The sequence below is a fragment of the Methylobacterium sp. Leaf87 genome (assembly GCF_001422775.1).
Taxonomy (GTDB): Bacteria; Pseudomonadota; Alphaproteobacteria; order Rhizobiales; family Beijerinckiaceae; genus Methylobacterium.
Genome location: NZ_LMMI01000020.1, coordinates 1 through 45,327 on the forward strand (window position 1 = coordinate 1; position 45,327 = coordinate 45,327).

Annotated in this window: 34 protein-coding genes and 3 pseudogenes; 11 read left to right on the plus strand and 26 right to left on the minus strand. The window is 65.5% G+C overall.

What is annotated here, in order from left to right; genetic code table 11:
* Nucleotides 1-271: 271 nt before the first annotated feature.
* Nucleotides 272-451 carry a hypothetical protein gene (locus tag ASF22_RS11900; protein ID WP_056264463.1) on the minus strand — a complete coding sequence of 60 codons (180 nt, stop codon included), beginning with the start codon at nucleotides 449-451 and terminating at the stop codon, nucleotides 272-274.
* Between the two features lie 459 nt (nucleotides 452-910).
* The gene (locus tag ASF22_RS11905; RefSeq protein ID WP_056264466.1) at nucleotides 911-1,675 is read right to left on the minus strand and encodes an SDR family oxidoreductase; all 765 of its coding nucleotides are present in this window, start codon (nucleotides 1,673-1,675) and stop codon (nucleotides 911-913) included.
* A 109-nt stretch (nucleotides 1,676-1,784) separates the two neighbouring features.
* Here ASF22_RS11905 and ASF22_RS11910 point away from each other — a divergent pair, with 109 nt between their 5' ends.
* Nucleotides 1,785-2,231, plus strand: a complete 447-nt coding sequence (locus tag ASF22_RS11910) for a helix-turn-helix domain-containing protein (protein WP_082483660.1) — start codon at nucleotides 1,785-1,787, stop codon at nucleotides 2,229-2,231.
* A gap of 134 nt (nucleotides 2,232-2,365) precedes the next feature.
* On the opposite strand, the gene ASF22_RS11915 is transcribed toward ASF22_RS11910, so the two are convergent.
* The 3 genes from ASF22_RS11915 to ASF22_RS11925 form a co-directional block, all read right to left on the minus strand.
* On the minus strand, nucleotides 2,366-2,899 hold the full coding sequence (locus tag ASF22_RS11915) for an LpxA family transferase (protein ID WP_244474270.1): 534 nt from the start codon (nucleotides 2,897-2,899) through the stop codon (nucleotides 2,366-2,368).
* 135 nt (nucleotides 2,900-3,034) lie between these two features.
* A complete protein-coding gene (gene bla / locus ASF22_RS11920; RefSeq protein WP_244474271.1) occupies nucleotides 3,035-4,129 on the minus strand; it encodes a class A beta-lactamase in 1,095 nt (364 codons plus the stop codon).
* Entirely contained in the window at nucleotides 4,126-4,524 is a 399-nt protein-coding gene (locus ASF22_RS11925; protein WP_056264468.1) for a RidA family protein, read from the minus strand. The genes bla and ASF22_RS11925 overlap by 4 nt, the downstream gene beginning before the upstream one ends.
* 166 nt (nucleotides 4,525-4,690) lie before the next feature.
* On the opposite strand from ASF22_RS11925, the gene ASF22_RS11930 reads away from it, so the two are divergent.
* Nucleotides 4,691-5,314 (plus strand): TetR/AcrR family transcriptional regulator, encoded by a 624-nt coding sequence (locus ASF22_RS11930; protein ID WP_056264471.1) that lies wholly within the window; start codon nucleotides 4,691-4,693, stop codon nucleotides 5,312-5,314.
* Between the two features lie 51 nt (nucleotides 5,315-5,365).
* Here the strand turns inward: ASF22_RS11930 and ASF22_RS11935 are convergent, their stop codons facing one another.
* Nucleotides 5,366-6,295, minus strand: a complete 930-nt coding sequence (locus ASF22_RS11935) for a LysR family transcriptional regulator (protein ID WP_056264474.1) — start codon at nucleotides 6,293-6,295, stop codon at nucleotides 5,366-5,368.
* 102 nt (nucleotides 6,296-6,397) lie between these two features.
* On the opposite strand from ASF22_RS11935, the gene ASF22_RS11940 reads away from it, so the two are divergent.
* On the plus strand, nucleotides 6,398-7,123 hold the full coding sequence (locus ASF22_RS11940; protein ID WP_056264556.1) for an SDR family oxidoreductase: 726 nt from the start codon (nucleotides 6,398-6,400) through the stop codon (nucleotides 7,121-7,123).
* A gap of 271 nt (nucleotides 7,124-7,394) precedes the next feature.
* Nucleotides 7,395-8,081 carry a zinc metallopeptidase gene (locus tag ASF22_RS11945; protein WP_056264477.1) on the plus strand — a complete coding sequence of 229 codons (687 nt, stop codon included), beginning with the start codon at nucleotides 7,395-7,397 and terminating at the stop codon, nucleotides 8,079-8,081.
* 486 nt (nucleotides 8,082-8,567) lie between these two features.
* Here the strand turns inward: ASF22_RS11945 and ASF22_RS11950 are convergent, their stop codons facing one another.
* The 11 genes from ASF22_RS11950 to ASF22_RS12000 form a co-directional block, all read right to left on the minus strand.
* Entirely contained in the window at nucleotides 8,568-8,918 is a 351-nt protein-coding gene (locus ASF22_RS11950; RefSeq protein WP_056264479.1) for a Rieske (2Fe-2S) protein, read from the minus strand.
* Nucleotides 8,890-9,594, minus strand: coding sequence for an ABC transporter ATP-binding protein (locus ASF22_RS11955; RefSeq protein WP_056264482.1), 705 nt, complete (start codon nucleotides 9,592-9,594; stop codon nucleotides 8,890-8,892). Before ASF22_RS11955 ends, ASF22_RS11950 begins: the two co-directional genes overlap by 29 nt.
* The gene (locus ASF22_RS11960) at nucleotides 9,587-10,399 is read right to left on the minus strand and encodes an ABC transporter ATP-binding protein (protein WP_056264486.1); all 813 of its coding nucleotides are present in this window, start codon (nucleotides 10,397-10,399) and stop codon (nucleotides 9,587-9,589) included. Before ASF22_RS11960 ends, ASF22_RS11955 begins: the two co-directional genes overlap by 8 nt.
* Nucleotides 10,396-11,448, minus strand: coding sequence for a branched-chain amino acid ABC transporter permease (locus ASF22_RS11965; RefSeq protein WP_056264489.1), 1,053 nt, complete (start codon nucleotides 11,446-11,448; stop codon nucleotides 10,396-10,398). Before ASF22_RS11965 ends, ASF22_RS11960 begins: the two co-directional genes overlap by 4 nt.
* A complete protein-coding gene (locus tag ASF22_RS11970; RefSeq protein ID WP_056264493.1) occupies nucleotides 11,445-12,317 on the minus strand; it encodes a branched-chain amino acid ABC transporter permease in 873 nt (290 codons plus the stop codon). The genes ASF22_RS11965 and ASF22_RS11970 overlap by 4 nt, the downstream gene beginning before the upstream one ends.
* Nucleotides 12,318-12,387: 70 nt before the next feature.
* Nucleotides 12,388-13,539 carry an ABC transporter substrate-binding protein gene (locus ASF22_RS11975; protein WP_056264496.1) on the minus strand — a complete coding sequence of 384 codons (1,152 nt, stop codon included), beginning with the start codon at nucleotides 13,537-13,539 and terminating at the stop codon, nucleotides 12,388-12,390.
* A 57-nt stretch (nucleotides 13,540-13,596) separates the two neighbouring features.
* Complete coding sequence (locus tag ASF22_RS11980; protein WP_056264499.1) at nucleotides 13,597-14,817, minus strand: 2Fe-2S iron-sulfur cluster-binding protein; 1,221 nt, start codon at nucleotides 14,815-14,817, stop codon at nucleotides 13,597-13,599.
* Complete coding sequence (locus ASF22_RS11985; RefSeq protein WP_056264502.1) at nucleotides 14,814-15,689, minus strand: FAD binding domain-containing protein; 876 nt, start codon at nucleotides 15,687-15,689, stop codon at nucleotides 14,814-14,816. Before ASF22_RS11985 ends, ASF22_RS11980 begins: the two co-directional genes overlap by 4 nt.
* Entirely contained in the window at nucleotides 15,686-18,058 is a 2,373-nt protein-coding gene (locus ASF22_RS11990) for a xanthine dehydrogenase family protein molybdopterin-binding subunit (protein ID WP_056264505.1), read from the minus strand. Before ASF22_RS11990 ends, ASF22_RS11985 begins: the two co-directional genes overlap by 4 nt.
* Nucleotides 18,055-18,921 (minus strand): alpha/beta hydrolase, encoded by an 867-nt coding sequence (locus tag ASF22_RS11995; RefSeq protein ID WP_056264506.1) that lies wholly within the window; start codon nucleotides 18,919-18,921, stop codon nucleotides 18,055-18,057. The genes ASF22_RS11990 and ASF22_RS11995 overlap by 4 nt, the downstream gene beginning before the upstream one ends.
* Nucleotides 18,922-18,946: 25 nt before the next feature.
* Nucleotides 18,947-20,221: an amidohydrolase/deacetylase family metallohydrolase gene (locus ASF22_RS12000; RefSeq protein ID WP_056264507.1), complete on the minus strand. Its 1,275-nt coding sequence runs from the start codon at nucleotides 20,219-20,221 to the stop codon at nucleotides 18,947-18,949.
* A 138-nt stretch (nucleotides 20,222-20,359) separates the two neighbouring features.
* Here ASF22_RS12000 and ASF22_RS12005 point away from each other — a divergent pair, with 138 nt between their 5' ends.
* Nucleotides 20,360-20,881 (plus strand): MarR family transcriptional regulator, encoded by a 522-nt coding sequence (locus ASF22_RS12005; protein WP_082483661.1) that lies wholly within the window; start codon nucleotides 20,360-20,362, stop codon nucleotides 20,879-20,881.
* Nucleotides 20,882-21,376: 495 nt separating this feature from the next.
* Here ASF22_RS12005 and ASF22_RS12010 read toward each other — a convergent pair whose 3' ends face one another.
* From ASF22_RS12010 to ASF22_RS12020, 3 genes are all read right to left on the minus strand, one after another.
* A complete protein-coding gene (locus ASF22_RS12010; protein WP_056264511.1) occupies nucleotides 21,377-22,786 on the minus strand; it encodes an amidase in 1,410 nt (469 codons plus the stop codon).
* A 103-nt stretch (nucleotides 22,787-22,889) separates the two neighbouring features.
* Nucleotides 22,890-23,573 carry a type 1 glutamine amidotransferase domain-containing protein gene (locus tag ASF22_RS12015; RefSeq protein WP_056264513.1) on the minus strand — a complete coding sequence of 228 codons (684 nt, stop codon included), beginning with the start codon at nucleotides 23,571-23,573 and terminating at the stop codon, nucleotides 22,890-22,892.
* Between the two features lie 177 nt (nucleotides 23,574-23,750).
* Nucleotides 23,751-24,353, minus strand: a complete 603-nt coding sequence (locus tag ASF22_RS12020) for a TetR/AcrR family transcriptional regulator (RefSeq protein WP_056264562.1) — start codon at nucleotides 24,351-24,353, stop codon at nucleotides 23,751-23,753.
* 487 nt (nucleotides 24,354-24,840) lie between these two features.
* Between ASF22_RS12020 and ASF22_RS12025 the strand changes: the two genes are divergently transcribed.
* On the plus strand, nucleotides 24,841-26,223 hold the full coding sequence (locus tag ASF22_RS12025; RefSeq protein WP_056264519.1) for an HD-GYP domain-containing protein: 1,383 nt from the start codon (nucleotides 24,841-24,843) through the stop codon (nucleotides 26,221-26,223).
* Between the two features lie 424 nt (nucleotides 26,224-26,647).
* Nucleotides 26,648-26,803 (plus strand): annotated as a pseudogene (locus tag ASF22_RS23790) (IS3 family transposase); the annotation flags it as partial.
* A 33-nt stretch (nucleotides 26,804-26,836) separates the two neighbouring features.
* On the opposite strand, the pseudogene ASF22_RS23035 reads toward ASF22_RS23790, so the two are convergent.
* The 4 genes and pseudogenes from ASF22_RS23035 to ASF22_RS12050 all read right to left on the minus strand — a co-directional run.
* Nucleotides 26,837-27,076, minus strand: a pseudogene (locus tag ASF22_RS23035) (transposase family protein); the annotation flags it as partial.
* Nucleotides 27,077-27,311: 235 nt separating this feature from the next.
* Nucleotides 27,312-28,454 carry a GNAT family N-acetyltransferase gene (locus ASF22_RS12035; RefSeq protein ID WP_056264528.1) on the minus strand — a complete coding sequence of 381 codons (1,143 nt, stop codon included), beginning with the start codon at nucleotides 28,452-28,454 and terminating at the stop codon, nucleotides 27,312-27,314.
* Nucleotides 28,455-29,029: 575 nt separating this feature from the next.
* The gene (locus tag ASF22_RS23040) at nucleotides 29,030-32,986 is read right to left on the minus strand and encodes a glycosyltransferase (protein ID WP_162239554.1); all 3,957 of its coding nucleotides are present in this window, start codon (nucleotides 32,984-32,986) and stop codon (nucleotides 29,030-29,032) included.
* A 2,182-nt stretch (nucleotides 32,987-35,168) separates the two neighbouring features.
* Nucleotides 35,169-35,459: a hypothetical protein gene (locus tag ASF22_RS12050; protein ID WP_056174657.1), complete on the minus strand. Its 291-nt coding sequence runs from the start codon at nucleotides 35,457-35,459 to the stop codon at nucleotides 35,169-35,171.
* A gap of 816 nt (nucleotides 35,460-36,275) precedes the next feature.
* On the opposite strand from ASF22_RS12050, the gene ASF22_RS12055 reads away from it, so the two are divergent.
* The 4 genes from ASF22_RS12055 (at nucleotide 36,276) to ASF22_RS12070 (ending at nucleotide 44,041) form a co-directional block, all read left to right on the plus strand.
* Nucleotides 36,276-37,730, plus strand: coding sequence for a flagellar hook-basal body complex protein (locus tag ASF22_RS12055; RefSeq protein ID WP_056264537.1), 1,455 nt, complete (start codon nucleotides 36,276-36,278; stop codon nucleotides 37,728-37,730).
* 183 nt (nucleotides 37,731-37,913) lie between these two features.
* The gene (gene flgK, locus ASF22_RS12060) at nucleotides 37,914-39,770 is read left to right on the plus strand and encodes a flagellar hook-associated protein FlgK (RefSeq protein ID WP_056264540.1); all 1,857 of its coding nucleotides are present in this window, start codon (nucleotides 37,914-37,916) and stop codon (nucleotides 39,768-39,770) included.
* A gap of 50 nt (nucleotides 39,771-39,820) precedes the next feature.
* Nucleotides 39,821-41,851: a hypothetical protein gene (locus tag ASF22_RS12065; RefSeq protein ID WP_056264543.1), complete on the plus strand. Its 2,031-nt coding sequence runs from the start codon at nucleotides 39,821-39,823 to the stop codon at nucleotides 41,849-41,851.
* 573 nt (nucleotides 41,852-42,424) lie between these two features.
* Nucleotides 42,425-44,041 carry a cyclic nucleotide-binding domain-containing thioredoxin-disulfide reductase gene (locus tag ASF22_RS12070; protein ID WP_056264548.1) on the plus strand — a complete coding sequence of 539 codons (1,617 nt, stop codon included), beginning with the start codon at nucleotides 42,425-42,427 and terminating at the stop codon, nucleotides 44,039-44,041.
* A 337-nt stretch (nucleotides 44,042-44,378) separates the two neighbouring features.
* Here the strand turns inward: ASF22_RS12070 and ASF22_RS12075 are convergent, their stop codons facing one another.
* Complete coding sequence (locus tag ASF22_RS12075) at nucleotides 44,379-44,699, minus strand: multidrug efflux SMR transporter (RefSeq protein WP_056174667.1); 321 nt, start codon at nucleotides 44,697-44,699, stop codon at nucleotides 44,379-44,381.
* 534 nt (nucleotides 44,700-45,233) lie between these two features.
* Nucleotides 45,234-45,327: pseudogene (locus tag ASF22_RS24885) on the minus strand (IS5/IS1182 family transposase); the annotation flags it as partial.

A 45,327-nucleotide genomic window follows, 5' to 3' on the forward strand; every position in this document is an offset into this window, starting at 1 on the left:
GCTATCCCAGCACACTCGCCGATCTCCACATCGTCGCCTTCGTCTGCCTCATGCTCAAACAGGCCGCTCAACTGGCAAGCGGTTCATAACAGCCTCTAGGCCTGGGCGGAGATCTGGTCGGCATCCAGCCTCGCTTCGGCATCGGTCGACCACCACAGGCCGCTGTCTATCCCGCGGAGCATGTCGGCAAGGCGCTGGCTCTGTAGGGTTATGGCCTTGATCGCATTTCGGCTGTTCACGTTGTAATCCCCAAGTCTGCGTTCAGGCCGCATCAGACGCGCCCTGCCAAGGCTTCGGCCGCGAAAAGCGCCGCCAAAGCCCTGCCGATCCGGTTGCGCACGGCTTCGTCCCGGATGATCGGGAATGCCGTCTCCATGGCGCGGGTGGTCCCGACGATGGCAGCCTGCGCCGCAACGGATCGGGGAAGGCGTCGAAGTTCGAGGATCGGCATGGGGTACCCTGTTTGAAAGGAAGTATGCGCCCCGGCTGGGTATTCACCTAACCCTATCGGCGTCCGACCGGCGGAAGGCCTCGAAATGACCTTTGTGTCATCGGCCGTCCTTCTGAGGATGCCGATCGCAGTTGTGGAACGCCAAGCCGTTTTGCACACAAACTTCGAAGAACGCTGAAAGCGCACGGGCACGGATGGCGCGGCCCCTCGCATTCCAAGCATGTCGTACAGACGAATGACCGCTTTGGAAAAACGCTGTTGAAGGTCGGTACGGCCGATGCGGGTCGAGACCGGCCGGTCCGCTCTACGACCGGGTCGGGTGGTTTGCCGCCAGTTCGCTTCCGGGCGTTCGATAGGTTGTAGCGGACATCCCTTCGTATTCAGTTTTCCTACAGCCACAAACCTATCCGGTGGGGTATTGGCGCGAGTCCGCGAGTAGCGGAGGTCCAGCCGCAGAGGCTATTTGGGGACCTGCCCTCGGGCGGGATCGTTCAAGGCCGTCAAAGCCTCCTCGAACCGCCCCTCCGCCTCCGCATGACGCAGGAAGCCGACCCGCTCCACGAGGATCTCCGGCGGCGTCGGTAGCCGAGCAAACAGCCTCATGACTTCCGCCATGAACGCATCCAGCGGCATGTAGCCGACACGCGTCGACTGGCCGGGCGTGAGTTCAGTCTGCACCGCTGGCGGCACGAGCTCGATGACCTCGACCCGTCCCCTGAGGGCCTCCCGAAGGCTGACGGTGTAGGAGTGGATCGCCGCCTTCGTCGCACAGTACGTCGGCGTCGCCACCAGGGGTACAAAGGCGAGGCCGGACGAGACGTTGACGATCGCCGCGTCCGACTTGGTCGAAAGATGGTCGATCAGCGCATTCGTCAGGCGGATCGGACCGAGGAGATTGGTCGCGATGGTCGCCTCTGCGTCAGAAAGGTCCCGGGCGCGCGCCACGTCCTCGGCCACCATGATCCCTGCATTGTTGACGAGGACGTTGATGTCCGGGTGCTCGGCGACCACCCGCTTTGCGAACGCCGCGACCGCATCCTTGTTTCCAACATCGAGCACATAGCCGAGGATGCCCGCGTTCGCCGACGTAACCGCGTCGAGGCGCTCGCGGCTCCGTCCGGCGATGATTACCCTGTTGCCTTGAGCATTGAAACGCTCGGCCAGTTCGCGTCCGATGCCGGACGCGCCCCCGGTGATGAGAATGGTGTTTCCGGTAGTCTTCATGGGAATGCCCTCGCGTCGAATCGTCGTTGCCTCCGGAAGATGTCCCCACTACTCTCCTTGCGACAGAAGGCACCCAAAAGATTTATACTCACCAGAAGGAGAGTGTCGGATGACGACGGCCGTGCCCAAGGTTGATCCGGCGACGATCGCTTCGACCCACGGTTCCGAGCCAATTGGAGGGGATACGGATCCCCGGGTCGAGGCGCTCGTTCACGACCTGATCGGTCGTGTTGCGGACAAATGGACGATGCTGGTCCTCGAACTTCTCGAAGAGAAGGGCACCCTGCGCTTCACCCAGATCGCACGGCTGATCGGAAGCATCAGCCAGAAGATGCTCACGCAGACGTTACGGCAGATGGAGCGGGATGGTTTGGTGATCCGCACCGTCCATCCCGTCGTCCCCCCAAAGGTCGAGTACCGGCTCACCGATCTCGGACGGAGCCTCGGCTCCGCGTTCTGCGGCGTCTGGATCTGGGCCGAGAAGAACCTCGACGCGGTCGAGGGCGCACGGCGAGCCTTCGTGAAAGCTTCGGCGGGTGAACCGGCGGCATGCTGACTGACGCTGCGGGTATCCCCAGATCCGTGATGCCCGGTTGCGTAACGCGACCCGGCATACCGACTTGATCGACTTTCGGTGCCAAGAGCTGCATGACGACGTGGCCCGACCACGATCCCCGAACGCGACTTCCTTCAGGCCGGCGGGCGCTGATCGATCAAGGCCCACCGCCCCACGATCGTTCGGGGTGCAAGGATGACCCCCGGGGCGACGACCGCGTTCGCGCCGATCCGCGTGCCGTCACCCACCAAAGCCCCGAACTTCGTGGTTGCGGTCTCGATCGCCCTGTCGCCGTACTGGATCACGATCGATTTCTCGTCGCGTTCGTTACGGTGGTTGGCGATGATTGCGCCCGCCTCCAGGTTGACGTCCTCCCCAAGGAGGCTGTCGCCGACGATGTTGAAATGCGCCAGTTTCGATCCCCGGAATACGATCGTGGTCTTTAATTCCGAGCCAGGTCCTACGATGCAATCCTCGTCGACCCAGCATCCGCCCCGAATCAAGCTTCCCTGGGCGACGAGGCAGCGCGGTCCAACGATGACGGGGGCTTTCAAGGACGCGCCATCCTCCACAGTCGCCGTTCGATGGACCGCGATGCCGTCCTCGATGCGGAAGTCCGAGCCCAGACCGTCCAGCAACCCGTGAACGATCTCCCGAAGCTGTTCCACCAGGCCTCACGGCTCGCGAACGATGCGAACGGCGAGCCTTCGAACCGTGCGACGTGCGCTTCCAGGATACCCATTCGCCTCGTCTCCAAATTGTATCGGGAGGCCGGCGGGAGTGACCTGCCGGTTTGAACTCCCCTATTCGCGAGGCGCGCGGACGGCCTCGGCGATCATTCGTCCGATCTCGGCATAAGCGGCATCCACGTCCGTTATGGGCGCCGTGCTACCGGTGAGGTAGACCGCGGCGAGGATCGGCGCCTGCCAAGGGGGGCGCAGGATCGCCACGTCGTTGTAGGTGCCGTTGTCGCCGCTGCCGGTCTTGTCGCCGACCTTCCAGTCCGGCGGAATGCCGGCACGCAGCCGCTTGGACCCGGTCCGGCCGGCGGCCAACCATCCGTCCAGACGGGTACGCGTGGCTCGCGACAGGGCGGTGCCGACGAGGATCTGCTCCAGCGTCGTGCGCATCGCGTCCGGCGTCGTCGTATCGCGCGGATCGTCCGGAATGGCGGTGTTCAAATCCGGCTCGGTCCGGTCGAGCCGGGTCGTTGGATCGCCGATGCCGCGCAGCCAGCCCGTCAGCGCCAACGGCCCGCCCAAGACGTTCAGCATGAGGTTGGCAGCGGTGTTGTCGCTCCATTCCACGGCCGCCGCGCAGGCATCGGCAACCGAGATCCGGCCCATGCCTCCTGCCGCCTCAAGCGCTTTACGGGTGACGGGAGCGTACTTGAGGAGGTCTTCCTCACCATAGGGTAGCGCCCGATCCAGGCTCTCCGTACCGGCGTCGACCCTTGCCATCAGGGCCGCCGCCGCCGGTACCTTGAAGGTGCTGCACATCGGAAAGCGTTCGTCGGCGCGATGACCCAGCAATGGCGGCGCGTTCGACTTCCCCACAGAAACGCCGAGACGACCCCCGACGCGGCGCTCGATCTCGCGCAAGGTGTTCGTTGCGTTCGCACCAGCGTTTTCGAATCCCAGGACGAAAGGTGCCGCCAGGCTCGCGAACAGAAGTTTCCTGCGGGAAAGGCCATGGATCGAAGGCTTCATCGTTCCTCCCATGCTCGCGGCGAGACCGCGCTCGCGTCCTGCGAGGAGATGTCCGGGTGCCACCGGGCCGGACTTGTCGCGCCGACCAACAGGCGGGTCGATGGCGTGGACGTTCACGCTTCGATCATCCACGGTCGAACGGCGCGCGCCGTTGGGCGGCTGGTCGATGCCACCGAGCCGCCGGCTCACCCAACGGACGGGATGCGCGCGATCACCTTGATCTCGAAGTCGAAGCCGGCCAGCCAAGTCACGCCGACGGCGGTCCAGTTCGGATACGGCGCCGCGCCGATGACGTCCTGACGGATGGCGGACACCGTCTCGAACTGGTTGGCCGGGTCGGTGTGGAAGGTGGTGACATCGACGACGTCTTCGAACGTGCATCCGGCGGCCTTCAGGACGGCGTCCAGGTTGTCGAAGGCCCGCCGCACCTGTTGGGCGAAGTCCGGCTCGGGCGACCCGTCCTCGCGGCTGCCGACTTGGCCAGAGACGAAGAGAAGGTCGCCCGAACGGATCGCCGCTGAGTAGCGGTTGATCTCGTAGAGTGCCTGCCGCCCGTCCGGGAAGACCGCGTCTCGTTTCGTCATCTCGCAACTCCTCGGTTCGCCGAACGTCCCTTCGTGCCTTAACCACGAACGGTGATATACGCTGCGTATGTCACATGTAACTTGCATACGCCTCGTATGTCAATCCACATACGTTGGGTATGCTTAAGGGAGTCGGGCGGTGGCGACGGGACGGCGTGCAAGGACGATGGAGGAGACGCGGGCCAAGCTGGTGCAGGCCGCCCGCAAGGCGTTCGCGACCAAGGGTTACGCCGCCGCGTCGATGGACGACCTCACGGCCGAGGTCGGCCTGACGCGCGGGGCGCTCTATCACAACTTCGGTGACAAGAAGGGACTGCTCCACGCGGTGATCGACCAGATCGACGCGGAGATGGCGGACCGGCTCCGCACCGTCGGCGAACGGGCCGGATCGGCATGGGCAGGGCTACTCGACGAGTATGCCGCCTACATCGAGATGGCCCTGGAGCCGGAGATCCAACGCATCATGCTCCTGGACGGACCGGCCGTCCTCGGCGACCCCTCGCAGTGGCCGAGCCAGAACGCCTGCCTCCACGAGACGACGCGTCGTATCCAGTCCCTCGTTGACGGGGGAACCATCCGTCCCGTCGACGCGGCGGCGGCGGCGCGGCTGCTCAATGGCGCATCGCTGAGCGCTGCGCTCTGGATCGCCGCGGCGGAGGAGCCGCAGGTCAACCTTACGAAGGTCGTCGATGCCTTCAAGCTGATCGCCGCCGGGTTGCTTCGATCCGAGCCGGCTGAAGGGGATATCAGCCCGACGAGGTCGACTAATCGTCGCCGAAAGCAACCGTGAAGAATGAGTCTCCGCTGCCATCGTCACAAGTGAAGACCGTGGGCGATCCGGTCAGGGAACAATGGTCGAACGCGCGGTCTCGTTCTTCACGAGGTTCACGAAGGCACGCAGTGGTGCAGGCATGAATCTGTTCGAGAAATAAAGCTGCGGCCCCTCGAACTCGGGCCACCAGTCCGACAGGACTGGCCGGAGCGCACCCGTGCTCAGGAACGGTTGCAGCCAATTCTCGAACGTCACGATGATGCCGCGGCCCCGGCAGGCCAGATCAATGGCCGCTGCGGCCGCGTCGACGCCAATGATGAGGCGACCCGGCGGATCGACGGTCATCGCGACGCCGTCCTTCTCGAACGTCCAGGCGACGAGCGTCCCGCTGGAGAAGCGCAGCCTGATGCAGTCGTGCAGCAGGAGGTCGTTCGGGTGGCGTGGCGTGTCGCGGGCTTCGAGGTAAGCCGGGGCGGCGGCGGCCGCGACCCTCTGGGACGGTGGTCCGATCGGCACCGCGATCATGTCCTGCGCCAGGTGCTCGCCATAGCGGATCCCGGCATCGCAACCCACCGTGGCGATATCGACGAGCCGGTCCTCGACGACGAGTTCGACCCTGACCTCGGGGTTGGCCAGGAGGAACCGGTCGAGCAACGGCGGTAGGATGTCGACCATCACCGCACCGGTCACGTTGAGACGTAGCAAACCCCGGACCCTGTCGTGGGAACTCGTCGCATCCTGAAGCGCGGCCCGCGCCTCGCCCAGGACCGGCAGGAGGCGATCGGCAAGCACGCGTCCGACCTCGGTCGGCACCACGCTGCGGGTCGTCCGGATCAGGAGCGGGGCCCCCAGCCGGGCCTCCAGCGAGACGATCCTCTCGCTGACCGTCGACGGCGACAGGCCGAGCCTCTTGGCGGCCGCACGGAACCCTCCCGCCTCACAGACCGCGAGGAAGACGGAGAGACCGTCGAGGTTCACGCCCTCGTCATTGTTCGCCATTCCGATCGGTCCGTCCGGTTCAAGCCCGATTAACAGGCATGGCAGGACGGCGCTACGAAGAAAGCCACGGCGCGCATGCGCTCGTTTCATCGGAGCACCCCCATGACCGGAAAGACCGTTCTCATCACCGGTGCCAACAGGAGCATCGGCTACGAGACCGCTCGCCAACTCGGGCGATCGGAATACCGCGTCTGGCTCGGAAGCCGCGACGCGGCGCGCGGCAGGCAGGCCGCTGAGCGGTTGCGGGAGGAAGGGCATGACGTCCGAAGCCTGCCGCTCGACGTCACGTGCGACGACAGCGTGAGGAACGCGGTTCTCGCGATCGAGAAGAAACACGGCGTTCTCGACGTACTGATCAACAACGCTGGTGTCCTTGGGGACCCACCGGTGAAGCCGAGCGAGCAAGGAATCGACGACATCCGTGCGGTCTATGAGACGAACGTGTTCGGCCCGATCCCGGTGACCCAGGCTTTCCTGTCGCTGTTGAAGGCCTCGGAGGACGCCAGCGTGATCATGGTCAGCAGCGGCCTAGGCTCGCTGGGATGGCTGTCCGATCCGGCGAACCCGTTCCACGGGATCAACGTGCTCGGCTACAACAGCTCGAAGACCGCCCTCAACGCCGTGACCGTGTCGTTCGCGAAGGAGTTCGCCCCGCTGGGCATCCGGGTCAACGCGGCCGACCCGGGATACACGGCGACCGACTTCAACGGCCATACCGGCTACCGAACGGTCGAGCAGGCGGCGGCAGGGATCGTCTGGCTCGCCGACACGGACAAGGCCGGGCCGACGGGGTCCTTCTTCTTCGAACAGGAGGTCGTGCCCTGGTAGCGGGGCACGAAGCACTCGCAGGACATCCGGCTGCGGGATCGATGCCAACGCTCAATGGGGTTCGAACCGACGTCCGCTTCGTGGTGGCTGGGAATTGTCCCGAGAGGGCGAGGTTGGATCGGAGGAGGAATGTCCACTCAAAAGCGACGGGTTAGGGTCAGCTCCCCACCCAATGCGGTCTTTGACGCTTATCAGACCGTTGTCGGACGGTCGGCATTTCAAGTAAGACGCCGCGCTTTCAAGGATACTGCCACGTGCCTACATATCACTCGTGCCCGTCTTCCTAGCGCTTAGCGCCGCCCTGCTGTTCGGTCTGGTGTTCGGCCCACAGTGGTGGGTACGCCGGGCGATGCAGCACCACGCCACCGAGCGGCCGGACTTGCCGGGGACCGGCGGCGAGCTCGCCCGCCATCTGCTCGACATGGCGCGGCTAGAGCACGTCCTCGTCGAGATCGCGCCAGCCGACCACTACGATCCGGTCGCGAACGTCGTAAGGCTGTCGGTGGGGAATCATGACGGCCGCTCGATCACAGCGGTCGCGGTCGCGGCGCACGAGGTCGCTCACGCGCTCCAGCACGCAGCGGGGGACCGGCTTTTCGCGGCGCGGGTGAGGTTCGCCCCGGTTGTGCAGGGCTTCGAGTTCGCCGCGGCCCTGGTGATGATGACCGCGCCCGTAGTGCTAGCCTTCATCCATTCGTCTGCCCTGCTCGCCGTGCAAGTGGGTATCGGCATCGCGCTCCTCGGCGTTCGCGTCCTGTTCCACCTCCTGACGCTGCCCGTCGAACTTGATGCGAGCTTCCGCCGAGCCCTGCCCATCCTAGAGACGGGCCACTACCTCGACGAAGGTGACATGCCCGGCGCCCACGCCGTACTGCGCGCCGCCGCCCTTACGTACGTGGCTTCGTCCCTCGTGGCGCTCGTGAACATTGCCCGCTTTCGACGGCTCTCGCCGTTCTAAAACGTCCCACGCAGGCGCCCGGTTTTCTGCACCAATAAGCTGCAAGCGGGCCCTCCCTTTCCGGGCCTGAGCCAGCCCCTTGTGGTTGCTGTGCGCCAAGAGCGGCCATCAACGCACCGCGCCTGCCAGCGGAGATTGGTTTGCGGGCAGCCGACCCTTCCGGTTCCGCCCCCTTCCGGAAGCTGTGAACGTCCGCAGGCAGGGCGCCCGGTAAAACGGAGGCCTGCGGCCGGGCCGGGTGGATTTTCGCCACTCCGCTTTTGTAATCAGCATCAAGAGACCAGACGCTCCTTTGCATTATGAATGCACGGCCGCTTCGAGCCAGAAACAAATTTCTTCAATGTCTCAAAGACGGACACGACAATACTGTTTTTTTCATAGTCATAGACTATGCCCCGAGCGTCGCTCGGAAGCAGATATTGACCGCAGCATGCTCCAAAAGCGTGAGATCAAGCTGGCCCGCTGCAAGATGGCATTGGCCGGGAGCTACTCGCCTCCGTCTATGCGGATCGCGATCGTGGAGCCCTCGATGCGGACCGGATATGTGCGAAGATCCCGAAAGTGCCATCCCGGTGAGACGGTCCCGCCCGGTAGGGTGAACCAGGCCAAATGCCGGGGACAGAACAAGCGCCCGGCGGCGCAACGCCCCAGGGCCAGATCCGCGCCCTCATGCGGACAGGCTCGCTCGGCGGCGAAAATATGCCCTCCGTCCTGGACGAGCACGAGATGCAGGCCTGCCACCCGGACGGGGAGGATCGCACGGTCCGCCAGCACCTCAATCCGGCAGGCCTGGACCCAGGTTCCTACCTTAGCCTCCAAGATAGGCTTGGCGCACATGGGGGTCGGCGATCAACGTCGAGCCCGGCCCGGCCAGCACGATGCGTCCGGTCTCCAGCAGGTAGGCGTAGTCGCAGAGTTCCAGGGCGGCGAACGCGTTTTGCTCCACGAGGAGAACCGTCGTGCCGGTGTCGCAGATCGTCCGAATGACGGTAAACATGCGCTCGACGATATTCGGGGCAAGGCCGAGGGAGGGTTCGTCGAACAGGACGAGCCTGGGCCGGGACATCAGCGCGCGACCGATTGCCAGCATCTGTTGCTCGCCGCCGGAGAGGGTGCCGGCGGCTTGGTGCCGGCGCTCGGCGAGGCGCGGGAACTCGCCGTAGATCCGCGCGAGATCCGTGGATACGCCCGCTGGGTCCCGACGCAGGTAGGCGCCCATGGCGAGGTTCTCGGCGACGCTCATCTGCGGAAATACCCGCCGCCCTTCCGGGCAGTGGGCAATGCCCTGGGCCAGCACCTTGCGCGCGTCGGTGCCGGTGATGTCCCGGCCGGCAAAATGGATGCTGCCCGAGCGCGCTGGGATCAGTCCCGAGACGGCCCGGAGCGTCGTCGATTTGCCAGCCCCGTTGGCGCCGACCAGGGCGACGAGTTGCCCCTCGCCCACCTTCAGCGAAAGGCCCTTCAGGGCGGTCACCGTGCCGTAGCCGCAGACAAGATCGCGGATCTCAAGCATCGGTCATCTCCCTGGCCGCCTGCGCGGCTTCGCGGTCGGCACTGTCCCGGCCGAGATAGGCTTCGATCACGGCGGGGTCGGCGCGGATCGCCCCCGGCGGCCCCTTAGCGATGAGGCGGCCGTAATTCAGAACCACGATGCGGTCAGAGACCTCCATGACCATCGGCATGTCGTGCTCGACCAGCAGGAGGGTGATGCCACGCTCGCGAATCGAGCGGATCAGGCGCACGAAGACCTGGGTCTCGGAGGCATTCATGCCCGAAACAGGCTCGTCGAGGAGCAGCATGGCGGGCTCAGTCGCAAGTGCCGACGCGACCCCGACGAGGCGCTGCTCGCCATAGGCCAGCGATCCGGCCCTGTCCTGGGCCCGGCCGGAGAGACCCACCCAATCGAGGAGCTCGCGGGCTCGCTCGCGCAGGCGCGCTTCGCCGGCGCGGTCCCGCCCAAGCAACGTGTCGATCAGACGCGCGCGACCCCGGCGATGGAGACCGATCATCACGTTGTCGAACACGGTGTCGTCGGGAAACACGCTGGTGCGCTGGAACGTCCGGCTCAGGCCCAGCCGGACGATCTCGTGCGGCGCCAGACCCTGCAGGCTGGTGCCCCGAAAGCGGACCTGACCCTGGGTGGGTTTCAGGAAGCCCGTCATCACATTGAAGGCCGTCGTCTTGCCTGCCCCATTCGGCCCGATGAGGCTGACGATCTCGCCCGGATGGACGTCGAAATGAAGGTCAGCAATGGCGACGAGGCCGCCGAAGCGCACGCCGACATGGTCCACCGACAGGATGGGACTATGGTCGATCATTGCCGGACCTCGACGGGAATGGAGCTTGCTGCGACCACCGGAGCGCAACGGCGCGTAGCGAGGCGGACGAGCCCCGGCACGATGCCCCGGGGCATGACGAACTGAATCACGATCAGCACGAGGCCGAACACCATCCATTGGGCTTCCGGCACCATGATCGGACGTAGGGCTACGGGCAGCAGGCCGAAGATCAGGCCGCCCACGACCGGGCCGAGCAGCGTGCCCTTGCCGCCGCCCACCACCATGATGACCATGGTTACCGTTGTGGAGAACAGGAACACGTCGGGGTCGATGATGCGCAAGTAATGGGCGTAGAGGCTGCCGGCCGCCCCCGCCATCGCCGCCGAGATCACCGCAGCGAGAGTCAGCGTGCGGGTGGCGTTAATGCCCACCGAGAGGGCCAGGGACTCGTTCTCCTTCAGGCCCCGCATGGCCCGGCCGAAACGCGAGCGCACGAGGCGGGCGATGAGAGCATAGCAGAGCGTCCCTACGACAAGGACGAGGTAGTAGTTCTGCAGCTTCGTCCGCAGGGTGACGGTGCCGAGGCCGGGCAGGCCGAGGCTGAAGGGCGGGATGCCTGTCAGCGCCAGGGGTCCCTGCGTCAGCTCCACCCAGTTGAGGGCGACGAGGCGAACGACCTCGGCGAACGAGATCGTCACGATGACAAAGTAGGCGCCGCGCACCCGGAAGGAGAGGCGTCCGACGAGGTAGCCGCAGGCGCCCGTTGCCAGCACGGCGAGCAGGAAACCGATGGCCGGCGGCCACGGCTCGTGCAAGACGCGAAGGCCGCCCAGGAGTTCTACGTCGAAGCCGAGGCTCGTGAGGGCGCTGACGTAGGCGCCGATGCCGAAGAAGGCGATGTGCCCGAGGCTCAGCTGGCCGGTGAAGCCGAGCAGCAGGTTCAGGCTCATGGCCGCGATGGTGACGATGCCCGTCGTGATCAGCGCGTTGAGCAGGTAAGGGTTGTGGCCGAGCGCGAAGGGCAGGGCGACGAGGGCAGTCAGGAGAGCGAGGGCCGGGAGAGACCGCTTCGGGCGATTCCGGGTCATCCGATGCGCTCCGCCTTAGCGAAGAGGCCCGTCGGCTTGAAGATCAGCACCGCGATGATGATCAGGAAGCCCATGGCGTCCCGGTAGCCCGAGGAAATGTAGCCGGCGCCCAGCTCCTCGGCGAGCGCCAGGATGAAGCCCCCGATCGCGGCGCCCGTGATGTTGCCGAGGCCGCCCAGGATGACGATGGCGAAGGCTTTGAGTTCGGCCATCCCGCCCATTTGCGGAAACACCACGTAGACCGGGCCGAGGAGCGCGCCGGCCGCCGCCGCGAGGCTGGAGCCGATGGCGAACGTCGCCGTGTAGATGAGCCGGACGTTGACGCCCATCAGGGAGGCGGTGTCGTGATCCTGGAAGGTGGCCCGCATGGCGAGCCCGAGGCGCGTACGGTTGATCAGCCAGTAGGTCACGCCGATCAGCGCCAGGGCTGCCCCCAGCACGAACAGGCGCAGCCAGGACACGGAGACCGGTCCGAGTTGGAGCGGCGCCTCAGGGAACGGAGTCGGGATCGATTTCGCGACGCCGCCGAAGAGCCAGAGCGTGCCCGATTGCAGGACGATGCCGGCTCCGATCATCACCAGCATGGTCGTGTCCATGTCCGCGCCGCGCAAAGGGCGCAGCAGTGCGAGGTCGAGGATGGCGCCAAGCAGAAGGCCGCCCAGGATCGCGGTCGGCAGGGCGGCGAAGAACCCGAGCCCGAGGGCCGTGACGGCGAGGTACATGACGTAGGCGCCGACCGTGTAGAGCGCGCCATGCGTGAAGTTCACCACGTTCATGATGCCGAAGATCAGGGTCAGCCCGATACCCAGGAGGGCGTAGGTGCCGCCGAGGATCAGGGTGTTGAGGAGGTGCTGGAGGAACTCGCTCATCGAGGCCTCGCCAGTGCGACGGTTGGGCCCGGCGCCCCGATCGCCGGGACGCCGGGATGCTTGCGCTCGGCTAGAGTTCGGGCACCACGACTCGCCCGGCCTCGATCTTCACGAGGTAGACGTCAGGCTTGCTCTGGCCGCTTTCGGACCCGGCCGGCCCGGCCTTGGCGAAGCGGATCGGCCCGTTGAGTCCGGTGAAATCCACCGTCCAGAAACCGCGTCTGATGGCGGCGGCATCGGCAGCGCCCCCCTTTTCGATGGCCGCCGCGATGGTGCGGATGCCGTCGTATCCCCGGAAGCTCTCGGTGACGCCCGCGAATTCGAAGCCACGCTTCTTCCACTCGGCGATGAAGTAGGCGGTCGCCGCCGGGTTTGGCGTCTTCTCGGGGTACCAGGGCAGGAAGGTGGTGAGATGCATCGTGCCCTCGGCGGCGTTGCCGGCCTGGGCAATGATCTGGTCGGGGTTCTGGGAGCCACCGGTGGTGATGATCCGCTTCTTGAGGCCTAAAGCCGCCATCTGCTTGAACAGGAGCGTGAGCTGGTCGACGGCGGCTGTGATCATGATGGTGTCGGCATCCGAGCCCTTGAGCTTGGAAAGCTGGGCACTCATGTCCTGAGCGCCCTGGTCCATGGTCTCCACGAGGCCGACAGTGACGCCCTTGCCCTTGAGCATCTTAGTGAAATCGGCGGCCGCGCCCCGACCCCAGTCATTGTTGATGGCGAGGAAATCGACCTTCTTCAGGCCGAGCTTCCCCACCATCGGGGCGAATGCCTCGGCTTCCAACGCCGAAGGCGGCGAGATGCGAAAGACGTATGGATTGCCCGAAGTGGTGATCTTACCGGATGACGAGGTCTCTACCAGCATCGCGGTCTCGTAATCGGCAAGCTTGGGCATCACCGCCAGGGTGAGGCTCGATCCCCAGGCACCCATGAGCACCGGGGTCTTGTCGCTTGTGATGAGCTTTTCCGCCACCGCCGCCGCTTCGGTCGGGTTGCTCTTGTTGTCCTCAATGACGAGTTCGAGCTTCTTTCCCAGCACGCCGCCCTTGGCGTTGATCTCGTCGGCGGCGATCTTGGCCCCATTGACCACGTAGGTGCCCGACGCCGCGAACGGTCCGGTCAGGGGCTCGTTGACGCCGATCCGGATAGCCTGCGCCTGGGCCACCCCCGCCGACAGGACGAAGGCGAGGGTCAAGGCGGGAATCGTAGGGCTGCGCGTCATGGTGGTCTCCGGTCTTGGGCAGGATCATGGGGAGGGATCGCGGGGAAGGAGCGATGGTCAGGAACGGCGGCCCCACACGGCGAGGCGCCGGCGTAGGGAGGCCGTCAGCATCGTGAGGAGCAGGCGTAGGGGGTTGATGCCCGCTGGGACCGGGGCGGGGTCACCTGAAAGCCGGGCTTCAAGGTTCGCGGCGAAGTCCGCCCCGAGGCGCTCGGCGAGGTCGCGCACGAGGCCGGGCCGCCCGAACTGCGCCAGCGGCCCCTTGAGGGTGTAGCCGACAGCGAGATCGATCCGGGCCGTACCGGGAGCCTCGCCCGATCCGACGCGGTAGCGGATTTCGCCTTGGGTGGCGGAGCGCCCGCCCGCGTCGCTGCCCGCGCCGAGGATGCGTCCCGTGCGGGTCGGTTCGTCCCGCGTAATCCGCGCGCGGCCGCCAAAGCGCGCCGAGATCGGCCCGATCCGCACCTGGAGGGCTCCCTCGACGAGATCCGGGGCCGGATGATTCGTCAGCACCGCTCCGGGCAGGCAGGCAGCCACGGCCTCCACATCACCGAACAGGGCGAAGACGGACTCGGGCGGGTGCGCCACGCTGAAGGCCTGGTCGAACCGGTGCGCCGGGACAAAGGCGGCGTCGAGATCGGCGAACGGCGGCGCTGCGGCCGCCCGAGCGACGGGCCGCGGGGACGTGGGTGCCACCTCCGCAGGGCCGGACGACGTGCCGAGGCGTGCCCCGACGGGCCCGAGACCGCGCTGCCCGCCGGTCGTCGGCGCGATGCCGCGGGCGCGACGCTCGGCGATGACGCTGCGTACCGCCCGGACGATGCCGACATAGCCGGTGCAGCGGCAGAGATTGCCCGAGAGGCCGGCGCGGATGCGGCGCTCGTCAGCGTCCGGCAGGCGCAGGACGAGGTCGCGTGCGGCGATGAGCATGCCAGGCGTGCAATAACCGCACTGCAGGGCGTGCTCGCGATTGAACGCCACCCGCAACTCGCCCGCGACCGGATCGTCGTCGAGCCCTTCGATGGTGGTGACGTCCGCGCCCGCGCAGGCCCCCGCGATGGTGAGGCAGGATCGGGCCGGTTCGCCGTCGAGCAGCACCGTGCAGGCCCCACAGACCCCGTGCTCGCAACCGAGATGTGTCCCGGTCAGATCAAGGGCGTCGCGCAGGACATCGCCGAGATGCGTGCGCGGCTCGGCCCGCAGGCTTCGGGTCCGGCCGTTGACGGTGAATTGAAGAGACAGGCGGTCGTCGTGGAACGGAGCCGATGCGGTGGTCATGCGGCCTCACTGACTGTGCGTGTGAGGGAGGGTGGCGCGGAGGCCGCCTGTGCGACGGCCCGCGCCAGCACGGTCACGTGGACGTGGCGCGCCACCGCATCGGACATCCCGGCATGGCGCATCAGCGCATCGGCCGCCCAGGCATCGAAGCACTCGCCAAAATCGGGGCCGATCCGGCCGCCGAACAAGTCGCGTGGCTCCGGGACCAGGAGGGGCGCGCGCTCGACGGCACCGATCACCACGCGGCCTCGCCCCGCGCCTGGCTCGATCCGAACGGCCCCTATTGCGTGGGCGAACTCACCGATCTTGGAGCAGTGCTTGACGTAGCCCCAGGCGGTGCCAGGGGTCAGCGCGGGAATCCGGACCGATACCAGCATCTCGCCGGGCGCCAGAGCCACGTCGAGGGCGCCGGTGACGAAGGTCTCCAGGGCCAGGCGGCGGCGTCCGGATGTCGAGGCCAGCTCGACCTCGGCGCCAAGCGCGATGAGCGACGTGACCCAGTCGGCGGCCGGATCGGCATGGACCAGGGAGCCGCCGATAGTGCCGCGGTTGCGCACCGGCCGGTAGGCGATGGCCATCGCCACCCGCGCCATGGCGCCGCCCGTGAGGTCGGGGACGCGCCCGTCCTCGATGTCGGCGTGGGTGACGCAGGCTCCAAGGACCAGGGTTTCGCCCTCGACCGAGGCGCGGCGGAGCTCCGGGATGGCCGTGATGTCGAGAACGAGGTCCGGCTCGACGAGGCGCAGGTTCAACATTGGTCCGAGGGATTGCCCCCCGGCCATCAACTTCACGCCGCTTTCGGCGGTGGCGAGGCGGGCGAGCAGGGCGGGCAGATCGCCGGGGCGCTCATAGGCGAAGCGGGCGGGTTTCATGCGGCCTCCCGGGTGCGGGCGGTGGCGGCCGCGCGGGCCTCCAGCACGGCCTCGACGATCCGATGCTGGCTCACCGGCGAATGCAGCATGGCGACGCCGAAGGGGCGCAGGGCGTCGTTGATGGCGTTGGCCAAGGCAGCCGGAGGCGCGATGGCTCCGCCCTCGCCGATGCCCTTGACGCCGAATTGCGTGTAGGGCGAGGGTGTCGCCATGTGGTCGATACGGGGTTCGGGCACCTCCGCCGGCCCCGGCAGGAGGTAGTCGGCGAAGGTCGAGGCAAGGGGCTGGCCCCGGGAATCGAAGTGCATTTCCTCGTAGAGGGCCGTGCCGATCCCCTGCGCGAGACCGCCGTAGATCTGGCCGTCGACAACCAGCGGATTTACCAGGGTGCCGCCATCCTCGACGATGACGTAATCGAGGATCTCCACCGCACCGAGATCGGGATCCACCGCGACGAGCGCCGCATGGGCCGCGTAGGAGAAGGTACCGGAATCACGTTGCGGCTTGTAGCCGGCGGTGACTTCGAGCCCGCCGGCATCGACGTCAAAGCTCAGATCCTGCGGGCGCCGGTACCAGGTGTGGGCGATCTGCGCGAGGCCGACATCACCCGAGGGGCCGACGACGCGGCCCGCCTCGAAGCGGCAGGCCCCCGGGTCGGCCTGGAGCAGGTGCGCGCCGATGCGGAGCGCCCGTTCGGCGAGTTCGCGACAGGCCGCCGCCACAGCGCCACCCGCCATCACCATGACGCGCGAACCCCAGGAGCCGGTGGAATAGGGCGTCATCGCGGTGTCGCCGTGAACGACCCGCGTGCGCGCCACCGGCACGCCGAGGATCTCGTGCGCGACTTGTGCCAGGGTCGTCTCCAGGCCCTGCCCGTGCGAATGGGCGCCGATGCGCAACTCGAGTCCGCCATCGGGGGTGAGGCGGGCGCCGGCCTGCTCGTGGCCCGGCACCATGGGGATGCCCCAGCCGGAATAGACCGAGGTGCCGTGCGCCGCCTGCTCACAGTAGATCGACAGGCCGAGCCCGATGCGACGCCCGTCCGCCTCGCCGGCTTGCTGGCGCTCGCGCACAGCGTCGACATCGATGGCCTTCAGTGCGCGGGCGAGCGCCTGGGGATAGTCGCCGCTGTCGAAATGCTTGGCCGTGATGTTGTCGAACGGCATCTGGTCGGCACGCACAAGGTTCTTTTCGCGCACCGTCCAGGGTTCGATCCCGGCCTCGGCCGCCACGGCGTCGAGGACTAACTCCATGGCGAAGCACACACCGGTCCGGGCGACCCCGCGATAGGGCAGGATCGGGCACTTGTTGGTGGCGACCGACCATGTCCGGCAGCGATAGGCCGGGAAATCGTAAGGTCCGGGCAGGATGCTCGCCACCTGCGCGGCCTCCAGGCAGGCGGAGAACGGGTAGGCCGAGTAGGCGCCGGAATCGACGGTGGCTTCGCAATCGATCCCCCGGAGGGTGCCGTCCCGTTCCGCGTAGGCCGTGATGCGGTAATGGTGCTCACGGCAATTGGCGTTGGCCGTGAGGTGCTCGCGCCGGTCTTCCAGCCAGCGCACGGGATGGCCGACGCGGAGCGCCAGCCAGGCGAGGCAGACGTCCTCGGCGAGCAGGATGGCCTTGTAGCCGAAGCCACCGCCGACGTCGGGCGAGACGATGCGCAGGCGCCCCTGCTCGATCCCGAGACATTCGGAAAGGCCGTTGCGCACGATGTGCGGCATCTGGCTCGCCGTGTGGACGACGAGTTGGTCCATGCGGTGATCGAGATGGACCACCGTTCCCCGCCCCTCGATGGGCGCCATGCACTGGCGACCCGTCGAGATGGTCCGCGAGACCTTGAGCGGGGCATCCAGCGCCGAGGCGAAGTTCACGTCGACCAGGGTTTCCAGGAAGACGTTGTCGCCCCAATGCTCGTGGACCAGGGCGGAATCCGGCGCACGGGCGGCGAGCATGTCGTGCACCGCCGGCAGTTCCTCAAGATCGAGTATGATGGCGGCGGCAATGTCCTCGGCCTCGGCGCGGGTGGGCGCGAGGCAGATCGCCAGCAATTCGCCGACCTGACGCACCTTCTCCTTGGCCAGGACCGGCTGTTCGGAAACCTTGAAGCCGGCGAGCCCCGAGACCGCCCGGATGGGGAGAACGCCATCGAGATCGGCCGCAGTGAACACCCGGTCGCGATACGCCTCCGGAACGTGGATCGCCCGGATACGGGCGTGAGCCAGGGGGCTGCGCACGAAGGCGACGTCCTGTAGGCCAGGCATGCGCAGGTCACCGACATACTGTCCGCGACCCCGCATCAGGCGATCGTCCTCCTTGCGGGGCAGGCGTGCGCCGACGCCCTCGGTGAGCCCGTTCGCGCCGCTCATGCCTGTTTCCCCTGAATAAGATCGAGGGCGGCGCGCACCAATGTGCCGCCGGGACGACGCAGTTCGTTCAGAATGGAAAAATGCTCGGCCCGCGCCACGGGGAGCAGCGGCCCTGGCGCATGGTGGGCGCTGCGCAGGGCGTGGAAGGCGCGCGCGTCGTGGACGAGGGCCGGGCGTTCGGCCGTGCCGTACGCGATAGCCAGGGGCTTCCCGACCACCGGCAGGCGCAGCGGAGAGAGTTCGGCAACCTGCGCATCCGTGAGCGAGAGGGCCTCGTTCAATCCGGTGTCGCGGATCGGCCCAAGTTCGTAGACGCCTGAAATGGCGAGCCCTGCCACCACAGCCGGGTGGTGCAGCTGCATCGCCGCGAGATGCGCCCCCGCCGACCAGCCGGCGAGCACCAGGGGACCGGCGATGCCGTGCGCCGGCCCGTGCGCGGCCAGCCAGTCGAGGGCGAGGCCGATCTCATCGACGATCCGGGTCAGGCTTGCCTCGGGCGCGAGGGTGTGGCCCGGCATCGCCACGGACCAGCCGGCGGCGGCGGTGCCTTCTGCGAAGCAGGCGAACAGCTCTCGGGAATTGCGCTGCCAGTAGCCGCCGTGGATGAAGACGAGACAGGGTGCGGCCGGGTCGGCGGCCGGGTAGAGGTCGAAGGCCGTGCGCGGGGCCGGCGCATAGGGAATGTCGAGCGCTCTCGGATACGCGGCGCGGTAGGCGGCGGAGGCCGTGTTGCGAAGGGCCGCCTGGGCGGCGGCATCGGGCACCGCCGCGTTGTTGTCGTAGGCGGCGTCGCGCGCCGCCCGGTCGAGGCGCGCCCAGTCGCTGCGGGGATCGGGAAGCAACGGGGATGAATCGGCACCCATGCAGGCGTCTCCTTGTCGGCTCGGGTCAGGCCGCGATTGCGCTGGGCAAGATCGGCGAGTCGGCGTCGAAGCGCTTGCCGGCGCGCAGGCAGAACGCCGGCTGCAGCAGGCGCTGGGCGATGACCTGCGTGTCCTCGTTGTCGCGAAGCAGGAAGCGGCCTCGATGGTCGTGCAGCACCGAGACGTCGGCGGAAAAGCCCGGTTTCAGGGCGCCGATCCGGTCTGACAGGCCCAGCATCTCGGCCGGATGCTTCGTCACCATGGGCACGACCTCTTCGAGGCTGAGGCCGAGCGCCATCATCGAGCTCATCGCCTGGGTCAGGCTGAAGCGGGCCTGTCCGAGGAAGGGATGGTTTTCGTCGTCGTGATGCTCATCGGGCGTGCCCGCCGGCCGCGGCACCTCGGTGTTGTAGCCGTGCATGTCGGCGCCGAGCGTGTAAGGCACGACGCCCGCCGGCAGCGACGCGCGGGCGACCCGATAGGAGAAATGGCTGCCGTGTCCGACATCGACCCGGAGGCCGGCATCCATCGCCGCGCGGATGATTGGGTGGACGACGCCCTCCTCGTTGATGAAGCCGCCTGGGTGCCTGGTGAACGGGTGCGCGAGGTAATCCCCGGGGCGCAGCAACGGAATCACCCGCTCCATGATGGTGTTGGCGTCTTCGCCTTTGGCGCCTCTCTCGGGCAGGCCCCAGAGCTGGCCGAAATGCACGTAAAGGGGGAGGTCCGCTCGGCGGCTGATCTCGGCCGCCATCTCCATGACCCGGATGCCCCAGCGGGCGAAGCCGCCGATCTCGGCATGGCCCTTGATGCCGCGCACGAGGTCGCGGTTCTCCACCGCCGACTTCACCGTCGCGTCGATATCGACTCCGTCGGGGCTGTAGAGATTCGGGTAGAAATGCCCTTCGAGGCCCCCGACCAGATAGGCCGAGAGGAAGGCGTAGATCCTAGTCTCGGACTTCTCTGCGACGAAGTGGCGGAAGCCCGGCAGCGTCATGCAGGAGGCGCCACCCTGGTCGATCACCGTGGTTACGCCCGAGCGCACGCCGACCATGTCGGGTGGCAGCCCGAACCGGCCGGTGACGTACTGGTAGACGTGGCCGTGCGTATCGATCATCCCCGGCAGGACGAGCTTGCCCGAGACATTCACGACCTCGGTGCCAGAGGACGGAACGATGCTGTCTGCGACGGCGGCGATGCGCCCATCGCGGATGGCAACGTCCTTGATGCCGTCGATGCCAGAAGCCGGGCAGATAACCCGTCCGCCGCGCAGCAGCATGTCGTAGTGTCCCTCGTCCATTCGGCGTCCTCCAGCGTTTCGCATCGGCCTGCGCACCACCGTAACGGGCAGATGCGAAGCATACTTCGCATCTGCCCGAAGCATGGTATGTGCCAGAGGCCGTTGGGATGCGGATCCCAGGGGAGGCACAGGACGCGGATGGACAAGATCGGGCTGGTCGAGGCTGAGACGATACGATCGACTGAGTGCGTTCAGGAGACCGGACGAACCTGGCCTTTGCCAGAACGGCCAGGTTTCCTGATGCGACGGCTGCATCAGATCCACGTGAGCCTTTTTTTCGAGCGTTGTGGCGCATTCCGCGTCACTCCGCTGCAATATAGTCTGCTCTCTCTGTTGGCAGAACGCGGTGAAGCCGATCAAACGACCTTGGCCAATTCGGTCGCCTTGGACCGGACGACGACGACGGGCGCCCTCAAACGCCTGGAGATGCGCGGATTCATCGAACGCTCACTGTCGCCGAGCGACCGGCGTGCCCAGTGCTGCCGCCCGACCCGGGCGGGACGCGACCTGCTTGAGCGCATGGAGGAGGCCGCACGAGCGGCCCACGACGCGACGCTTGAGCCGCTTGCGGGCGACGAGCGGGAGACACTGATCCGGCTGATGAAAAAAATCACCTTAGCTCATCAACAACGGCAACGCAGCGATGGTGTGGTAATTTGATTCAGTATTATTCGTAGCGGAATTTGTTCATCGAAAGGACGGCAGAATCCTTAGTCTAAAAAGTCTACATTCAACATCTCGTATGATAAACAAAGTGCAGAACGATTTAAAAGACAGGCTCTTAATTAGAAATGAAGGCGACGCGAGAGCCGTCTCTCCAGGAGCGGCATGACGTCCGCGCTGGGTCTCGAAATTGGGTCCTCCGTGATGTTACGTACTTAATGGACCCTCCCGTAGTACCTATACAAGAAGGAGTGATGTCCGCTTACGATCAGCTTCAGCGTTTGCCAGAACGGCGCCCCTGGGGTCGGGACTCGTCAGTGGGCTTTATGACCGGGGCAGGTGGTTTCGGACCTGTCCGGCTTGGGCGAGCACGATGCAATAAGCGGACGTTTGCTCGGGAAGCGAGGATTGGCCGCTACGCTTACCTGTCAGCCACTCGGCGTCCGCTCATGGCCGGGGACCGCGAAGCGCACCCCGGCAGGTTCCCTCTCGTCAAAGGCTCGGGTGCAAGGCGCGAACAGGGCTTACCCCCTCCAGCACTGATGCGGCGTACAGGATCGTGGTCTCCGCCTGCCAGCTACCCACCAGCTGTACGTTGATTGGCAGGCTCTCGCGGCTGGTTCCGAAGCGCATCGACAGGCCTGGCAGGCCCGTTACGTTCAAGGGTACCGTCGCACCTTGGAGGTAAGTCAGGTCGACGGTCTCGCCGTTGACGACGAGTTCGCTGATTCCGTGCCTATGCGCCGGGATGGGTAGCACCGGGGTTAGGAGGACGTCGTGATCTCGGAAGTAGGCGGCATAGCCGTCCCGGAGCCGCTCCGCCGCCTGCTCGGCCGCGATGTAATCGTCAATTGAAGTGTCAGGCAGCGACAGCATGGTTCTGGCCATCTTATAGATTTCGCTCTCAGGACGACCGGCAATCGCCTCTCGAAAGGCGGGCTTCATCTCCATGACGTGGAGCTTGTTGAACACGTCGAGGGCGAAGTCGTGCTCCAGCGCCGGGATGCGCACCTCCTCCACGTGATGCCCCTCGCCCTTGAGCGCCTCCGCCGCCGCCCGGACGGTCGCCGCGACCTCGGTGTCGATGGGACCGAAGCCCGGCCCGACCATCCAGCCGATGCGGAGCTTGCGGTCCGGCGCGCCGCCGATGCCGGCGTCCGAGCCGGCCGCGCTCGTGGCGAATGCGTCCAGGCCATCGGGCCCGGCGAGTTGCGAGAAGGCGAGGGCGAGATCGCGGATCGAGCGCGCCATCGGACCCACATGCCAGAAGCGGCGGGGGGCCCGCGGCCAGATGCCGGTCATTGGCACACGCCCGTGGGTGGCTTTCAGCGAAACGATGCCAGTCTGGGCGGCCGGGCCGCGCACCGAGATGGCGAGGTCGGTGCCGAGGCCTAGGGGCGACATGCCCGCCGCGATGGCTGCCGACTCGCCGCCGCTCGACCCACCCGGAGTGCGCTCAAGGTCCCAGGGGTTGTTCGAGCGGCCGGAGAGCAGGTTGTCGCTCTCGATCCAGTAGGAGAACTCCGGTAGGTTCGTCTTGGCGAGCAGGATGCCACCGGCCTTCTTCATGCGAGCCACGCTGGTCGCGTCGTCGTCGGGTGTGCGACCCTTGAAGATAGGCGAACCGCGCTGTGTCATCACGCCAGCGGTGTCTATGGAGTCCTTCACAGTGAAAGGTACGCCGTGCAGGGGACCGAGCTCCTCGCCGGCCATGATCGCGGCTTCGGCTTCCTTCGCGGCCTTCAGCGCACCTTCGTTGACGGTGACGATGGCGTTGACCTTGGGGTCGACCGCCGCGATGCGATCGAGGTGCGCCTGCACGACCTCGACCGGCGAGACCTGCCGGGTACGGATTAATTCGGCGAGCCGGGTCGCGTCCGAGAAAATGATGTCGGTGGTCATGGGCTGGGATCCTTCGAGGTCGCCGATGCGGGCGGATCGCCCTGGCTCGGCCGTGCGACGAGCATGGGTGGTGGGTGGGCGCCCCCGAAGGGCGCCCGCGTCCTCAGCGGTTCGCGAGGTGGGCGACGAGACGCTCGGCGGCGGGGCCGGAGGAGGCCGGGTTCTGGCCGGTGATGAGCAGGCCATCCGTCACGACGAAGGGTCCCCAGTCGGCTCCCTTGGCGTAGAGGCCTCCGTTCCGCTTGAGCTCGTCCTCGACCAGGAACGGAACCACCTGGGTGAGGCCGACGGCCTCCTCTTCGGTGTTCGTGAAGCCGGTGACGTTTCGGCCTGCGACGAGGGACTTCCCGCCGGCTGCCTTGGCATGGCGCAGGACGCCGGGGGCGTGACAGACCAGAGCGAGGGGCTTGCCGGCGGTGAGCGTCGTCTCGATCAGCCTGATCGAGGCCGGGTCCTCGGCGAGGTCCCAAAGCGGCCCGTGCCCGCCGGGATAGAATACGGCGTCGAAGCCCTCGTGGCCAACAGCATCGAGCCGGCCCGTCTCGGCCAGCACCGCCATGGCCGCCGCGTCGGCTTCGAAGCGACGCGTCGTGTCGGTCTGGAAGCTCGGCTCGGCGCTCTTCGGATCGAGCGGCGGGCGGCCGCCCTCGGGTGACACCAGGACCACCTCCGCACCGGCATCCTTGAACACGTAGTAGGGGGCCGCGAGCTCTTCCAGCCAGAAGCCGGTCTTCCGGCCGGTGTCGCCGAGCCGGTCATGCGAGGTCAGCACCATCAGGATCTTCATCGTCGTTCTCCGGGTCGTTTGCTGGGGTTGAGAAGAAATCTTCGCGTATCGGGCAGTTCGATGGGTCCGCGGGGCACCGTCCCAGGGAAGGTGGTCGACTTTATTCTAAGTAGACCGGTCGTCTTGTATATTGGCGTGACGAAGAGGTTGTTCAGGGCAAAGTTGGAACGCGATGTATCAAGTTGACCCGAAGCCGAGGATGCGCCGGGTCGTTCCAAAGGCGGCCTCGAACGGTGCGTCGGTCCGGACGATCTTGGCCATCAGGCTCGCACCGAGCCAGACATGGTACAGGTCCTCGGCGGTCGTATGCGGCTCGCTCTCGATCGTGAGAGAGCCCTCCGCCACGCCCGCCGCGATGGACCGCGACAGCCGATCGATGATCGCGGCCGTGCCGCCCTTGAGGGCGAGGCGCATCGGTTCGGACAGGTCCGAGACCTCCGCCGCAAGCTTCACCGCGAGGCACTTGCGCTGGTAGTCGATACTGCCCTGCGTGGCCTGCCATTTGCGCCAGTAGTTCATCAGGCGCTCGGCATGCCTCAGTCCTGGCTCGGCAAGTGTCGTATCGAGGTCGGCGAGATAGGTTTCGAAGTAGTCCGCCAGGAGGGCCTCGCCAAAAGCCTCCTTGGAGCCGAAGTAGTGGTAGAACGAACCTTTCGGCACGCCAGACAAAGTCAGAATTTCGTTGAGTCCGACCCCAGAGAACCCCTTCGCGCCGACAAGGCCGTAGGCGGTATCGAGGATCCCCTGGCGGGTGTCGGTATGTGCGGTGACGCGTGCCATGACGTTGAGATAGAACACATTAGACCGGTCGTCTAGATGCGTTTGCACTTTTGTCGGAGGGAGCAGGGGAGTACGTTGGGAAGCACGCGGTCTAAGGACGACACCGCCGCACATTTCCCGCTGGCGTCTGCTGTTCGGAAGCACGTTCATCGCTTGCTTCGACCGAATGGGGTCGGAAACGGACGGTTCAGCTCATGAACGGGCGGGCTACCGGACCCGAGGTTCATGTCGGAAATACCGTCGGATCTCCGATATCCGGTCTTATAGGACAAATATGTCGTTTAGGTGGATTTGAGCCTGTCCGATTGCGACTTGCCAAAGCGTTCAATTGGACATTGCCGTCATCTTCGTTCAAGCAACGACACAGATTCCTCTCCGGACCGAAAAATCGGTCGCTCACCGATCGACAAACTCCCTACAGCGCAACCCTTTCATTAATTTTTGCAACTATTATGGGCCGCAAGAGGCATAGGGTGGAACGAGACCGATGGGAGTTGTCGCAGGCAGCGATGGGGAAGCCAGGACAGTCCGGCTTTCTGAGGTGCTCGGGGCCTTGAGCCATGCTCTCGACCTGACGGAGGGTCAGCCTATTGGGCACTGCGTGCGCGCGACCTGGATCGGGATGCATATTGGTCGACAGATGGGCCTCCCTGAACACCAGCTCTGGGAGCTATACTACACGGTTATGATGAAAGATCTTGGTTGCTCCAGCAATGCAGCGCGGATCTGCGAACTGTATCTCTCTGATGATCTGAGTTTCAAGCGTGATTTCAAGACCGTTTCCGACAGTCTTCCGAAGGTCCTTGCCTTCGTTTTCGCCCATACGGGCCTCAAGGCCGGTCTAGCTGAGCGCTTCAAGGCGGTTCTCAACATCCTTCAGAACGGCGGCGAGATCGCTGATGATCTGATCCAGACCCGTTGCCAGCGAGGTGCCGAGATTGCAGCGCAGCTGCGTTTCCCTCCCACGGTCTGCGATGCGATTCACGCCCTTGACGAGCACTGGAACGGCAAGGGACGCCCGGATCGGCGAGCGGGGCCGGCGATCCCGATTTATGCCCGCATCGCGCTCTTGGCCCAGGTCATCGACGTTTTCCACACGGCGGTCGGACGGGAGGCCGCTTTGACCGAGGCGCGGGACCGCAGTGGCAGCTGGTTTGATCCTCATGCGGTGGCTTGCTTCGAGCAAGCGGCAGCGACGCCAGGCTTCTGGGAGATGTTGACTTCCGAGACCATCGAAGAGGCAGTTACCGCCCTTGAGCCGGTGCAGCGCGCCGTCGTGGTGGACGAGGATTACCTCGACGACATCGCTCGCGCCTTCGCCAAAGTTATCGACACAAAAAGTCCCTTCACGTCTGGGCATTCTGAGCGCGTGGCGGTTTACTCTGACCTGATCGCGGCGGAGCTTGGCTTCACATCCGAGCGGCGGCGCTGGCTACGCCGAGCGGCGCTGCTACACGACGTTGGAAAGCTCGGCGTCTCGAACTCCATCCTCGATAAGAATGGCAAGCTCGACGAGGAGGAGTGGCGGGACATGCGCAACCACGCCGTACTTTCCGAGGGGATCCTCACCCGAGTCGCCGCCTTCCGTGAACTGGCCCGTATCGGCGGCGCACACCACGAACGCCTCGATGGGCGTGGCTATCCGCGTGGCCTCGTAGCCGATGAGATCGAGCCGGAGACCCGTATCGTCTCGGTGGCGGATGTGTTCGACGCACTGACCGCCGACCGCCCCTACCGCAAGGCGATGCCCATCCCGAAGGCCCTAGACATCATGCGGGCCGACCTCGGCACTTCCTTCGACCCGGAGTGCTTCGCGGCCTTGGAACGGGCGCTCGCTGAGATCGAGGGGGATCTCGCTCAAGCGGCATAAGCTGCGCCGCCCCTCGGCGATCTTTTCGGTTACCGGGCTGGGACCACAGCACCAACTCCACCATTGATGACCTTGCCACGACGAGGCGAGGCATTGTGTGCCGATAGAACGATGCCCGTGCGCACCACCCGACCCATGGCGGCTGAACCCAGAGCACGCAGACACAGCGAGGTGAGGATGCGAGGGAGCATGATTTGGGCGTCCTGACGGAAGAATTTGGGAGGCGTGAACCGTTGAAACAGTCGCCTGCAACTCGGTTCCTCGAAGATGCAGTGCGGGACGGTATATGCTGATAGGAATTTCGGTCGCATTTTATGCAACCTGAGTTTTCGCCTTCTGGTCGTGAGGCTTTGACGCCGCACCTGCTCCATTCGAACACCGCTGCTGCCCCCTGCTTCTGGGGTCGGTGCGAACAAGCATCAAACTCAAGGTCGGGCTCGTCCACCAGCGCCGATGGGCGACCCGGGACGAGGCCCGACGCGACCTGTCCGCCTACATCGAGGGCTACTACAATCGGCAGCACATTCACTCGGCCCTCGGTTACATCACACCCGAGCAGGCCGAGCGGAACGCGAGCTAAACCCACGTCCGTCGAAACGGGGGAGGATCACGACCCGATGCAACGGAAACGAAGGACGCGGACATGGATGACGACGCGTCTACCCGCAACCGGTAGGTCGGACAGGGTACGCACGTAGCGGCTATGGATTCGAGACGAGGGCTGATTGCAGCCTGGGCACGGGGCCAAGGCGTCGACCGGCCGGGCTGTAATGGTCAGCCCAGTGCCCACCTCGACATGATCAATGACAAGGCCGCGCGGAAATACGGAACTGGGATGCAGGCTGCGAGACATAGCAGGATCTCCGACGGCGAAAGCCGAGATCCATCAACTCGCCTGCACTAAAAGTGAGTCAGACCCAAAGTTCGACGCCGATCCAGGGTCAATGTTCACAACGCTGTTTGACAGATCGGGGTTTTAGGAAGGGTCGTCCCCCGCCGGGTGTCGGGCCAGATCAGTCTCTGGCTCAGGGCGACACCCCGGCCAATCAAGGGTCTACCCTCCGCATCCCGGATCGTCTCGAAGCCGGTCATGCGAGCGGCCGACCCGCCAACCGGCGCACGATCCTGCGGAGCCACGCGACTTGCGTGGCGCGGGCTCGCAATCTGTCGCGCGCCGTCATCAGGACCGTTGCGAAGCGACCACGGGCGGTAATGGCCTCGTCGTAGCGGACCAGCGGCATCAGGGCGTTGGCCCAATCGTCCTTGTAGGCCTCCTCGCCGACGGTAAAGTCGAAAACCCGCAGGCCGTCGTCGAAGGCCTGGCGCAGCAGAGTCTCGGTCATGAGGCGTCCGGTACTGAAACGGCGCCAGCCGTCCGCCTCCCATCCGATCAGGAGGAGATAGAAGCGGCTGCGATAGACGAGGCCGAGATGCGCTGCCACGGCCGTGCCCGAGACGTTGAGCGAACTCCCGTGGATTCGCCCCTCCGGAAGGTCGATCCGAGCCATGGCGTCGTAGAAATCGGAGAAGGCCGGGACGGCGAACCAATCCTTGGAGTGGGTCTCACGCCATCGCCGCGACTTCATCCGCTTCAGCGAGACGATAAGCGCCCGCATGCCGGCGTCATCGTCGGCGACGACGAAGGCAATGGGTCCCACTTCGGCGAGTCGGCGGCGACAGCGCTGCGTGTCGGCCCAGAATCTCGGGCGCAGGGTCCCTGTCAGCGCTTCGTATCTGTCCGGGAACGTCACGCTTCGCGCTTGCCCGGCAGCGTTGACGCCCGGCAAAAGGGCGAGGGGATTGGGCACCCGCTCCCCGACCGCTCCCTCGGGCGGGTCCAGGGTCACGGGCATCCGTGTCAGGCAAACGACGTCGTGGGACGGCAGGGCGGCAGTGATCCGGCGCCACAGAGCTTGCACGGCCGTGGCGTCGAGGCTGCGGGCGAAGTCGGGATCGATAGCGGGCGCGTTGTAGTCGGTGACGATCCCACCGAGAAATTCCAACGTGCGCAAGCCGTTCCGCCGAGTGATGCCGAGGGGCAGGACCATTTGGATGCGCGCATCCGCCATTACGACGATGGCGGGTTCTATGTGAGCCTGTGCGCCGAAGGTATCGGCCCAGGCCTGGAGCCAAGCGTGACGCGCGAAGGCGTAGCCCGCCAGGCCGGGCGTCTCGAGATCCGTGGCAGCGGCGCGCACCGACGGATAGATGCGGAGGGTCAACTCGTCCATCAGCGATGCCCCTTCGGCATTGTCCATCAAAGCAGCTTGCCGGCGACCTGCGCGACCTTGAGCCGGCGCGCGCCCGTATCGGGAGCGTTGCGCAGGCGCGCGACCGCCCAGAGGGCGCCGACCAGCCTGAGTTGCACCAGACCATGCGGCGACCGGGGCGGTCGCGGCGCACGTACAGGTCGTAATCCTCGCCCCCCGAGCGACTGAGGCGCGGATCGAACGGGTCGGCCTCGGGAAGACAGGTATTGCGCCGCAGAAGCGAGTTGCCGGTGCCGATCCAGCGGTCGCTCGCCTGCGCGTCGTAGCCGATACCGAAGGCGGTGCCGCTGGGCTGAGGGGGCCGGCGTTCGTAGGTGCGGCCGCCAGCCGTCAGGCGGCGGACTTTTGCTCCCCCCAATGCCGATATCCATCGACGATCACTGATGCTCCGCCTCGCGAAAAGGCGTCCTGCTGATCGACGGTTTTGCCGTAACAGCAGGAACGCTGGCGGCGATGGATTCATCGGATGGGCCTGACCGACAGACGCCCGACCGCAGACTGATCGCAACGCCGCACGCGATCGTGGGCCCGCATGTTCAGCACCTCCAACGTTCGGGCTCGATCCCATAGGGGCGCTCGGGACTGAGCCGTGAATCGTACCAACGGCTAGCAAGCAGTCGCTCCTCGAGCCCAGCCAACAGGCCTGTCCGGTCGACTGGAAGAATGAGGCCGGGTGCCGGTTTCCACACCGTTCGTAGGTAAGGCGTGACCGCAACGAACCGGGCGTTGTGGACCGCGTCGAGTCCGAGACGAATCATGAGCTCGTCGGAGGTCAGGGCGTCGCCGCTCGTGCGGAGGACCCGTTGCAGGGCCGAGATCCGGATGACGACGTTGGTCGGTGCGGCAACGTCGACACAGCGCTGGGTATGGATCTGCCCGTGATAGGAGCCGTCGAACGTCCGGCCGAGATTTGGGTCGAGCACCGTCCCGTCCGGGCAAAAGAACGCCCCGGACCACGTGATGAGGGTTCCCGTGGCATCGGTGAGCAGACCCGAGGCGACGTCGAGGCGCTCGTCCCACAGGGCGAGGGCCGAGAGCTCCAGCAGATCGACCTCAACGGGCGACGCCCCGGTATGCAGGTACAGCCATTCGGCGTCCGTGCTCGCAGCGGCCCGCAACACAGCCCCGCCGTCTCGCCAAGCCTCCTCGACACAGAGATTCATGACGCTGTCGAGGGTGCGCCGTGGTCTCAGCGACCACATGCCGGTGTGCTGGCCGCTCTCGTTCGAACGCACGGCGACATCGCCCGACCGCCCGCGTGCCTCGACCAACCGATCGAGGACGAACTTCTGTGAGGCCACCGCTGCAGGCTTGTCCCCGGTCTCCGCCGAGGCCGTCGACCCGGGATTGATCCGCCAAGCGTAGAGCAGTTCCGGCACATGCACGGGCTCATGCCCGACGGCCCAGGCCCGGCCGATGGCATCCCAATCGTGGCACCAGGTCGCGCGATCATCGCTGTACGCGTCGATCTCGACGAGGAAGTCGCGCCGCCAAGCCATGAGATGGGTCTGATAGCAGCAGTTCGCAGACAGAAACGGATCGAAGGCGGGTTTGAAGAACGGGCTCGCCTTGGCGGAGGCGGGATTGGACTTGAACTCGTCCGAGTAGAACACCCGTGCCTCGGGGAAGCGCTCGATCCAGTGCGCCATCACCTGGAGCGCGTCGATGGTGAGGTAGTCGTCGGCGTCGAGGGGTACGAGGATCTCGCCCTCGGCCGCGGCGAGCCAGGTCCGGTTGGCGCCGGCGATGCCGGCGTTCGCCTCGTGCCGGATCACCCGGGCATGGCCCGCGGCCTCGACCTTGGCGAGCCAAATCAAGGTATCCTGCCGGGTCGATCCGTCGTCGACGATGACGATCTCGCGGTTGGTGTAGGTCTGCAATAGGCAGGATTGCAGCATTTCCTCCAGGAAGGCGGCCGGCTGGTCGTAGACTGGCACGCAGAGCGTGAACCGGATCGCGCCGGAGGTTGGGTAATGTCGGATGCGCCAGGCGATATGGCGATCAAGCCAATTCTCGAACGCGGCCGGGTCCGTCTCGACGGGGGCCCGCTCGGGCCGAAGCAGCACACGGTAGGTCGGATCGCGCTGGTCGAAGCCTGGGTTGAAGTACGGGTCGCGCAAGCCCGGCCAGCGGGCGTAGAGCGCTTCCTTCTCGCAGCGATAGGTGCCGGTCTTCGAGGCACTCTCGTAATGATAGACCCGCACGCCCGGATCGACGACGCAGGTGCGGCCGGATTCGCGCAGGCGCAAGCAGAAATCGACGTCGTTGTAGTTGAGCGGGAAGCGCTCGTCGAAGCCGCCGAGCGCCTGATAATCGGCGCGGCGCACGATGGCCATGGCCCCGGTGACGCCGAACACCTCGCGCCGACACTGCAGGAGATTGCCCGTGGCGCCGGCATGGCTCGGGGCGACGAACAGCCCCGCGTGTGAGGGCCCCTGTTCGAGGAGGATCACCCCGTTGTGCTGAACGGTGCCGTTCTCGAACAGGCAAAGGGGGCCGATCATGCCGACGTCCGGATGGGCAAGCAGGAAGGCGACGAGTTCCTCGCCGCCGCGCGCCGTCACGGCCTCGACGTCGTCGTTCAGCAGGCAAACGAATTCACCCTCGGCGGCTGCGACGCCGATGTTGAGTTTCCGCGCGATGTTGAGGGAGCGGTCCTCGTAGTGCACCAGGCGAATACCCGGCGTCTCGGCGAGTTGCGCGTTCTGCTCATCGGAAAGATCGCCGTTGTGGACGATCACGTATTCCCGGTTCGGATAGAACTCCGTGTTCTCGAAGCTCCGGACGCAGTTCAGGATCAGATTGATGCGCCGGTCCCGCACCATCCGGGACCCCGCCCCCGTGGGAATCACGTAGGACAGAAGTGGTGCCGCGGCCGGCAGGGTGTAGTGCGTGCGCCAGAATCCATCTCCGAAGCCGGGCGAGACGGACGCCTCCGGATCGCGCTGCCGGGCGAATTCGAGGAGCGACGCCTCCTGGCGCCCGACGCTGTAGGATTTCGTCGTCATCGACGTCGCCGTCGAGGTCGGCGACGCGCGCCAGACGTAGCCGATCACCGGCACGTGGATCGCCTTCTCGACATGGCGGGAGGCGCGCAGGACGAAGTCGTAATCCTGAGTGCCGTCGAAGTCCGGCCGGAACGCGCCCACGGTCGCGAGAAAGTCCCGGCGGTAGACGGAAAGGTGAGAGAGATACATGGTGTTCTCAAGAAGAACCGGCGACCAGCCGGGCTTCAGAACCACGTCGTAGAGTTCACCCGTGTCAGAGATCTTGCACTCGTCGGTGTAGACGAGGTCCGCTTCGGGCTCGGCCTCGATCGCCTTCCAGATCGCCTCGAAGACGGTACGCGGCAGCAGGTCGTCGTGGTCGACCAGCGCCACATGCGTCCCGTCGGCCTCGGCGATGGCGCGATTCGTGCCGCCGGCAATGCCGAGGTTGCGCTCGGCGAACACCACGGTGACGCGGGGATCCGCGGCCGCGATCCGGCGCAGGGTTCGCAGCGTATCGGGCCGCTCGGATCCGTTGTCGACGATGATCCAGCGCCAGCCGACGTAGCTCTGATTGAGCAGGGTCTGAAAGAGTTCCTGGAGATAGGAAGGCTCGGTGTTGAAGGCCGGCGTCACCACGCTGGGGCGAAAGGCCGGGTCCGACAGGCCGGCGGTGGCCTCTGAACGGGTGGGCTCGCACAGGTCGCGCAGACTGAGTTGCTGACCGATCCCGCGGGGGTTCAGGGGTGCCTCACGTCCCTCCAGGGTTCCTGTCCGCAACCAATGCACGAGGGGGTTGATCGCGCTGGCGCGGACATCGGGGTAGCGCTCCAGGTAGGTTTGGCCGTGGAAGAACAGCGACGGCTCGCGCTCCTGAAGGTGCCCGCTCGTGAGGTAATGGGCAATGGGATCCATGCCGTCGGCGGCGACGTCGGGATAGGTGCGCAGATAATAGCCGACATCGAACAGGCCGCTTCGGGCGACGAGTTCATAATCGGAGGCGATACCAGCACCGGGCGGTAGGGCGCCGCGCAATGGTGGCCGCCGCCCCTCGACGAGGCCGACGCGTACCCAATGCACCAGGGGTGCGGTATCCACAGCATCGGGATAACGGGCGTGGTAGCCACGTCCGTCGAAGAATTCCGACGGCTCGCGTCCCTCACGAAAACCCGAAGTGACGTAATGTGCCACCGGATCGAACCCAGCCGCGGCGACGTCAGGATTTTCGCGTAAGTAGTAGGACCGGTCGAACAATCCGCTGCGCACTGCAACGTCATAGTCCGAGCCGATCCCGGCTCCGACGTCGGTCAGGGCGCGGATCGGTGCGTCGCGACCTTCACCCAGCCCGATACGCAACCAGTGAATCAGGGGCGCGATATCGGCGAGGCCTACGTCAGGGTAGCGCGCGCGGTAACCACGTCCGTCGAAGTACCCCGATGGCTCACGATTCTCGCGAAAGCCTGAAGTTAAGTAATGTGCGACGGGATCGAGGCCAGCCTCCGCCACATCTCGATTCTCCCGTAAGTAGTACGCTCGATCGAACAAACCACTTTGGATCGCGATGTAGTAATCGGAGCCGCTTTCCGGCTCGGCTATCCCGCTGTGGAATGGAGCATCGCGGCCTTCGGCCAAACCTATGCGCAACCAATGAATCAGGGGCGCAGTGTCTGCGAGCCCAACGTCGGGGTAGCGGGCGCTGTAACCACACCCGTCGAAGAACCCAGACGGCTCTCGGTTCTCTCGAAAACCGGAAGCGAGGTAGTGAACCACCGGATCGAGACCGGCTTCGGCAACATCCTTGTTCTGCGAAAGATAGTATGCACGATCGAACAGCCCACTTCCGTTTGCCAGGGCATAATCGGAGTCGTGACCTGGGCTCGGTAGGACGTGGATCGGTGGATGACGCCCCTCCGTACGACCGATACGAAGCCAATGGACGAGCGGGGACATGGCTCCCGCCGCCACATCGGGGTAGCGTGCACTATAGCCACGTCCGTCGAAGAACGCGGACGGTTCACGATTCTCGCGATAACCTCCCGTCAGGTAGTGCGCCACCGGATCCAAACCGGCCTCGGCAACGTCGGCGTTCTGCGTGAGATAGTATGCCTCATCGAACCAGCCGCTGCGGGCCACAAGATCATAATCGGACCCAGGACCGTGCTGTCCTGACGGGCCAACGGCTACGGGTGCGGAACGGCCTTCGTCGTGACCAACTCGCAACCAATGCACCAGTGGATTCACGCCGGCCGCTGCGATCTCGGGATGCCGGGCGAGATACGCGGCGCCGTCGAAGAATGCCGAGGGCTGAAGCCCATCCGCATGGTCGCTATGCAGGTAGTGAGCGACGGGATCCAACCCGGCTGCGGCCACTTCCGGATAGGTTCTTAAGTAGAACGCGGCATCGAACAGGCCGCTACGGGCGACAAGATCGTAATCGGTCCCGGGGCTGACGCCTTCGCTACTTCGGATCGGTGCAAAACGGCCTTCGTGAAGTCCAACGCGCATCCAATGGACGAGCGGGGCGAGATTGCTTGAGCGGACGTCAGGATAACGTTCAGCGTAGGTCTGGCCGTCAAAAAATTCAGACGGCTCCCGTCCTTCAGAGAAGCCGTTAGTGATGTAATGGAGGATCGGATCCATGCCGATGTCCGCGACATCGGGATTCGCCCTCCGATAGTAGCCGACGTCGAACATCCCGCTCTGGGCAACAAGCGCGTAATCGGTACCCGGCCGCGCAAGGGTCGGAGCGGTGCGGACGGGCGCTACGCGTCCCTCGGCGCTACCGAGGCGCAACCAATGGACCAGAGGATTGATGCGCGCGTCGCGAACGTCTCCGTTCTCGGTGCGATAGCGGGTTCCATCGAAGAATGCCGATGGTTCGCGTCCGTCGAGATATCCGAATTGGAGATAATGGACGATGGGATCTTCCCCGGAGGCAGCAACGTCCGGATTGGCCGCGAGATAGTAGCCAATATCGAAAAGACCGCTGCGGGCGACCAAGGCGTAATCCGACCGGACTTCACCAGAGATCGGTGACCGACCCATGCGTACGGGGGCCGGCCTCCCTTCAGCTGCACCCGAGCGCAACCAATGAACGAGAGGGTTGATACCCTCGCTCTTGATCGCGGGGTCCGCCTCCCGGTAACCCGTACCATCGAAGAACGCTGAGGGTTCACGCCCCTCGACGAAGCCGATGGTGAGATAATGATGGATCGGATCCGCCCCATTCTCGGCGACATCCGGGTTCTCACGGAGATAGTAGCCCCGATCAAACAACCCGCTGCGTGCAAGCAGATCGTAGTCGGATTGAATCGAGAGGTTGCTGTCGTGTCGCGTGCGGGTGCCGAACAAGGCTTTGATTGATTTCATTACGTCAGAATGTCCAGCAGTCGCACGGTTGAACTTCCAGCCGCCGGGACCCGCCTGCCCCCGAACAACCAGCAATGACGATACCCCTACGGCATCGTGACGATTCCGCGGGATGGAATGGCACCCCCGCGCCGATCGATCCCACATCCTTCCCCAAGCAGGCGTGGCCGCAGCCTAATGCATAGGCATTTTTCATCGTCCGTCGGTTGTCAAGCAAAACGCGGCGCTCACTTCTCTGGGGGTACAGGGTGGGTCACGCCAGAATCAATGGCCTTATGACCATACAGTCACGTAGCCGACCTCGCATCCGTCACCGCGGTCACCGATTTTCGCCATCGCGCATATCGAGGATACGCGTGCGGCCGTCATCCACAGACGCATCGTGCGATCGCCTGTCCGCGACGGAGACCGTGTCGGCCTTCGGCAGAACGGGCGCAGAGGGCGGTGCGAGATCCAGCCCGAGGAAGTAGCGGGCGAAACCGATCCGAGCGGCTTCCGCGTCGGGAAACGGGCCAAGCGCACCGAGCCCACCAATCTCTTCGATGATCACATAGAGCCCATCGGCACGCTGTTCGTGACGCCAGTTCTCGTGAAACAGATCACCTGCCATCGCCCCAATCCTTTCTGCCCTCACGCGGCGCAGCCTCCCTGCAGGTTCGAAGCTCCCTGCTCCTCACCTCAAGAGGCAGAGAAAAGGACCGAGGCGGCTGCGCTTCCGCCCCTGCATACAGGGTGGTCATATCGGTATCCGTTCGCTCGGCACGGCGCCGGGCAGGACCATTCGTCCTGAGACCCATGCCGGTCCACCGCGATCGAGGTGAGCAGCGATGACGCCCCACAGCGTCAACGGTAAACTCAGTCCGGCATCGGCGGCGCTTCCGCGGGATCGAACATCGGATCGCGCGGTTCCGGCGCTGCCTGCTCGCGGACACGACGACGCGGAGTCGGACCCGTCGTACAATTGCTGCAGATGGACGAGGTAGCCCGACGAACGCGATCGTCGAAGGCTTTCTCGCGGACCTTGCGCTCGGCCTCGGCGCGATCACGCCGTGCCTGCGCTTCCTCCGATGACGTGGACGGCGCGTCCGGCGTGGCGGTTTCGAGCCGAGGCGCGGACGGCCTCGGCTTATGAGGACTTGGATCGGGTTGCGCCGAAGCACCCAAGGGTAAGCCTGTCAGCAGGCCCGCGACCAGAAGGACAGCACGCATTTCCGTAAACCTCACGCTGCCGGGACCCGTAGCATATCGGACATTCGGCGTCGCCGAGAGGCCGGCATAAACCGCCGCGCATCGGCAAGACTTGCCGGGGTGCGGCGCCGTACGGGACGAACGATACGACCTAAGCCCTTGATTTTCCGAGACAACACCGACGGCATACGGATTGCTGACTTAGGTATAACCGATCTCGCGGACCCCAAGGCCGACCATGGACATTTTCAGTGCGCTACAAACCGCGGTGTCGGGCCTCCAGGCCCAGTCGTACTCGCTGAACAACATCTCGGGCAACATCGCCAACTCGCAGACAACCGGGTTCAAGCGGGTCGACACGAACTTCGTCGACATGATCGCCGAGCAGCCGCTGAACAAGCAGGTCTCCGGCTCCGTCGGCGCCTTTTCGCGGCTGACCAACACCATTCAGGGCGGCCTCGTCTCCACCGGAATCGACACCAACATGGCGCTCAGCGGCAAGGGGTTCTTCACCGTCCAGACCAAGACCGGCGACGCGGCGGGTCAGGCCGGGTTCTCGACGACCCAATACTATACGCGGCGCGGCGACTTTAAATCCGACAATCAGGGCTACTTGGTGAACGGTGCCGGCGGCTACGTCACGGGTCAGAATTTCGACCCGCGAACGGGGGCGACCACGGGCACGGGACCGATCCAGATCTCGACGGCGTCCCTAGCGGCCAAGGCGACAAAGAGCATCGCGTACGCGGCCAACCTGCCGATGACGCCGTCCACCAAGAACGCGTCGGCGGCGACCGCCGGATCAGAACTCCTCACCAAGCTGAGCTCCGGAACCGCGTATGGGGCGGTCACCGCCGATCCGACACCGGCCAAGCTCGGGAACCCGATCAAGGGCAGCGATGCGAATAAGTTCATGGACGACACCCTGTCGGGCGGCTCACTGACCGCCTACACCGAGACCGGCGCTCCGATGACGGTGCAGCTGCGTTGGGCCAAGGTGCAGAACGCCACGACGGCAACGGCCGCTGCCGGAACGGGCACCACCGGAGCGGCGGCGGGCGGAACGACCACGGCCGCCACCGGCGGGAAAGATGTCTGGAACCTGTTCTACCTTGGCAACTCGAAGGCGACCGACACCCAGGACGCATGGCAGAACGTTGGCCAGGCGTTCACCTTCGAGGGTGGCCAGCTCAAGTCGCCCGCCTCTCCCGCGATCACAGATCTAACCGTGGATGGGGTCAAGCTGACGGATGTCAAACTCAACATCGCCGCCGGCGGCCTCACCCAGTATGCCGCCAGCGAGGGCACAGTCCGCACGGACACGCTTCAGCAGGATGGCTATGCCTCCGGCACCCTGACCTCGCTGTCGGTCACGAGCGACGGCAAGATCACCGGTACCTATTCGAACGGCAATTCCGCCGCCCTCGCGCAGGTCGGCATCGTTCAATTCAAGGATCCGGACTCCCTGAAGGGCGACACCAACGGCAACTATACGCAGACCCTCGGCTCCGGCGCACCGATCACCGGCCTCAACGGATCGTCCGTCGTGGGTGGCGAGATCGAACAGTCGAACACCGACATCGCCGCCGAGTTCTCGAAAATGATCGTCACGCAGCAGGCCTACTCAGCCAACACCCGCGTGATGTCGACGGCACAGACCATGATGAGCGACCTGATCAATATCATTCGCTAACATCGATGTTAAGATAAAAACGAAACATCAACCATTCAAGTCATCTTTCTAGGAACGCCGCCCCTGCGAACGTTTTCTGCCCCACTTTCCAGAGCAGATTAGGAACGCAAGGGGCACCCGGCCGCAGGACGAACACCCTGCACGCCCGCTTCAGGACCTCGCGCGAGGGGAAGGCCCGAATCGATGTCGCTGAACGCGATCAACACCGCCACGGCCGGCCTGCAGGCGATGCAGGCCCAGATCGGCGTCGTTTCGCAGAACATCGCCAACGTCAACACGGTCGGCTACGTCAAGCGTGTCCAGTCCTCCGTTGCCCAGAACGACGGAACGGGCATCAACAACGGCGATGTCTCGCGAATTCTCAACGCCACGTCGCAGAAACAACTGCGTTTGGAGAGCTCCGGCGCGGCCTATACGAACATTGCCGCCAACGTGGGGACGCAGCTCGATGCGCTCTATGGCGTTCCCGGTTCGAGCACATCCCTCGATGGAGTCCTCAACGGATACACGCAGTCCCTCCAGGCACTCGCCAACGATCCCACGGTGAGCTCCGTACGCGCCACCGTAGCCAGCAACGCTGCGACCCTCGCGAGCCGGATCGGCACCATCGCCAACGGCATCCAGACCCTGCGCACGGGAATGGAATCGCAGATCGCCAGCGACGTGAAGAGTGCCGGTTCCCTGCTCAGGTCCATTGCACAGCTCAACGTGAAGATCGTCGCCGCCAACGGCATCGGTGCCAATCCCGATCTCCTCGATCAACGCGACCAGGCCATCAACCAGCTCGCCCAGTACATGGACGTTCAGGCGACCCAGGTGGGCGATGGCTCGATCACGGTGATGACCCAGTCGGGCGTCACCCTGGTCGATCACGGCGTTTCCGCATCGCTCGGCTTCGACAGCCGCGCGGTGTTGAGCCCCGAGGCCCTCTATTCCACGGAGGCGGGCAAGAGCGGCGTCGGCACGATCACCGCAACGACACCCGGTGGCGCTCGGATCGATCTCATCGCCACGGGCGCCCTGCGCTCGGGCTCCCTCGCGGCCGCCGTGACCGCCCGCGACGACACCCTGGTCCAGGCACAGCGCCAGATCGACGAATTGGCGGCCGGGCTGGCGCAATCGACCACGGACAGGACCGTTAGCGCCGCTGCGAGCACAGGCATCGACCTAAACGGGTTGAAGGCAGGCAATCGGATCACACTGGGTCTCGCGAACGGTTCTCAGATCGTTCTCGTCGCCTCGGACACCGGGACTGCTACCTTCCGAACTGGCGATATCGATGGTTCCGCGCCTATCGCCTTCCGAATGCCCGGTGCCCAACCCATTGGGACGATCAACGGCGATGCGACACTGGCAGCGAATATCACAGCCGCCCTGCAACCGAATTATGTCGCGTCCGTCACGGCGGGCAAACTCACGATTGCGCTTGGCACAACGCCGGTGGCAGGCACGGCATCCGTGACCACACTTGGCGCGACCCTCACCATCCCGTCCGCCGCGAGCGAAACGAAAGCTCCCAGCAACAATCCCGAGATCGCTCTGTTCGTCGATTCCGGCCGGGCCAACGGCCTTTACACAGGCAACTTCGATGGCGGCTCCCAGCTGACGGGCTTTGCCCAGCGCATCGCCCTCAACCCGGCGATCAAGGCCGATACCAGCGCCCTGGTGCTGTCCTCGGCGACGACCCAGTCCGGCGACGCAACGCGTCCGCAACGGATTTTGGACGGGCTGATCACCCGCCCCTACACCTTCTCGGCCGCTTCCGGCATCGGCGGCGTGCGTGCGCCCTTCACCACCAACGTGGCCGACTTCGCCTTGCGCATCATCGACGCGCAGGGAGCGAACGCGGCGTCGAGCCAGAGCCTGGACGAAGGGCAGCAGATCGCCCTCGCGACGGCACAGAGTCGGTTCTCCAGCGAATCCGGGGTCAAGATCGACGAGGAGATGGCCAACTTGATCCAACTCCAGACCGCCTACGGTGCCAACGCGCGGGTGCTCACGGCCGCCCGCGACATGCTCGACACGCTCCTGCGGATCTGAGCCGTGGTCCCGCCCAACGTCGTCCGTCCTCCGTTCCCGGGATCGCGCCCATGACCATCACGCCCTTCGCGGCCGGCAGCTACACCACCACCTTGAACACGCAGCGCCTGCTCGCGACCAAGGACAAGCTCGACACGCTCACCACCCAGCTGACCACGGGCCGGGTGGCGGAGACCTATGGCGGCTTGGGTGCCTCCCGTACCACGAGCTTGAGCGCACACGCCCAGGTCGCGCGCCTCGATGGTTACGCCGCCAGCATCACCGGCGCCCTCAACCGCATCACGCTCGGTTCGGCCAGCCTGCAGAATCTGTCCAAGGTCACGTCGACAACGGTGAGCGGCATCGCCGAGGGATTGACCAACACGAGTTCGTCCTTGGCCCGCGACACCACCCGCCAGACGGCTGTGGCCAACCTCGACCTGTTCGTCGATACCCTGAACCAGAACTACGCCGGAACCTACCTGTTCGGAGGGCGCGCCACAGATACGCCACCCGTCATCTCAGCCGACGAGATCCTCAACGGCGACGGCACCAAGGCCGGCCTCAATGCCATGATCGCCGAGCGCAAGGCCGCCGACGGGATCACCGGGACGGGAAACCTCAGCATTCCGGCCACCGGGACGGCGGCGGTCACGGTCTCCGAGGGAGCGAGCGCGATCGGACGCGCGAATTTCGGGTTCACCCTGCTGGGCATCGACAGCTCCAATAAGGCCGCGTTCAGCGAAAAGCTGGACGCGGCCAGTGCGCCGAGGGTGGCTCTCGGTTTCGGCACGCAGCCGACGGACGGCGATGTCGTGCGGCTCAGCGTCAACCAGCCCGATGGCAGTCAAGCCTTCGTCGATTACACGGCGCGGACAGGCCCCGCCCTCGGAGCCAACGAATTCCTGATCGGCACCGATAGCGGCTCCAAGCTGAAGTTGGCACTCGGGCAGAGCCAGATGGCGGCTCCCGCAAGTCTCGCCGCGCAACCCGTCGACGGCGCGTCGGTCCCGGTGACCATCGTGCAGCCCGATGGTACTCGAACCGTCGTAACCTACACGGCACGCACAGTCGCAACGGGCGCGGCCAACGAGTTCGTGATCGGGCAAGACGCGGCCGGAAGCTTCGCCAGCCTGACGATGGCCGTCGGGGAAAGGGGGATCGCCGCCGCCCAGAGCAAATCTCCCCCGGGCGTGACCCTGGCCCTCTCGGGCGGTACCCCTGCCAGCGCCTCCCTGACGGTCAGCGCCGTCACGCCGCCCAAGGACGGCGACACCATCACGCTGACCCTCGGCCTGCGCGACGGCACCCCGACGACGATCACGCTGACGGCCAGAACCGTCGCGGACAGCAAGGATCCTTCGGTTTTCGCCATCGGCGCCAGCCCGGAGGCGACGGCCCTGAACATACAGAAGGCGCTTTCCGACACGGTGAAGACGAGCGCCGGCACGACGCTCGCGGCCTCGTCCGCCGTCCTGGCCTCCAAGGACTTCTTCGCGGGCTCGAAGTCGGACGCGTTCGCCCCGCGCCGGGTCGACACCGCCACCGGCGGCTTCTCCACCAATCCGGCTCGCAAGACGGTGATCTGGTACACGGGCGACGAGAGCCTCGCCGATCCGCGTGGTACGGCAACCGTCCAGGTCAGCAGCGGCCAATCCATCGGCATCGGCGCGCAGGCCAACGAGGCCGGCATCCGCAACGCGCTGGCGGGCATCGCCGCCCTGGCGAGCGAGAGTTTCGCCAGCACCAAGGAACCGAACGACACATCTCTTTCGGCCGCGGACCGGGCCTTGGCGTTGAGCGAACGGAGCCGTTACACCGCCTTGACCGACCGTGTCCGCACCGTTCTCACATCCAAACAGGACGATCAGGGCATCGCCCAGATCGCCACCGAACTCAGCCTCGCCGCGGCCCAGATCACCAACGCCAAGGCACAGAACGGCGCCACCAAGGCGCAACTGCAGAACACCCTCGCGGGCACGGATTCGATCTCCACCGAAGAAGTCGCATCCAAACTTTTGGCCATGCAGAACCAGTTGCAGGCGAGCTATCAGGTGACCTCGATGCTCTCGAAACTGACGCTGGTGAACTACCTGTCGTGAGCGACTGGGTCGGGCCGGCCTTTCTGGCAGGCTTGGTTCGCTTCGGCATTCACGGCTCGGGTCGCAGGACTCGCCCCGTCCATCGGGCCCTTGCGGTATCGCGGGGCACCGGTCCGGTTCGCGCGATCCCGGCGTCGATCGTTCTGGACCCGGACGGCGTTCACATCGGAGTTCGCAACAGGCCGCACCTTACCGGGGCTTCGGATCCAAGGGTGGAAACCGGCGCGGTCGCGCCGCGTATCGTCGTTGTGGCTGCGTCATTCGCCCCGACAAGACCGGTTTGCGCAAAGCGCGATCCTGCATCCATGCCTCCGGTCGGAAACACGACGCGGTCGTGACCCGTCGCACCCAATGCCGAGATGGGCGCGACGGGCATCCCTCCTGGATGGTCGCGGGGAGGTCGTGGAGCGCCTCGGACGGACGGAGGCTTTCCGGTCGACCGAACGACGCCTGCATCCGTATCGTCGGCGGCGCGGCGCAACATCGGACCTCCTGCAGGAGCCGTCCCTTGCCTGGTGGGCTCGAGTGATCGACTCTGCGCCGCACCTCGATGATGTCCAGGGAGAACGAGAGATGGAATCGATCGGCCGGGATCTCGCCGAAATGCAGCGGGTTCCCCTCGCGGCATCGCATATCGCAGCCCTTCGGGCCGTTGGGGTGGAGCGGCATTACCCGGCCGGGAGGTTCCTGGCACGTGCTGGCGAACCCGCTGATCGATTCGTCTACGTCGAAACGGGCGAAGTCGAAGTGGTGAACCCATTCACGGACGAGCGCCATCTTCCGTCGACACTCGGGCCGACGCAGTTCATGGGCGAGATCGCGTTCCTGAATGGCGGCAACTGGTCGATGCCGATGCGGGCGGTGCGGGATACCAGCGTGATCGAGGTGCCGCGACTGGAGATGCTGCGGCTGATGTCCGAGATCCCCGAAATGTCGGATATCGTCATCACGGTGCTCGCCGCCCGCCGTCGGCGGCAACTCGACACGCGGGACGGCACCTTGGTCCTCCTCGGCGAGGACGACGACCGGGCGGTTCGGCGGATTGCGGAATTCATGAGCCGCAACCGCCTGCCCTACAGATCCTACGCGCTGGCAAGCCCGGAGGCCGATGCCGTGGCGCGAAGCTGTTCGATTGCCGTCGACAGGCCTGCCGTGATCTTCGGACGCGACATCGTCGTGACGGAGCCCACATCCGACAAGGTCGCGCATCTGCTGGGCCTCAACCACGACCTCGTCGACGACGAGGCTTTCGACGTGCTCATCGTCGGCGGTGGCCCCGCCGGCGTTGCAGCCGGCGTCTATGCGGGCGCCGAGGGGCTGCACAGCCTGGTGATCGAGGATGTCGCGATCGGCGGCCAAGCCGGGACATCGAGCCGCATCGAGAACTACATGGGATTTCCGACCGGGATCTCCGGCGCCGATCTGGTCTGGCGCGGCGAGGTCCAGGCGATGAAGTTCGGGACGCGGTTCGCCATGCCGCGCCGGGTCACCAGACTGGATCAGCTCGAAGACGGAGCGTTCTGCGCCACGTTCGAGAACGATCAACGGGTTCGCGGCCGTGCCGTGGTCGTTGCGACCGGTGTACAGTACCGGCGCCTGCCGATCGATCGGCTCGAAGCGTTCGAGGGCGCCGGCGTCTACTACGCGGCAACGGAAATCGAAGCGCGTTACTGCCGGAATGCCGAGGTCATCATCATCGGCGGCGGCAATTCAGCCGGTCAAGCGGCGATGTTTCTCAGTCGGTCGGCCAAGCATGTTCGCCTCCTGGTGCGCGGACCGTCGCTCGCAGCCTCGATGTCGCACTACCTTTCGAGCCGTCTGGAAGCGGACCCGGCGATCACGATCGACTACGGCACCGAAGTCAGCGCTCTCCATGGCGAGCACCGTCTCGAAGCGGTCACGACCCGCAGCGTTGTCGATGGAACCCTTCGGACGAGCTCGGTCTGCGCCGTCTTCGTGATGGTGGGGGCCGCACCCAACACCGGATGGCTCTCGGGCCTCATCGAACTGGATGGCCACGGCTTCGTGCTGACCGGAGACGCGATCGGGGCAGGATCACCTTACGCGACGTCACATCCCGGAATCTTCGCGGTGGGCGACGTCCGCGCAGGCTCGGTCAAGCGTGTGGCCTCGTCCGTGGGCGAAGGCTCGGTCGTGATCTCCAAGGTCTGGGAGTATGTCCGGCACTGACGGCGCAGAGCTTCTCAATGGGAATGAGACATCGACGGCTCAGCGACGCCCCGGAACGTGGCGCTGCGACGAACCCACCGGCCAGGACAGCTGGCTCGCCTATCCGCATTCGGTCGCGCGATGGGGTCTCGGGAGGTCGCATGCCTCAGCACGGGCCGGTCGCATCGTTCGCTCGACCGGGTGCCTGGATGGAGGGACCGAGCACCGGCAGAGCGACCTCATTCCGAAGGCGCCCGATGTCGTTCACCCGCAAGCATTGTCGCCTGAGAAGCTGTCGTCTCCCGGTCCCGTGCTGGGAGGCTTCAAGCAAACCGCCAAAGCCCCCGTGAGCGATCGACTACACTTGAGCGAAAAACTTCGTGCCGGCCACACCCGTGATGGTGAGGGCGATGAAGGCCATCTGGGTCGCATTCACTTTCTCGCCGAAGACCAGCGCGCCGAACACGACCACCCCGACGGCGCCGAGGCCGGTCCACACTGCATAGGCCGTCCCGGCCGGCAGACCACGCATGGCAAGAGCCAACAGGCCCATATTGACGAAACTCAGGACGATCGGGACCGACGAGGTCGCCCAATCTCCCCGCACAGCCGCCCATTTGAGGCTCAAGGCCCAAGCGATTTCCGTGGCCACCGCCACGCTCAGAATGACCCACGCCATGGGGTGACTCTCCGATGCGGGCTCGAAAGAAAACGCTGCAGCCGGAAACCCGGAAGAGGCCGAACAGCTCCGCCGAGCACCGGGGCCCGACCCATCGAAGGCGAGAGACTTAGTGCACCGCAACATTCCTGTCGATGCCGCAAATCGAGGCATCGCACCTCACCCCGTTGCCGCATGGTTGGGCAATCGAGCGTCTTCAAACGCTGCGTCGGTTGACGGCCCGAATGCCGATCCGCGGTAGGACGCCGGATGAATCCATTCTGGTCTGAAGCCACGTTGTGCCCCTGCGCCTTGCGAGAAACCTTCCATCGACGGCTGCAGGCGACCGATCGAGCGTCTCGCCACCCCGGGATCCCGCGCGACACATCGTCCAAAGAAGCAACGAGAGCCATCGGACCCACGGCCCATGCCTCCCGTTCAATCGATCGCCCGACCACTTCCGAGCGGCGAAAAGGTCGCGTAACGCATCGGGCGCGCGGGGGATTTCAAATTATCATATGATAATGCATCGGTATCACGCACATCTAGAGGCTGTTATGAACCGCTTGCCAGTTGAGCGGCCTGTTTGAGCATGAGGCAGACGAAGGCGACGATGTGGAGATCGGCGAGTGTGCTGGGATAGCGCTCG

What these genes read in the sequence shown, in the direction of transcription:
- ASF22_RS11900 (WP_056264463.1), bottom strand. Translation starts at nt 451, where the DNA reads ATGCCGATCCTCGAACTTCGACGCCTTCCCCGATCCGTTGCGGCGCAG.
- ASF22_RS11905 (WP_056264466.1), bottom strand. Translation starts at nt 1,675, where the DNA reads ATGAAGACTACCGGAAACACCATTCTCATCACCGGGGGCGCGTCCGGC.
- ASF22_RS11910 (WP_082483660.1), top strand. Translation starts at nt 1,785, where the DNA reads ATGACGACGGCCGTGCCCAAGGTTGATCCGGCGACGATCGCTTCGACC.
- ASF22_RS11925 (WP_056264468.1), bottom strand. Translation starts at nt 4,524, where the DNA reads ATGACGAAACGAGACGCGGTCTTCCCGGACGGGCGGCAGGCACTCTAC.
- ASF22_RS11930 (WP_056264471.1), top strand. Translation starts at nt 4,691, where the DNA reads ATGGAGGAGACGCGGGCCAAGCTGGTGCAGGCCGCCCGCAAGGCGTTC.
- ASF22_RS11935 (WP_056264474.1), bottom strand. Translation starts at nt 6,295, where the DNA reads ATGGCGAACAATGACGAGGGCGTGAACCTCGACGGTCTCTCCGTCTTC.
- ASF22_RS11940 (WP_056264556.1), top strand. Translation starts at nt 6,398, where the DNA reads ATGACCGGAAAGACCGTTCTCATCACCGGTGCCAACAGGAGCATCGGC.
- ASF22_RS11950 (WP_056264479.1), bottom strand. Translation starts at nt 8,918, where the DNA reads ATGTGCGCCAAGCCTATCTTGGAGGCTAAGGTAGGAACCTGGGTCCAG.
- ASF22_RS11955 (WP_056264482.1), bottom strand. Translation starts at nt 9,594, where the DNA reads ATGCTTGAGATCCGCGATCTTGTCTGCGGCTACGGCACGGTGACCGCC.
- ASF22_RS11960 (WP_056264486.1), bottom strand. Translation starts at nt 10,399, where the DNA reads ATGATCGACCATAGTCCCATCCTGTCGGTGGACCATGTCGGCGTGCGC.
- ASF22_RS11965 (WP_056264489.1), bottom strand. Translation starts at nt 11,448, where the DNA reads ATGACCCGGAATCGCCCGAAGCGGTCTCTCCCGGCCCTCGCTCTCCTG.
- ASF22_RS11970 (WP_056264493.1), bottom strand. Translation starts at nt 12,317, where the DNA reads ATGAGCGAGTTCCTCCAGCACCTCCTCAACACCCTGATCCTCGGCGGC.
- ASF22_RS11975 (WP_056264496.1), bottom strand. Translation starts at nt 13,539, where the DNA reads ATGACGCGCAGCCCTACGATTCCCGCCTTGACCCTCGCCTTCGTCCTG.
- ASF22_RS11980 (WP_056264499.1), bottom strand. Translation starts at nt 14,817, where the DNA reads ATGACCACCGCATCGGCTCCGTTCCACGACGACCGCCTGTCTCTTCAA.
- ASF22_RS11985 (WP_056264502.1), bottom strand. Translation starts at nt 15,689, where the DNA reads ATGAAACCCGCCCGCTTCGCCTATGAGCGCCCCGGCGATCTGCCCGCC.
- ASF22_RS11990 (WP_056264505.1), bottom strand. Translation starts at nt 18,058, where the DNA reads ATGAGCGGCGCGAACGGGCTCACCGAGGGCGTCGGCGCACGCCTGCCC.
- ASF22_RS11995 (WP_056264506.1), bottom strand. Translation starts at nt 18,921, where the DNA reads ATGGGTGCCGATTCATCCCCGTTGCTTCCCGATCCCCGCAGCGACTGG.
- ASF22_RS12000 (WP_056264507.1), bottom strand. Translation starts at nt 20,221, where the DNA reads ATGGACGAGGGACACTACGACATGCTGCTGCGCGGCGGACGGGTTATC.
- ASF22_RS12005 (WP_082483661.1), top strand. Translation starts at nt 20,360, where the DNA reads ATGGACAAGATCGGGCTGGTCGAGGCTGAGACGATACGATCGACTGAG.
- ASF22_RS12010 (WP_056264511.1), bottom strand. Translation starts at nt 22,786, where the DNA reads ATGACCACCGACATCATTTTCTCGGACGCGACCCGGCTCGCCGAATTA.
- ASF22_RS12015 (WP_056264513.1), bottom strand. Translation starts at nt 23,573, where the DNA reads ATGAAGATCCTGATGGTGCTGACCTCGCATGACCGGCTCGGCGACACC.
- ASF22_RS12020 (WP_056264562.1), bottom strand. Translation starts at nt 24,353, where the DNA reads ATGGCACGCGTCACCGCACATACCGACACCCGCCAGGGGATCCTCGAT.
- ASF22_RS12025 (WP_056264519.1), top strand. Translation starts at nt 24,841, where the DNA reads ATGGGAGTTGTCGCAGGCAGCGATGGGGAAGCCAGGACAGTCCGGCTT.
- ASF22_RS12035 (WP_056264528.1), bottom strand. Translation starts at nt 28,454, where the DNA reads ATGGACGAGTTGACCCTCCGCATCTATCCGTCGGTGCGCGCCGCTGCC.
- ASF22_RS12050 (WP_056174657.1), bottom strand. Translation starts at nt 35,459, where the DNA reads ATGGCAGGTGATCTGTTTCACGAGAACTGGCGTCACGAACAGCGTGCC.
- ASF22_RS12055 (WP_056264537.1), top strand. Translation starts at nt 36,276, where the DNA reads ATGGACATTTTCAGTGCGCTACAAACCGCGGTGTCGGGCCTCCAGGCC.
- flgK (WP_056264540.1), top strand. Translation starts at nt 37,914, where the DNA reads ATGTCGCTGAACGCGATCAACACCGCCACGGCCGGCCTGCAGGCGATG.
- ASF22_RS12065 (WP_056264543.1), top strand. Translation starts at nt 39,821, where the DNA reads ATGACCATCACGCCCTTCGCGGCCGGCAGCTACACCACCACCTTGAAC.
- ASF22_RS12070 (WP_056264548.1), top strand. Translation starts at nt 42,425, where the DNA reads ATGGAATCGATCGGCCGGGATCTCGCCGAAATGCAGCGGGTTCCCCTC.
- ASF22_RS12075 (WP_056174667.1), bottom strand. Translation starts at nt 44,699, where the DNA reads ATGGCGTGGGTCATTCTGAGCGTGGCGGTGGCCACGGAAATCGCTTGG.